The 56969-nt window shown below is 67.8% G+C and carries 50 protein-coding genes (2 of these 50 cut by a window edge); 26 read left to right on the top strand and 24 right to left on the bottom strand.

What is annotated here, in order from left to right; genetic code table 11:
* A protein-coding gene (locus AC0QSG_RS14295; protein ID WP_475375898.1) for a carboxylesterase/lipase family protein crosses the window boundary here: on the bottom strand, positions 1-1167 show its 5' portion. Its footprint begins 390 nt before the window's first position; the window shows 1167 of its 1557 coding nt (coding positions 1-1167); the start codon lies at positions 1165-1167; its stop codon lies off the left edge, out of view.
* A 230-nt stretch (positions 1168-1397) separates the two neighbouring features.
* Here AC0QSG_RS14295 and AC0QSG_RS14290 point away from each other — a divergent pair, with 230 nt between their 5' ends.
* Both AC0QSG_RS14290 and AC0QSG_RS14285 read left to right on the top strand, forming a co-directional pair.
* Positions 1398-1535, top strand: coding sequence for a hypothetical protein (locus AC0QSG_RS14290; protein ID WP_435728641.1), 138 nt, complete (start codon positions 1398-1400; stop codon positions 1533-1535).
* Positions 1536-1541: 6 nt separating this feature from the next.
* The gene (locus tag AC0QSG_RS14285) at positions 1542-2690 is read left to right on the top strand and encodes a N(5)-(carboxyethyl)ornithine synthase (RefSeq protein WP_475375897.1); all 1149 of its coding nucleotides are present in this window, start codon (positions 1542-1544) and stop codon (positions 2688-2690) included.
* Here the strand turns inward: AC0QSG_RS14285 and AC0QSG_RS14280 are convergent.
* The gene (locus tag AC0QSG_RS14280; protein ID WP_475375896.1) at positions 2687-3598 is read right to left on the bottom strand and encodes a LysR family transcriptional regulator ArgP; all 912 of its coding nucleotides are present in this window, start codon (positions 3596-3598) and stop codon (positions 2687-2689) included. The two genes, AC0QSG_RS14285 and AC0QSG_RS14280, sit on opposite strands and share 4 nt — an antisense overlap.
* A 69-nt stretch (positions 3599-3667) precedes the next feature.
* On the opposite strand from AC0QSG_RS14280, the gene AC0QSG_RS14275 reads away from it, so the two are divergent.
* Together AC0QSG_RS14275 and AC0QSG_RS14270 are read left to right on the top strand one after the other, a co-directional pair.
* The gene (locus AC0QSG_RS14275) at positions 3668-4318 is read left to right on the top strand and encodes a LysE/ArgO family amino acid transporter (protein ID WP_475375895.1); all 651 of its coding nucleotides are present in this window, start codon (positions 3668-3670) and stop codon (positions 4316-4318) included.
* A gap of 19 nt (positions 4319-4337) precedes the next feature.
* Positions 4338-5021 carry an alpha/beta hydrolase family protein gene (locus tag AC0QSG_RS14270; RefSeq protein ID WP_475375894.1) on the top strand — a complete coding sequence of 228 codons (684 nt, stop codon included), beginning with the start codon at positions 4338-4340 and terminating at the stop codon, positions 5019-5021.
* A 9-nt stretch (positions 5022-5030) separates the two neighbouring features.
* Here AC0QSG_RS14270 and AC0QSG_RS14265 read toward each other — a convergent pair whose 3' ends face one another.
* From AC0QSG_RS14265 to AC0QSG_RS14255, 3 genes are all read right to left on the bottom strand, one after another.
* Positions 5031-5237: a hypothetical protein gene (locus AC0QSG_RS14265; RefSeq protein ID WP_475375893.1), complete on the bottom strand. Its 207-nt coding sequence runs from the start codon at positions 5235-5237 to the stop codon at positions 5031-5033.
* A 554-nt stretch (positions 5238-5791) separates the two neighbouring features.
* Complete coding sequence (locus AC0QSG_RS14260) at positions 5792-7069, bottom strand: MFS transporter (RefSeq protein WP_475375892.1); 1278 nt, start codon at positions 7067-7069, stop codon at positions 5792-5794.
* A 30-nt stretch (positions 7070-7099) separates the two neighbouring features.
* A complete protein-coding gene (locus tag AC0QSG_RS14255; protein WP_475375891.1) occupies positions 7100-7858 on the bottom strand; it encodes an SDR family oxidoreductase in 759 nt (252 codons plus the stop codon).
* Between the two features lie 261 nt (positions 7859-8119).
* Between AC0QSG_RS14255 and AC0QSG_RS14250 the strand changes: the two genes are divergently transcribed.
* The 3 genes from AC0QSG_RS14250 to AC0QSG_RS14240 are packed head-to-tail and all read left to right on the top strand — an operon-like array spanning position 8120 to position 12444.
* On the top strand, positions 8120-9463 hold the full coding sequence (locus tag AC0QSG_RS14250) for an aromatic acid/H+ symport family MFS transporter (protein ID WP_475375890.1): 1344 nt from the start codon (positions 8120-8122) through the stop codon (positions 9461-9463).
* Between the two features lie 41 nt (positions 9464-9504).
* The gene (locus AC0QSG_RS14245) at positions 9505-10440 is read left to right on the top strand and encodes an amidohydrolase family protein (protein WP_475375889.1); all 936 of its coding nucleotides are present in this window, start codon (positions 9505-9507) and stop codon (positions 10438-10440) included.
* Between the two features lie 9 nt (positions 10441-10449).
* Entirely contained in the window at positions 10450-12444 is a 1995-nt protein-coding gene (locus tag AC0QSG_RS14240) for an acetoacetate--CoA ligase (protein ID WP_475375888.1), read from the top strand.
* A gap of 425 nt (positions 12445-12869) precedes the next feature.
* Here AC0QSG_RS14240 and AC0QSG_RS14235 read toward each other — a convergent pair whose 3' ends face one another.
* Complete coding sequence (locus tag AC0QSG_RS14235; protein WP_475375887.1) at positions 12870-13634, bottom strand: IclR family transcriptional regulator; 765 nt, start codon at positions 13632-13634, stop codon at positions 12870-12872.
* A 64-nt stretch (positions 13635-13698) separates the two neighbouring features.
* Here AC0QSG_RS14235 and AC0QSG_RS14230 point away from each other — a divergent pair, with 64 nt between their 5' ends.
* Together AC0QSG_RS14230 and AC0QSG_RS14225 are read left to right on the top strand one after the other, a co-directional pair.
* Positions 13699-14484 carry an IclR family transcriptional regulator gene (locus AC0QSG_RS14230; protein ID WP_475375886.1) on the top strand — a complete coding sequence of 262 codons (786 nt, stop codon included), beginning with the start codon at positions 13699-13701 and terminating at the stop codon, positions 14482-14484.
* Positions 14485-14590: 106 nt separating this feature from the next.
* On the top strand, positions 14591-16501 hold the full coding sequence (locus AC0QSG_RS14225) for an FAD-binding monooxygenase (RefSeq protein ID WP_475375885.1): 1911 nt from the start codon (positions 14591-14593) through the stop codon (positions 16499-16501).
* On the opposite strand, the gene AC0QSG_RS14220 is transcribed toward AC0QSG_RS14225, so the two are convergent.
* The 3 genes from AC0QSG_RS14220 to AC0QSG_RS14210 form a co-directional block, all read right to left on the bottom strand.
* Entirely contained in the window at positions 16498-18225 is a 1728-nt protein-coding gene (locus AC0QSG_RS14220) for an ABC transporter permease (RefSeq protein WP_475377321.1), read from the bottom strand. The genes AC0QSG_RS14225 and AC0QSG_RS14220 overlap by 4 nt on opposite strands.
* Before the next feature lie 44 nt (positions 18226-18269).
* The gene (locus AC0QSG_RS14215) at positions 18270-19307 is read right to left on the bottom strand and encodes an ABC transporter ATP-binding protein (RefSeq protein ID WP_435728633.1); all 1038 of its coding nucleotides are present in this window, start codon (positions 19305-19307) and stop codon (positions 18270-18272) included.
* Positions 19308-19401: 94 nt separating this feature from the next.
* Positions 19402-20448, bottom strand: a complete 1047-nt coding sequence (locus AC0QSG_RS14210) for an extracellular solute-binding protein (RefSeq protein ID WP_475375884.1) — start codon at positions 20446-20448, stop codon at positions 19402-19404.
* A 326-nt stretch (positions 20449-20774) separates the two neighbouring features.
* Between AC0QSG_RS14210 and AC0QSG_RS14205 the strand changes: the two genes are divergently transcribed.
* From AC0QSG_RS14205 to fdhA, 4 genes are all read left to right on the top strand, one after another.
* Positions 20775-22529 (top strand): glycerol-3-phosphate dehydrogenase/oxidase, encoded by a 1755-nt coding sequence (locus tag AC0QSG_RS14205; RefSeq protein ID WP_475375883.1) that lies wholly within the window; start codon positions 20775-20777, stop codon positions 22527-22529.
* A gap of 69 nt (positions 22530-22598) precedes the next feature.
* Positions 22599-23333: an MIP/aquaporin family protein gene (locus tag AC0QSG_RS14200; RefSeq protein ID WP_435728630.1), complete on the top strand. Its 735-nt coding sequence runs from the start codon at positions 22599-22601 to the stop codon at positions 23331-23333.
* Positions 23334-23379: 46 nt separating this feature from the next.
* Positions 23380-24897, top strand: coding sequence for a glycerol kinase GlpK (glpK, locus tag AC0QSG_RS14195; protein ID WP_435728629.1), 1518 nt, complete (start codon positions 23380-23382; stop codon positions 24895-24897).
* Between the two features lie 69 nt (positions 24898-24966).
* Complete coding sequence (gene fdhA, locus AC0QSG_RS14190; RefSeq protein WP_435728628.1) at positions 24967-26187, top strand: formaldehyde dehydrogenase, glutathione-independent; 1221 nt, start codon at positions 24967-24969, stop codon at positions 26185-26187.
* 289 nt (positions 26188-26476) lie between these two features.
* On the opposite strand, the gene AC0QSG_RS14185 is transcribed toward fdhA, so the two are convergent.
* Positions 26477-28999, bottom strand: coding sequence for a S8 family serine peptidase (locus tag AC0QSG_RS14185; protein WP_475375882.1), 2523 nt, complete (start codon positions 28997-28999; stop codon positions 26477-26479).
* Positions 29000-29124: 125 nt separating this feature from the next.
* Here AC0QSG_RS14185 and AC0QSG_RS14180 point away from each other — a divergent pair, with 125 nt between their 5' ends.
* Both AC0QSG_RS14180 and AC0QSG_RS14175 read left to right on the top strand, forming a co-directional pair.
* Positions 29125-30114 carry a 2-hydroxyacid dehydrogenase gene (locus tag AC0QSG_RS14180; protein ID WP_435728619.1) on the top strand — a complete coding sequence of 330 codons (990 nt, stop codon included), beginning with the start codon at positions 29125-29127 and terminating at the stop codon, positions 30112-30114.
* Between the two features lie 105 nt (positions 30115-30219).
* A complete protein-coding gene (locus tag AC0QSG_RS14175) occupies positions 30220-31422 on the top strand; it encodes an MFS transporter (protein ID WP_475375881.1) in 1203 nt (400 codons plus the stop codon).
* 201 nt (positions 31423-31623) lie between these two features.
* Here AC0QSG_RS14175 and AC0QSG_RS14170 read toward each other — a convergent pair whose 3' ends face one another.
* The gene (locus AC0QSG_RS14170) at positions 31624-31806 is read right to left on the bottom strand and encodes a tautomerase family protein (protein ID WP_475375880.1); all 183 of its coding nucleotides are present in this window, start codon (positions 31804-31806) and stop codon (positions 31624-31626) included.
* 104 nt (positions 31807-31910) lie between these two features.
* Between AC0QSG_RS14170 and AC0QSG_RS14165 the strand changes: the two genes are divergently transcribed.
* Entirely contained in the window at positions 31911-32693 is a 783-nt protein-coding gene (locus AC0QSG_RS14165; protein WP_475375879.1) for a 2-keto-4-pentenoate hydratase, read from the top strand.
* On the opposite strand, the gene AC0QSG_RS14160 is transcribed toward AC0QSG_RS14165, so the two are convergent.
* The 3 genes from AC0QSG_RS14160 to AC0QSG_RS14150 form a co-directional block, all read right to left on the bottom strand.
* Positions 32690-33358: a FadR/GntR family transcriptional regulator gene (locus AC0QSG_RS14160; RefSeq protein ID WP_475375878.1), complete on the bottom strand. Its 669-nt coding sequence runs from the start codon at positions 33356-33358 to the stop codon at positions 32690-32692. The two genes, AC0QSG_RS14165 and AC0QSG_RS14160, sit on opposite strands and share 4 nt — an antisense overlap.
* A complete protein-coding gene (locus AC0QSG_RS14155; protein WP_475375877.1) occupies positions 33355-34542 on the bottom strand; it encodes an MFS transporter in 1188 nt (395 codons plus the stop codon). Before AC0QSG_RS14155 ends, AC0QSG_RS14160 begins: the two co-directional genes overlap by 4 nt.
* A gap of 155 nt (positions 34543-34697) precedes the next feature.
* Positions 34698-35579, bottom strand: coding sequence for a DNA-formamidopyrimidine glycosylase family protein (locus tag AC0QSG_RS14150; protein WP_475375876.1), 882 nt, complete (start codon positions 35577-35579; stop codon positions 34698-34700).
* 172 nt (positions 35580-35751) lie between these two features.
* Between AC0QSG_RS14150 and AC0QSG_RS14145 the strand changes: the two genes are divergently transcribed.
* Positions 35752-37602 (top strand): calcineurin-like phosphoesterase C-terminal domain-containing protein, encoded by a 1851-nt coding sequence (locus AC0QSG_RS14145; protein WP_475377320.1) that lies wholly within the window; start codon positions 35752-35754, stop codon positions 37600-37602.
* A gap of 132 nt (positions 37603-37734) precedes the next feature.
* Here the strand turns inward: AC0QSG_RS14145 and AC0QSG_RS14140 are convergent, their stop codons facing one another.
* The 5 genes from AC0QSG_RS14140 to AC0QSG_RS14120 all read right to left on the bottom strand — a co-directional run bounded on the left by AC0QSG_RS14140 (position 37735) and on the right by AC0QSG_RS14120 (position 42498).
* The gene (locus tag AC0QSG_RS14140; RefSeq protein WP_475375875.1) at positions 37735-38178 is read right to left on the bottom strand and encodes a PIN domain-containing protein; all 444 of its coding nucleotides are present in this window, start codon (positions 38176-38178) and stop codon (positions 37735-37737) included.
* Positions 38179-38258: 80 nt separating this feature from the next.
* Positions 38259-39466, bottom strand: a protein-coding gene (locus AC0QSG_RS14135) for an IS3 family transposase (protein WP_475375874.1) whose coding sequence is annotated in 2 segments (ribosomal slippage) — positions 38259-39211 and positions 39211-39466 — 1209 coding nt in all. Because the reading frame shifts where the segments join, the coding sequence is not laid out codon by codon here.
* Between the two features lie 187 nt (positions 39467-39653).
* Entirely contained in the window at positions 39654-40403 is a 750-nt protein-coding gene (locus AC0QSG_RS14130; RefSeq protein WP_475377319.1) for an ImmA/IrrE family metallo-endopeptidase, read from the bottom strand.
* A gap of 116 nt (positions 40404-40519) precedes the next feature.
* The gene (locus AC0QSG_RS14125; RefSeq protein WP_475375873.1) at positions 40520-40858 is read right to left on the bottom strand and encodes a helix-turn-helix domain-containing protein; all 339 of its coding nucleotides are present in this window, start codon (positions 40856-40858) and stop codon (positions 40520-40522) included.
* 173 nt (positions 40859-41031) lie between these two features.
* The gene (locus tag AC0QSG_RS14120) at positions 41032-42498 is read right to left on the bottom strand and encodes a zinc-ribbon domain-containing protein (RefSeq protein WP_475375872.1); all 1467 of its coding nucleotides are present in this window, start codon (positions 42496-42498) and stop codon (positions 41032-41034) included.
* A gap of 224 nt (positions 42499-42722) precedes the next feature.
* On the opposite strand from AC0QSG_RS14120, the gene AC0QSG_RS14115 reads away from it, so the two are divergent.
* Positions 42723-43943, top strand: coding sequence for a DEAD/DEAH box helicase (locus AC0QSG_RS14115; protein ID WP_475375871.1), 1221 nt, complete (start codon positions 42723-42725; stop codon positions 43941-43943).
* A gap of 99 nt (positions 43944-44042) precedes the next feature.
* Here AC0QSG_RS14115 and AC0QSG_RS14110 read toward each other — a convergent pair whose 3' ends face one another.
* Positions 44043-45146 carry a ScoMcrA-related endonuclease gene (locus tag AC0QSG_RS14110; protein WP_475375870.1) on the bottom strand — a complete coding sequence of 368 codons (1104 nt, stop codon included), beginning with the start codon at positions 45144-45146 and terminating at the stop codon, positions 44043-44045.
* A gap of 794 nt (positions 45147-45940) precedes the next feature.
* Here AC0QSG_RS14110 and AC0QSG_RS14105 point away from each other — a divergent pair.
* The 5 genes from AC0QSG_RS14105 to AC0QSG_RS14085 all read left to right on the top strand — a co-directional run bounded on the left by AC0QSG_RS14105 (position 45941) and on the right by AC0QSG_RS14085 (position 51025).
* Complete coding sequence (locus AC0QSG_RS14105; RefSeq protein WP_475375869.1) at positions 45941-47563, top strand: DUF726 domain-containing protein; 1623 nt, start codon at positions 45941-45943, stop codon at positions 47561-47563.
* A 37-nt stretch (positions 47564-47600) separates the two neighbouring features.
* Entirely contained in the window at positions 47601-48110 is a 510-nt protein-coding gene (locus tag AC0QSG_RS14100) for a hypothetical protein (RefSeq protein ID WP_475375868.1), read from the top strand.
* 100 nt (positions 48111-48210) lie between these two features.
* The gene (gene istA, locus AC0QSG_RS14095; RefSeq protein ID WP_475375123.1) at positions 48211-49800 is read left to right on the top strand and encodes an IS21 family transposase; all 1590 of its coding nucleotides are present in this window, start codon (positions 48211-48213) and stop codon (positions 49798-49800) included.
* Positions 49800-50567 (top strand): ATP-binding protein, encoded by a 768-nt coding sequence (locus tag AC0QSG_RS14090; protein ID WP_475375122.1) that lies wholly within the window; start codon positions 49800-49802, stop codon positions 50565-50567. The genes istA and AC0QSG_RS14090 overlap by 1 nt, the downstream gene beginning before the upstream one ends.
* A gap of 68 nt (positions 50568-50635) precedes the next feature.
* Positions 50636-51025 (top strand): hypothetical protein, encoded by a 390-nt coding sequence (locus AC0QSG_RS14085; protein ID WP_475375867.1) that lies wholly within the window; start codon positions 50636-50638, stop codon positions 51023-51025.
* A gap of 54 nt (positions 51026-51079) precedes the next feature.
* Here AC0QSG_RS14085 and AC0QSG_RS14080 read toward each other — a convergent pair whose 3' ends face one another.
* Positions 51080-51442 carry a hypothetical protein gene (locus tag AC0QSG_RS14080; RefSeq protein WP_475375866.1) on the bottom strand — a complete coding sequence of 121 codons (363 nt, stop codon included), beginning with the start codon at positions 51440-51442 and terminating at the stop codon, positions 51080-51082.
* A 380-nt stretch (positions 51443-51822) separates the two neighbouring features.
* Between AC0QSG_RS14080 and AC0QSG_RS14075 the strand changes: the two genes are divergently transcribed.
* A complete protein-coding gene (locus AC0QSG_RS14075; protein WP_475375865.1) occupies positions 51823-53037 on the top strand; it encodes a Fic family protein in 1215 nt (404 codons plus the stop codon).
* A 193-nt stretch (positions 53038-53230) separates the two neighbouring features.
* Complete coding sequence (locus AC0QSG_RS14070) at positions 53231-53620, top strand: VOC family protein (protein WP_475375864.1); 390 nt, start codon at positions 53231-53233, stop codon at positions 53618-53620.
* 163 nt (positions 53621-53783) lie between these two features.
* On the opposite strand, the gene AC0QSG_RS14065 is transcribed toward AC0QSG_RS14070, so the two are convergent.
* From AC0QSG_RS14065 to AC0QSG_RS14055, 3 genes are read right to left on the bottom strand one after another with little or no spacing between them, the layout of a single operon-like run.
* Positions 53784-54251 (bottom strand): DUF3237 domain-containing protein, encoded by a 468-nt coding sequence (locus tag AC0QSG_RS14065; RefSeq protein WP_475375863.1) that lies wholly within the window; start codon positions 54249-54251, stop codon positions 53784-53786.
* A gap of 31 nt (positions 54252-54282) precedes the next feature.
* Positions 54283-55203 carry a LysR substrate-binding domain-containing protein gene (locus tag AC0QSG_RS14060; RefSeq protein WP_475375862.1) on the bottom strand — a complete coding sequence of 307 codons (921 nt, stop codon included), beginning with the start codon at positions 55201-55203 and terminating at the stop codon, positions 54283-54285.
* Between the two features lie 39 nt (positions 55204-55242).
* The gene (locus AC0QSG_RS14055; protein WP_475375861.1) at positions 55243-56547 is read right to left on the bottom strand and encodes an MFS transporter; all 1305 of its coding nucleotides are present in this window, start codon (positions 56545-56547) and stop codon (positions 55243-55245) included.
* A 203-nt stretch (positions 56548-56750) separates the two neighbouring features.
* Between AC0QSG_RS14055 and AC0QSG_RS14050 the strand changes: the two genes are divergently transcribed.
* A protein-coding gene (locus tag AC0QSG_RS14050) for a class I adenylate-forming enzyme family protein (RefSeq protein ID WP_475375860.1) crosses the window boundary here: on the top strand, positions 56751-56969 show its 5' end (the start). 1287 nt of this gene lie beyond the right edge of the window; the window shows 219 of its 1506 coding nt (coding positions 1-219); its start codon is at positions 56751-56753; the stop codon falls past the right edge of the window.

Genomic DNA, 56969 nt, shown 5'->3' with positions numbered 1-56969 from the left:
GATGCCGTCGCCGACCATGTCGATCACCGCGTCCCGCCGCGGGAACCGCGGGTAGCCGGCGCGGATCCGGTCCCACGCGTCGGGTTCGGACTGCAGGATCGATTGCTCGATCCGCTGCGGCGACGTAGGAAGCGCGTTGAGGTAGCGGAAGAGCGCGCCCTCGCGGGCGGTGCTGCCCACGATCAGCGGCACGCGGTGCGCGGCGCCGGTTTGGAAGGCGTCGATGACGCGCCGGGGCAGGAAGTCCCCGTCCACCACGGGCGACGCCGGCATCGGGTCGCGGTTCACCGCCCTCCCGAGCCACGGCGAGAGCTTGTCCAGCGCGCCCACGAGCTCTCGCCACGGCAGGTGGATCAGCGCGCGGGCCGCGTCCTCGTCGTCGATCCCCAGCGTCCGCACGAATGTCCGGGCCCAGGCCGCGTGGCGTTCGGAACCATAGACCGACGCCGGTGCCGGGCTGAGCGCGACGGCGCGGTGGAACAGCCCGGCCGCCGGGGGCACCGCCATCAGGGTCAACACGGACGTGCCTCCGGCCGACTGCCCCACAAGCGTCACGTTCTCCGGGTCGCCGCCGAAGGCCGCGATGTTGTCCCGGACCCACCGCAGTCCGGCGAGCTGGTCGCGCAGGCCCGCGTTGGACTCGAAGGGGTGCGATTCGTCCGCGTAGCTCGTGAGGTCCAGGAAGCCCAGGGCGCCCACGCGGTAGTTCAGCGACACGTAGACGACGCCGCCGGCGGCGACGAGCCGCCCGCCTCCGTACACCGGCGCCGCCGAGGAGCCGATCAGGAACCCGCCCCCGTAGAGGCACACGATCACCGGCAGCGGTTCGGGCCCGGGTTTGGCCGGCGCGGTCACGTTGATGGTGAGGCAGTCTTCGCTGACGGGATGCCGGCCGGCGCCCACGTTGCGCGACCGGACGAGCTGCGGCGGCGCGTCGCCGAAACGGGTGGCGGCGCGCACCGAGGACCACGGGGCCACCGGTTGCGGTCCGCGGAAGCGCAGGGGTCCGACCGGGGGCGCGGCGTAGGGAATGCCGCGCCACGTCCGCACGCCGCCGTCGGCGCCGGCACGGTCGCCACCACCGGCGCCGGCGCCGATCTCCGTCCCGCGCACCGCGCCGGCCGCCGTGGATACCGTCAGGTCCGTGTCCGGGAGACTGTGTTTCACAGAATGCGTCCGGGATGCAGCGCGACGAACGCCGCGACGACGAAGGGCTTGAGGACCTCGGTCAGCGCCCGGGGTGCGCGCGTCGGCTTGGGGGTCAGCGTTGGGTTTTCCATCGCCGTCCATCCTAGCCACGGCACGTTGTCCGGGTGCGGTGCCGTAGTCTCAACGATAGGGAGCAACTTTTGCTCCTGTAAGGAAGCAGTAGCACTTGCTTCCGCGAGGAGCTCACCATGGCCAACAAATCCCCCAACAAGTCGTCCGCCAAAAAGGTCGCCGCCAAGTCCATCAAGGAAAAGCGCAACGACAAGAAGGCCAAGGCGGCCGGGGCCGCGGCCTCGGAGATCGTCACCGTCACCAAGAAGCGCTGAGCACCCGTGTCGCTCCTGAGCATCGGCGTCCTGGCCACCACGCGCAAGGCGGATGAACGCCGGTTGCCCATCCACCCGCTCCATTTGGAGCGCATCGACGCGGACCTGCGCGGGCGCATGATCCTGGAACACGGGTACGGGGAGCGCTTCGGCATCTCCGATGCGCAGCTCGCGCCCCTGGTGTGGCGGCTCGCCTCCCGCGCGGAGCTGATCGCCGAGGCCGACGTCGTGGTGCTTCCGAAGCCGCAGCCGGAGGACCTGGCCGAGCTGCGCGACGGGCAGATCCTCTGGGGTTGGCCGCACTGTGTCCAGGACCGCGCCGTCACGCAGCTGGCCATCGACAAGCGGCTGACGCTGATCGCGTTCGAGGCCATGAACCACTGGGCGTCCGACGGCGGGTTCGGCCTGCACGTGTTCCACAAGAACAACGAGATGGCCGGCTACTGCTCGGTCCTCCACGCTCTCGAGCTGATCGGCACCACCGGCGTCTACGGTCGCCGGCTCACCGCCGTCGTCATCGGCTTCGGCGCCACCGCGCGCGGCGCCGTGACCGCGCTGAGCGCGCATGGCGTGCACGACGTCGAGGTCCTCACCAGCCGCGGCGTGGCCGCCGTCGGCTCCCCCATCCATTCGGTGCGAATCACGCAGTTCGACCACGCCGACGAGGCCCCGTACCTCAGCCAGGTCATCACGGACCGCGGTCGCCTGCCGTTGGCCCCGTACCTCGCGGAGCACGACATCATCGTGAACTGCACCCTGCAGGACCCGAACGCGCCGCTGACCTACCTCAACGAGGAGGACCTGGCGGAGTTCCGGCCGGGCAGCCTGATCGTGGACGTGTCCTGCGACGAGGGCATGGGGTTCAGTTGGGCCCGGCCCACCAGCTTCCAGGATCCGATGTTCGACGTCGGCGACCACATCCACTACTACGGGGTGGACCACACGCCGTCGTACCTGTGGAACTCCGCGACGTGGGAGGTCAGCGAGGCGTTGATGCCGTTCCTGCGCCCCGTGCTCGAGGGTCCCGCGGGATGGGACGCGAGCGAGACCATCCGGCGCGCGATCGAGATCCGCGACGGCGAAATCGCCAATCAGGCCATCCTCGAGTTCCAGGACCGTTCCGCGGAATATCCGCACCTCGTCGCTGCGGTCTAACCGAGGCCCAGCCACTGGGACGCGGCGCGGGACACCACGGCCGAGACGCGCGACAACGCGGGAGTCTCGATCTTCCAGCGCTGCCAGTAGAGGCGCACGGGGCTCGACCACGCGTCGTCGAGCATGACCAGCGAGCCGTCGTCCGGGGCCTGCCCGGCGGGCACCATCCCCCATCCCAGCCCGGCGGCCACGGCGCGGACGAACAGGGCCGAATCGGGGACGTAGTGCGACGGCGGGGAGGCTTCCGCGCCGGCGACGCCACGGACGACGCCCCACTGCAGTCCGTCGCTGCGGTCGTAGTGGACCACCGGGGCCCGCCCGAGCGGATGGCCGCCGCCGGCCCGCGCCGTCCGCGCGGGCCCGAACCACCGGGCGGCGAACTCCGGGGTCGACATGGCGCGGTAGGTCAGGGTCCCGAGCAGGACCGAGGTGCACCCCTGGATGGGCCGGTCGCTGGTGGTCACCGCCGCCATGACCCGGCCGGTCCGCAGGTGCTCCGCGGAGAGGCCCTCGTCCTCGCGCATGACCTCCAGCTCGAGGGCGGGATCGGCGGCCAGTTCGCCCAGCGCGCCGCCGAACCACGTGGCCAGCGAATCCGCGTTCACCGCGACGGCGATGCGTGCCCGGTCGGCTCCGGGGCCGCCTCCCGGACCCCGCAACTCCAGCGCCGCGTCAGCGGACAGCGCCTCCAGCTGCCGGGCCAGACGCAGCAGCACGTCGCCGGCCGCCGTCGTGCCGGCCGGTTTGGTCCGGCGCAACAGCACCGTTCCCGCACAGCGTTCCAACTGTCGGATGCGCTGGCTGACCGCCGACGGCGTTACGTTCAGGACGGCGGCCGCGGCATCGAAGGTGCCGGTGTCCACGACCGCGGCCAGGGTGCGCAACTGCTCGGAGGAGACATCCATCATTAAAGATTCTCATGGATACAGAAAATAATGATCTGGACTTCATAGGAACCGCGACCGTACGGTCGATCCATGCCTTTCCTCTCCTCAGCGTTGCCCGGGTTCGGAACCGGGATCTCCCTGATCGCCGCCATCGGCGCCCAAAACGCCTTCGTCCTGCGTCAGGGAATCCTGCGCCGCCATGTGGGGACCGTCGTCGCGGTCTGCATCCTGTCCGACGCCGCCCTCATCCTGGCGGGGACCGCGGGCATGGGCGCGCTCGTGGAGGCCGCCCCGTGGGCGATGACCGCGGCGCGCATCTGCGGGGCCGTGTTCCTGCTCGGCTACGCCGCGCTGGCGCTGGTCCGGGCGTTCCGTCCGGCCGCGCTCACGGTGGAGGGCGATGCGGCGGGCGCGGACGGCACCGTCGGGCGCGCCTCGTGGATGACGGCCCTGCTGACCTGTCTGGCGCTGACGTGGCTCAATCCGCACGTCTATCTGGACACGGTGGTGCTGCTCGGTTCGGTGGCGTCGACGCACGGTGCGGCCCGGTGGGTGTTCGCGGCCGGGGCGGTCGTCGCGAGCGTGGTCTGGTTCGTCGTCGTCGGCTACGGGGCGCGCGCGCTCCGGGGCCTGTTCGCCCGGCCCGTCGCCTGGCGCGTCCTGGACGCCGTCGTCGCGGCCGTGATGATCGCGATCGCCTGGAGTCTCGTCGCCGGGATCCCCGTCTTGTCCCCCGGCTGAACCGCCGTAGATTGGACGCATGCGACCGCACCGCGAAGAGTTTGCCCTGGATATCGACGGAACCCCGGTCTCGGCCGCCTATGCGCGTCCCCGGAACCCGTCCGCGGCCGTGGTGGTGGCGCACGGCGCCGGCGCCGGGATGGAACACCCGTTCCTGACGGGTTTCACCGAGGCGCTGAACGACGGCGGCGTCGCCACCCTGCGCTTCAACTTCCCGTACCGCGAGGCGGGCCGGAGCTTCCCGGACCGGCCGCCGCTGGCCATCGCCGCGTGGCGGGAGGCCATGGACGCGGCGGTGTCCCGCGCGGAGAACGAGCCCGTGTGGGCCGCCGGGAAATCGTTCGGCGGACGCATGGCGTCGATGGCCGTCGCCGAGGGCATGCCGGCCGCCGGACTGGTCTTCCTCGGGTACCCGCTCCACGCGCCGGGCAAGCCGGAGAAGCCCCGCGACGCCCACCTCTACGGGCTGGCCCTTCCGATGCTCTTCCTGCAGGGCACCCGCGACACCTTCGCCCAACCGGAGGAACTGGACCCGGTCGCCGAGCGCATCGGAGCGAACGCGATGGTCGAATGGACCGAGGGCGGCGACCACTCCTTCGTCGTCCGGGGCAACAAGCTGACCCCCGACGTCGTCGGAGCCTCCCTCGCCGTACCTGCCCTGCGGTTCATTGCGGCGTCCGCCGAGCGCACCGCGCCGAACTAGACGGTCGCGCTAGACGGTCGCGCCGGAGCGCTCGATGCGCTGCGCCACGAGTTCCGGGCGCTCGACGGCGTTCGTCGCTTGGGAGACGATGCCGGGGACCAGGATCTTGCCGGCGGGCAGTGCCGTGTCCGGCCAGATGTTCCACTCGTGCTCGTGGCGGACGTTCCCTGCCTCGAACGAATAGGAGCCCGCGTTGATGCCGAGCACCAGGCCCACGATGTCGCGGAACTCGATGTCCGTGGTGTGCGGGCCGTGCCACGATCCCCAGCAGACGTGGAGATCGGTCCGGTCGCGGACTGGAAGGCGGTGCCGTTCCTGCCGATCTGGATTCCGCTTTCGGCATCCCGGTAGGCCTCGGCGAACCGGACGCAGTCGCGCCGGTCGGCGGAGGACGTCAGCCGGATGTAACCCGGCTCGCTGCGCACCGCCTCGGACAGGATCGGGTTGAACTCGTTCAGTTCCAGCCCGGCGGTGCGGTGGAAGCTGCACGTCCACCGCGCCCCGTAGTCCACCGCGTTGGACATGGCCTTGCCGTACTCGCCGTCCCCGGGAATGGTGATCCCGAGGCCCTTCTGGCATTGGACGAGGTCCACCACGGCGCCGGTGAGCAGCCCCTCGAACTCGGGGGTCCGTTCCAGCGTGAACACGTCCTCCGCAATGGTGCGCGCGGCGTTGGCCGCGATGAGTTCCGGCGTCCGCGGCAGCGACCCCGCGTGGCTTGACAGGCGGGCGGCACCGGCGGACGGCTCGCGTGACGCCGCGCGTCGGACCTATGCGCCGGACGCGTCCTCGACGTAGCGGTCCGGACGGCTCATCATCACGCCGCCCGCGGCCATGGGCAGGAACGTCGCCACGTAGACCCACAGCGGCACCGTCCAACCGCCGGTGGTGGAGAACAGCCAGCCGCCCAACAGCGGCCCCAGCGTTCCGAACAGGTAGCCGACGCCCATGGCAAACCCCGCGACCGCGGCGGAGCCGGCCGGCGTGCGGCTGCGCAGGTTGAACATGGCGATCGCCAAGGGGAACGCGCCGCCCGCGAGGCCCGCCACCAGGGCTGCGAGCCACAGCGGCCCGATGCCGGAAATCATGCCGAGGTAGCCCACCGGTCCGGCTGCCGCCAGCGCGATAGCCAGCGGGGCCGGGTTGCGCATGCGGTTGGCCAGCAGCGGCGTGAGCACGGCCATGGGCAGCGTCATGAAGGTGTATACGGAGAAGGCCGTGGCGGCCCCCGCCTTGTCCAGGCCGAGACCCTGCTGCATGATCGTCGGCATCCAGGCCAGCATGGCGTAGATGTTCAGCGACGCCATGGCGTAGAACAACGCCGTTCCCAGTGCGACGGGGCTCGTGACCAGCACGCCCAGCCCCAGGTTCGCGCCGGACGACGGCGATGCCGCCGCCTCGCCCGCGGTGCCGGCGCGGCGGCGTCGTTCCTTGAGGAGCGCCAGCGTCCACGGCATGATCGCCACCAGGGACAGGGCGCCCCAGGAGGCCAACGACACCTGCCAGCCGGCGCCGTCGGCCACCGGGACCGCTGTCATGGCGGGCAGGGTCGCGCCGGCCTGCATCAGGAGGGTGAACACCGTGACCATCGAAGCCTGCCGGTCCGGGAAGTGCTTCTTGACCAGTGGCGCGCCGACCACGTTCCCGAACCCCATGCCCAGGAGTGCGACGAACGTCAATGCCATGAACGCCGCCGGGTCCGCGGCGAACGGGCGCAGGAGGGAGCCCGTGGCGGCCAGCGCCACGGCCGCCAGGGCGGTTCCCTCGGGGCCAATCCTGCGGACCACCAGCGGAGCCGCGAAACCGCCGATTCCGAAGCTCAGGGTCGGCAGCATGCCGATGAAGGTGGCTCCCGCCGTCCCGATGCCGAGGTCGGCGGTGACGCTGGTGAGGAGCGGCGAAAGTCCGGTGACGGCGTAGCGCAGGCCGATCCCGAGGAACAGCAGGCCCAGGATGATCGCCACCCGGCCCCGCCAGAGGCCGGGACGGGCCATGCCGTCGGTTTCGGCGCGCGGCTCGTGGGTGCGTGCGGAGGGTGTGGTGTCCATGGTGTGTGGCGGTCGCTTCCGGAAGTCCTGTTACGCGTGCTTCGAGTCGCCATCGATCGGGAACATCTGCCCCGAGATGGTGCGCGCGTGCGGGCCGGCGAGGAAGAGCGCCAACTGGGCGATGTCGTTCGGGTCGATGAACTGGCGCACCGACTGGTTGTCCAGGGCCTTCGCCGCCTCCTCCTCCACCGTGGTTCCGTTGGCCTCGGCGCGGCCCGCGAACACGGATCCCAACCGCGGTCCGTCGACCGCACCCGGGTGGATGGTGTTGACTGTGATCCCGAACTCCCCCAGCTCCAGGGCCAGGGTCTTCGCGAAGCCCACCAGCCCCCACTTGGTGGTGGAGTAGGCCGAGCGGTTCGGGTAGCCGAACCGGCCGGCGAGGGAGGACATCACCAGGATGGAACCGGCGGCGGAGGCCTTGAGCAGCGCAATGGCGCGCTGCGTGACCAGGAACGTGCCGGTGAGGTTCAGTCCGACGACGGCGTTCCATGCCTCCAGGGGGTAGGCGGCCACGGGGGCGGTCGCCCCGGCGATGCCCGCGTTGTTGACCAGCACGTCCAGCCCGCCGAGTAGCTCCTCCACGTCCCGGAACAGGACATCGAGGTCGGCGGCATCGGCGATGTCGCCGACGGATCCGGTGATGCCCGGGTTTTCCGCGGTGATCGCGGCGACGGCCTCCGCGTTGACGTCCGCGATGTGGACGCGGGCACCACCGGCCACAAAGGCCTTGGCGATGGCCAGGCCGATTCCGCCGGCTCCTGCGGTGACGAGTACACGCTGTGTCATGGTCCGATTCCTCCAGGCGGTGCCGCGGGTCCGCGGCACGGGTTTTTAGAATTCCTTATGGCGGAATCAGGGACTCAACGGTACGATAGCGTACGGTTTTCACTGACTCGCCAACCTATCATCCCACCGGATTTGACGGGACTCAAGGCGGATCCATGATTCCCTCCTGCGGAATTTGCTGCCGGAATGTGGTCGCTCGGCAAATCAGTGACTAGGGTCACTCTTGAGGCGTAACCCTCACCACTCTTAGAGGAAGCACCGATGGACATTCTCACGCAGATCCGCAGTTCGGCCATGAGCCGATTCCAGGTGATGGCCGTCGCCATCGCCCTGACCCTGATCATGATTGACGGCTTCGACGTGGCTGTCATGGCCTACGCGGCTCCGGCCCTCTCGCGGGAATGGTCCATCGACCCCGTCACGCTGGGCTTCCTTCTCAGCGCCAGCCTGTTCGGGATGGCCGCGGGCTCCATCTTCCTGACGCCGCTGGCGGACAAGATCGGCCGCCGCCGGCTGACCCTGATCGCCCTGGTCGTCATCAGCATCGGAATGGTCCTGTCCGTGTTCAGCACGGGCACCTACCAGCTGCTGGCCTTCCGCGTGCTGACCGGCCTCGGCGTCGGCGGCATGATGGCCAACCTCAACGTCCTCGTCTCCGAATACTCCTCCAACAAGCGGCGCGGATCGATCATGGGCATCTACACGGCCGGCTACCCGATCGGCGCCACCATCGGCGGCCTCGTGGCCGCGCCGATGATCCCGCAATACGGCTGGCAGGCGATCTTCGCCGTCGGCGCCGCGCTGACCGTCATCATGCTGGCCGTCTCCTGGTTCCTGCTGCCGGAGTCCCTGGACTTCCTGGTCACGCGCCGCCCCGAGGGCGCCCTGGCCAAGGTCAACCGAATCCTGGGCAAGATCGGCCACGCGCCCCTGGACGCCCTGCCCGCCGCCGAGGCGGCCGGCCACCAGCAGTCCGCGATCCGCGAGGTGCTGACGAACCCCGTGCGCTTCCGCACCCTGATGCTGTGGACCGGCTACGCGTGCCTCGTCGCCGCCTACTACTTCGCCAACACCTGGACGCCGAAGATCATGGCGACCGCTTCGGGCGACGACTCCATCGGAGTCACCGTCGGTCTGGTCGCCAACGCCGGCGGCATCCTGGGCTGCTTCGTCTTCAGCGGGCTGGCGATCCGATTCCGCAGCCGCCCGCTACTGGTGGCCGCGCTGGTCGGCTCGGCCGCCGCGTACATCGTCTTCTCGCTCGTCTTCTCGCAGATCGGCCTGGCGCTCGTGCTGGCCCTGATGCTCGGCATGCTCACAACGGCGGGGATCGCCGGCTTCTACGCCACGTCGCCGGACGTCTACACCGCCCGGGCGCGCGCCACCGGCGTCGGCTGGATGATCGGCCTGGGCCGCTTGGTGTCGATCGTCGCCCCGATCATGGTCGGCTATATGCTCTCAGGCGGCTGGGCGCCGCAGAACATCTTCGCGCTCTTCGCCGCACCGCTGGCCGCGGCGGCCCTGTGCATCGTGGCCCTCGGGTACTCGATCAGGCGCGGGGAACGCACGACGCCGTCGCCGTCCTCCGCGGCCGCCCTCGCCTGACGTCCTCCCGCACCGTCCCGTCCCGACCACGAAGGACCACGATGAGCCCCATCAACCTCGACACCCTGACCGCCATCGACGTGCACGTGCACATCGAATCGGACGACCACGGCCACACGGACATGCCGGACGAGTTCCGCGAGGCCGCCCAGAAGCACTTCGGCGCCTCACACGATCCGCTGGGCATCGACGCCGTCGCCGCGCACTACCGCGAACGCAACATGGCCGCCGTCGTGTTCTCCGTGGACCACGAGGCCACCACGGGACACCCGCCGATAGACAACCGGTACATCGCCGAACGGGCCGCGCGCCACCCCGACGTGCTGATCCCGTTCGCCAGCATCGATCCCGCCCGCGGCAAGGCGGCGCTTGAGGAGGCACGGATCCTCGTCGAGGACCACGGGGTCAGGGGCTTCAAGTTCCATCCGAACCTGCAGTCCTTCTTCCCCCACGACGCCGCCGCGTACCCGCTATACGAGCGGATCCAGGAACTCGGCGTCCCGGCCCTGTTCCACACCGGCCAGAGCGGCATCGGCGCCGGCATGCCCGGCTCCGGGGGCATCCGCCTGAAGTACTCGAACCCGCTTGCCCTGGACGACGTCGCCGTCGACTTCCCGGAGCTGCGCATCATCATGGCGCACCCCTCCTTCCCCTGGCAGGACGAGGCGCTGGCCGTCGCGGCCCGGCACAACCACGTGTATATCGACCTCTCCGGCTGGTCCCCCAAGTACTTCCCGGCCAACCTGGTCCAGTACGCCAACACGCTGCTGCAGGACAAGGTCCTCTTCGGATCCGACTTCCCGCTGCTCCCGCCGGACCGCTGGATCGCCGACTTCGCGAAGCTCGAGATCAAGGACGCTGTCCGCGCCAAGATCATGAAGGGCAACGCGGCCCGGCTCCTCGGCCTCCATATTCCGGCCGCCGCCGCGTCTCCCGCGTCCCCCGCCGCAGACCAGCGTCCCACCGCCAAGAACTAAGGAACCGAGATGATCAACATCAAACCGGGTTCGCTGTTGCGGCCCGCCCCCGCGCCGCAGCACTGGTCGGACTCCTCCATGGGGCGCTTCCTCCAGGGGATCGAACGCAAGACCGGCCGTACTTTCGGGGACTACGAGGCCGCGTGGGAGTGGTCGGTCGAAAACCTCGAGGACTTTTGGGCCGAGGTCTGGGACCACTTCGGGATCATCACGCACGCGCCGTACACCTCCGTCCTGGAGGAGCGCACGATGCCCGGCGCGAAGTGGTTCCCCGGCGCGCGGATCAACTTCACCGAGCACGTCCTGCGCAGCCTGCGCGCCCGCCCCGACGCCGTCATGGTCAAGTCCCGCAGCCAGACCAACGGCAGCGAGGACTGGACCGGGGCCCGCCTGACCGAGGAGATCGAACGCATCCAGCAGGGACTGATCCGGCACGGCATCAAGCCGGGCGACCGGGTGGCCGGCTACCTGCCCAACATCCCGCAGACCGTGGCTGCCTACTTCGCCACCGTCGGCCTCGGCGCCATCTGGTGTTGCGTCCCGCCGGAGATGGGAGCCAAGGCGGCCGTGGACCGGATCGGCCAACTCGAGCCCAGCCTGATCATCGCGATCGACGGCTACCGCTGGGGCAAGCGCGACATCCACAAACTGGACGACGTCGCGAAGATCCGCGCCGAGCTTCCGGGGATGGCCGCCGTCGTGCTGCCGTATCTGGACGCCGACGTCGACGTCGAGGCCGCGGCCCCCGGCGCCGAGGCGTACGCCGCGTTCACCGCCGACTGCGCCGACGCCGTGATCGAGCCGGTGCCGTTCGACCACCCGCTGACGGTCCTGTTCTCCTCCGGCACCACCGGCCGGCCGAAGGCGATCGTCCACGGACACGGCGGCCTGCTGCTGGAGCACTACAAGGCCATGGGCCTGCACTTCGACATGGACGAGGCGGACACCGCGTTCTGGTTCTCCACCACCGGTTGGATGGTGTGGACGCTCGGGATGTCCTCGTTGTTGGTGGGGGCCGCCGTCGTGCTGGAGGACGGGGACCCGAACTGGCCGACGCTCGACGGCGCATGGTCCCAGTGGGCCGTCCTCGCCGAGACCGAGTCCACCTACCTGGGCACCGGCTCCGCCTACCTCGCCGCGTGCGCGCACGCCGGGCTGACGCCGGGCGAGACGTGGGACCTGAGCCGGCTGCGCGAGATCCAGTGCTCGGGCTCCCCGCTCGCCGCGGACGTGTCCGGGTGGGTCTACAACGCTGTCGGCGACGTGATGCTGGCGCCGACTTCCGGCGGAACGGACATCTGCGCGGCCTTCCTGGGCGGTAGCCCGCTAAGCGCCGTATACGCCGGGGAGATGTCCTGCCGCCCGCTCGGCGTCGCCGTCGAGTCCTGGGACCAGGACGGCCAGCCCGTCATCGGTGAGCCCGGCGAGTTGGTGGCCACACTGCCGATGCCGTCCATGCCGGTGTTCTTTTGGGGCGACCCCGACGGCGAGCGCTACCGCTCCAGCTACTTCGACGTGTTCGACGGCGTCTGGCGCCACGGCGACTGGCTGGTCCGCACCGAGCGCGACAGCTGGGTCATCACGGGGCGTTCGGACGCGACGCTCAACCGCGGCGGCGTGCGCCTGGGCACGTCCGAGTTCTACGCGCTGTTGGAGGGGCACCCCGGCGTGGCCGACTGCATCGTGCTGCACTTCGAGCAGGGCGGGGCAATGGGCCGGCTGATCCTGCTCGTGGAGGCGGCGCCCGGGACGGACACGGTGGAGCTCGAGCGCTCCATCCGCGCCTCCCTACGCACGGAACTGTCCCCGCGGCACGTACCGGACCACGTGTTGTTCGTGCGCAGCATCCCGCGCACGCGCACCGGAAAGCGATTGGAGATCCCGCTCAAGCGGCTGGTCCAGGGCGGCACGTCCGGCGGCGCGCTGGACACCGGCGTGCTGGTCAAGCCGGAGGACCTCGACGACACCGTCCGCAGCGTCAGCGAGATCCTCTCCCGGGACTGACGGGCGCAGTCCCGGGGCGACCCGATCCTCCCGCGACTAGCCCGCGGGTTCGTGGAACCGTGCCGGAGTCCGCCGGGAGCCTGGAGCGGCTCGTCGCGTTCGCCGGGCGTGTCCCCGCCGAAAAAACACCACACCAGAGAGGAACCGCCATGGTCGAAGTCACCACCAGCACCGTGATTAACCGCCCCGTCGGCGAGATGGCGGCGTTCGCCGTCGTACGAGGTCACGGAGTACGTGCCGGGGAACTGTCGGGCATGGCGACCGCGGAGGGGCCATTCCCGATGCGGACCACCTACCGGTTCTCCGCGGAGGCGGATGATCCACGCGCATGGAACTGCTGGAGCGGCCGGCGGCGGCACCCGCGTAGGGCCAGCGAACACCGAGCCCGCGTAGGGCGGCGCGTGCCGTAGCCCGCCTTCGTCCGGTCACCGGGCGGCGGCGAGGAGTTCGCTGGAGATCGCCGTGGCGGCCCGGCGGAGCGCCTCGACGTGTTCGGGCATCGCCGAGCGGTCGAACCGGACGCTGGGCGTCGCGGTGGTCAACGCCGCGATGGGCCGTCCGTCGCGGTCGTTGACGCTGACGCCCAAGCCCACCACCCCCTGTTCGGTTTCCTCGAAGTTGGTGCCGAACTCGGCGCGGCGCACCTTGGTCATGCTGCGTTTCAGGGACGCGATGTTGGCGATCCGGCCGGTCGGCCACGACGGCATGCCGGACCGGTAGAGGTCCTCCAGCTCGGTGTTGGTCAGGCGCGCCAGCATGGCCTTGCCGCCGGCCGAGACGAAGGCCGGCATCGTGTCCCCGACGCGCATCCCCACGCGCAGCGTCCGCCCGGATTCGATCCCGTCCACGAACTGGATGTTCCCGCCGCGCAGGACCATCAACTGGACGGTCTCGCCCACCTTGCCCTGCAGCTCCTGCAGCGCCGCGTGCGCGTGCTGGCGGATGAGCTGGGTGGAAAAAGTCTCCGCGGTCCGCTCTGATAGCGCGGGCCCCAACCGGTACTGGCGGTCGTGGTCCTGGGCCGCGAAACCGCGGAACGCCAGGGCGGTCAGCAGCCGGTGTGCGGTCGAGGGCGCCACCCCGAGCAGTTCGGCCGCCGCCTTCACCGACAACGGCCCCGCGTCGCGCATCCGAAGGATCAGTGTCAGGGCGCGGTCCACCGATTCGACGGGCGACGACTTATTCTCCATGGTGGAATCCTGCCACACGCCCATTCCGCGGGTTTTCGTCGCGTCTCCCCCGTATGATTCTGGTGTGCAGAAGACCGCCATCGTCAAACGCCCCCAGTACGCCGTCGAGTCAGTAGACAGCGCGCTGCGGCTGGTCGTCTTGCTGCAAGAGCGGGACTGGGTGCGGATCGGCGAGGCCGCGCGCGAACTCGGCGTCGCGCCCTCCACGGCGCACCGCCTCATGGCCACCCTCGTCTACCGCGGCTTCGCGCTCCAGGACGAGCAGCGCCGCTACTGCGCCGGCCCACGCCTGCGCCCCGACGCGGCTCAGGCCGCGACGCACGGGATCGTCGCGTTGGCCCGCCCCCATCTGGAGGCGCTGGCGCGGTCCGTGCGCGAGACCGTCAACCTGGTCGAGCGCGTCGGCGTCACCGCGCGTTTCCTCTCCAGCGCCGAGGGTCCGCAACTGCTCCGCATCGGCGACCGGACCGGCACCGTCCTTCCCGCGCACACGTCCTCCGGCGGCAAGGCGGCCCTCGCGTCGCTCCCCGAGGCCGCCGTCGTCCACCTCTACACCGGCCGCGCCGCCCGGCGCTCCGGCAACCGCCTCGCGCCCGCGGAACTCGAAGCGCTCCAGCGCGAGCTCGCCACCATCCGCGCGCGCGGCTACGCCGTCAACCTCGGACGGACGGAGGCCGACATCGCGGCCGTGGGCGCCGTCGTCGGCCGAACGCCGCGCGGCTCCACGTTGGCGCTGTCCGTCGGCGCGCCGCTCTCCCGCGCCGCGGACATCCAAGCGGACGACGCCGTCGCGCACCTCCTTGCCACCTGCGCGGCCGTTCTCGCGGACCTCCAGCCCGAAACACCCTGACCGCGCGCCCGTCAAGAATTCTGTGGTGCAGAATCTATTGGCATGCGCGTGATCCGCCTCACTAGGGTTTCCTTCAGCGATCACCCCCAAACCACCGAGGAGAACCATGCAGTTCTACCTAGACGGCTACCGTCCCGGCGACCCCGAAGATGCCCCGGCGGAGCCCGGACGGCGTGACCGCTCCGGCGGCGCGCTTCCCCGGGAGGTCGACGTCCTCGTCGTCGGCACCGGGCCGGCCGGCGTCGTCCTCGCGGGCCAGCTGGCGGCGTTCCCGGGGATCTCCACGATGGTGATCGAGCGCCGCGAGGGACCGCTCGCGAAGGGCCAGGCCGACGGCGTCGCCTGCCGCACCGTCGAGATGTTCAACACGTTCGGCCTCGCCGAGAAGCTCGTCCGCGAGGCCTACTGGGTCAACGAGACGGCGTTCTGGGGCCCGGAGGGCGACGGGATCGTGCGCACCGGACGGATCCAGGACGTCGCCGACGGCCTCTCCGAATACCCGCACGTGATCGTGAACCAGGCGCGGATGCAGGACTACCTCCTGGAGCACATGCGCCGCTCCCCCAGCCGGCTGGAACCGGACTACGGACTGCAGCTCGAGCGCCTCGAGGTCGCGGACTCCGGCGACCACCCGGTCACGGCAACGCTGCGCCGGGTCGCGGACGACACCGAGGTCACCGTCCGCGCGAAGTACGCCGTGGGGTGCGACGGCGCCCGCAGCGCCGTGCGCACCTCGCTCGGCATCGAGCTGCGCGGGGACGCGCGCAACCACGCGTGGGGCGTGATGGACGTCCTCGCCGTCACGGACTTCCCGGACATCCGGCTGAAATCCGCCATCCAGTCGGCCTCCGGCGGTTCCATCCTGATCATCCCGCGGGAGGGCGGCTACCTGGTCCGGCTGTACGTGGACCTCGGAGACCTCGACCCGGGCGACCGCGAGGCGCGGAACCGCTTCACGCAGGACTCGATCATCGAGGCCGCCCAGCGGATCCTCCACCCGTACACGCTGGAGGTCAAGGACACCGCGTGGTGGTCCGTCTACGAGGTCGGCCAGCGCGTCGCGGACCGGTTCGACGACGTCCTGCCCGCCGAGCGTGGCACGCGGTCCCCGCGGGTGTTCATCGCCGGCGACGCCTGCCACACGCACTCCGCGAAGGCCGGCCAGGGCATGAACGTGTCCATGCAGGACGGGTTCAACCTCGGTTGGAAACTTGCGGCCGTGTTGGAGGGCCGCAGCCCGGCGACCCTGCTGGACACCTACTCCGAGGAGAGGCAGGTCATTGCCCAGGAGCTCATCGATTTCGACACCCGCTGGTCTTCCGCGATGGCCGCGAAGCCGAAGGACCCGGGGAACCCTGACGCCGGCGGAATGGACGCCGCCGAACGCCAGCGGATCTTCACCGAGGGCGGCCGGTTCACCGCGGGCTTCGGCACCGACTACGCCCCGTCCATGATCACCGGACGGGGCACCCACGAGCACCTGGCGTCCGGCTTCCCGGTCGGCGAGCGCTTCCACTCCGCCCCGGTAATCCGGCTGGCCGACGCCAAGCCGCTGGGCCTGGGACACGTCGCCCAGGCGGACGGCCGCTGGCGCATCTACGTGTTCGGGGACGCGGCGGCCCCCTCCGAGAATTCCGGCTTCGCCGGCCTCGTCCGCTTCCTGTCCGACGGCGTTGCCTCGCCGGTGCGGCGCCACACGCCCGCCGGGGCCGATCCGGATGCGGTTTTCGACGTGCGCGCGGTGCTGCAGCAGGGTCACCGCGAGCTCTCGGTCGCGGACGTGCCGGAGTTCCTGCTGCCGCGCAAGGGCCCGTTCGGCCTGGTCGACTACGAGAAGGTGTTCACCCCGGACCCGACGTCCGAGGACATCTTCGACGCCCGCGGGATCGACCGCGCGCGGGGCGCCGTCGTCGTCGTCCGCCCGGACCAGTACGTGGCGAACGTGCTGCCGCTGGACGCGCACGGGGAGCTGGCGGAGTTCTTCGCCGGCATCCTGCTGGACGCGCCACGGGCCTAATCGCCAGCGGGTGGCTCCCCCGCGGGGGCTAACGCCGGACCGACGTCAGCGCGTGCGGCCATCCGGCGCCGACGCGGTCCCCGGCCCGCGCGGCCGTAGACGAGGTACATGGTCAATCCCATGACGATCATGAGCAGCACCGTGTACACAAACGTGTTGGCGATGGCGTCGACGCCGGAGCCGCCATCGGTGTTCGCCTTGATCTGCAGTCCCAGCGGCTGATACAGCGGGTGGGCCAGGAAGACGGCGGTGTCGTAGTCATCGAGCAGGCTGTTGAAGTTCAGGGCGGCGATGGCCGCTGCGGCGGGCAGCACCGCGGGCAGCAGGATGCGCCGGAAGGTGTAGAGGCTGCCCGCCCCCATGATGGCGGCCGCGTCCTCCATGGATTCGTTGACGGAAGCGAACGCGGCCTTGAGCATCCGCAGCGTGAACGGGATCTTCACGATGACGAAGGCCACCAGGAGGATCAACACGGTCCCGCTGAGGACGGCGCCCCCGAGCAGCGGGTTCGGCCTGTCGTAGGTGATGAGCAGCCCCAGCGCGATCATGGCCGCCGGAAGGATCCACGGAATGTGCAGCAGGTATTCGAAGGTCCCCGTCACCCACCCCCGGTACTTCTGCAGGATGCGCGTGACGAACAGCAGGCTGCCCACGGCGATCAGTGCCGCCATCGCGCTGTAGACAATGCTGACGATGAACGGCCGCAGCGCCTCGTCCTGCGTCAGGACACGCGCGTAGTTCTCCAGGGTGAACCGCTCCGCCGAGAGCACGCCCGTGCTGATGGCCGCGCTGTCCATGAACGAATACAGCACCACCAACAGCAGCGGCAGGAGATAGACGGCGAAGAGCAGGTAGGCCGCCGCGTGGACCGCGATGTTCGCGCCCCGGTGTTCGATCCGTTGTTTCTGCAGGGGGGCCGCGACCTTGGCCACCGAGTAGTAGGTCCCGCCCCGTTCCAGCCGCGTCATGACGGCCAGCATGGCGATGGTGGCCACGCCGAGGATGAGGGCGAGCAGTGCCGCGATGTCCCGGGACGTGGACGAGTTGGCGAAGGTCAGGATCATCGGCGTGATGGTCTCGAAGTCCCGTCCGCCCAGGACCTGGGGTGCGCTGAGCGCGCCCAGCCCGGTCAGGAAGGAGAGGATGGTGACGGCGAAGAGCGTCGGCTTCAACGTCGGAAGCACCACGCGGCGCAGGATGGTCCACGGAGTCGCACCCATGTTCCGGGCCGCCTCCACGGTCTGGAAATCCACGTTCTTGATGGCTGCGCCCAGGAACAGCATGTGGTTGGTGGTGGTCGCGAAGGTCATCACGACCAGGACGGCGAAGAACCCCTCGAACCAATTCCGGTCCATGCCCGGGAACGATGCGGCCAGGAGTTTGGTGACGATCCCGTCCGCACCGTAGATGAACTTGTACCCCGCCGCGAGGACGATGCCGCCGTAGATGAACGTGGTGGCATAGCCGAGCCACAGAACCCTCGAACCGGCGATCCGGAAGTACTGCGTCACCAAGACCACGAAGATGCCGACGGCGTTGACGCTCACGGACAGGACGACGGCCAACAGGAAGCTGTTGCCCAGGGAAGTCATGGCGCGCTCCGAGGACAGGAGCTTTTCGACGGCGCGTCCGGAGAACCTGCCGTCCGGGAAGAACGTCTCGGTCAGCAGGCTGATGTTTGGCCAGACCAGGAACGCCGCCGTGAACCACAGCAGGATCCCCATGGTCACCAGGACCGACGGCGAGCGCAGCAGCTTTCCTCCGCCACTCACGCAGCGTGTCCAAACTGCAGGACGTGCGCCGGATTGATCCTCACCCGGACGGATTCGCCCACTTGCGGACTCGCATGCCCGCTTTCCCTGAAGATGACCTTGATGTCCGCGTCGTGGCTGCGCACCGTGTAGCGGCTGTGGAGGCCGTGGTAGTTCCGCGCGGTGATGCGGCCGTCGACGGCGACGCTCCCGTCGTCGTGCGCCGCCCCGCCTGCCGGCGATTCGAATGCCGCCTTCTCCACGCGCAGGTACGACAGCCGCCGGGGGTTCAGTGCCGTCCCGGACGATCCGTTCAGTTGGTGGATCAGTTGCGGGGTGAGCGTTGAGCTGTCGCCGATGAAGTTGCAGACGAACTCGGTCGAGGACGCATCGTAGATTTCCTGGGGCGTACCGATCTGTTCCACACGGCCCTTGTTGAACACGGCGATGCGGTCGCTCATGGTCAGCGCTTCGTCCTGGTCGTGGGTGACGTAGACGGTGGTGATGCCGAATTCCGACTGCAACGCCTTGAGCTCACCGCGCAATTGGTGCCGCAGCTGGGCATCGAGGTTGGACAGCGGCTCGTCGAGCAGCAGAATCTTGGGCTTGAGCACCAGGGCGCGGGCGATGGCGACGCGCTGTTGCTGGCCCCCGGAGAGGTCGGAAACCTTCTTGCCGAGCTGCTCCTCGGAGAGGTCCACGCGCCGGGCCATGTCCGCCACCAGCTCGTTCCGCTCGTCGGCCGCGGTTCGGCGGACCTTGAGGCCGAAGGCGATGTTCTCCCAGACCGACATGGAGGGGAACAGCGCGTAGTTCTGGAAGACCATGCCCACCTGCCGCTTGTCGCTGGGCAGGCGGGTGACCTTCCGGCCGTCCACGTAGACGTCGCCGCGCGCTGGATCGACGAAGCCCGCCAGTGTCCTGAGCGCGGTCGTCTTGCCGCAGCCGGAGGGGCCGAGGAGGGTGAAGAACTCGCCAGGGTCGACCTGGAGGTTGAGGTCCTCGACGGCCGTGAAGGAGTCGAAGGTGACCTGGATGTTCTCGAATCGAATCATGGGGTGTCTCCGGGCGGTGTTGGAAGAGGCGGATTGCGGTGCGGCGGACGGGGGCGGACGGCGCGATGCCGTTCACCCCCGCGCCGGGTCGGTCCTACTGCATGTATTCGAGTTCGATCTTCTCGATCCAGGACCCCAGGTTCTCCTGGACGAACGTCCAGTCGATGTCCTGGCGCTCGAACTGGGCGTTGAACTCCACGATCTCCGGCTTCGCTTCCTCGAGCGCCGCCTCGTTCACCGGCAGCGAGTCGAATTCCTGGGCCCATTGGCCCTGCACCTCTGCGCTCCCGAACCAGTCCACGAACTTCTTGGCCTGCTCCTGCTTGTCGGAACCCGCGATGATGCCGACCTGTTCGATCGCATACGGAACCCCGATCTCCGGGGCCACCGAGCCCGATTCCACCTCGTACGCCTCCTCGCGCCCGGGGATGGACGACGACGGCATCTGTCCCAGGTCGACCTCGCCGTCCGCGAAGCGGGCAAACAGGTCCAGGTCCTTGACCTGCGGAACGCCGTTCTGGAAATACTGCTCGATCTGCAGCCATCCCTCGTCGCTGACGCCGAGATCGCCGTTCGGGTCCTGGTATCGGGACAGGATGCCGGCCATGACGAGTTGCGTGGTCGCTCCCCCCATGCCGGTGACCCGCTCGTAGCGGGTCTTGAACTCGTCCTTCGTCCAGAGGTCCGGCCAGTCCGTCGGGGCCTCCTCCGGGGAGATGGCCGCGGTGTTGTAGGACAGGACGATCGCCTGCTCCACGAGCGGCCAGTACGCCTTCTCGTCTCCCGGGTCGCCGAGGCTTTCGTCGACGTCCCCGGACCATGCGGGCGTGTAGGGCTCCAGCACCTCCTCCGTCTTGAGTTGCTCGAAGTACACGTTGTTGAGTCCGTAGACGACGTCGGCAACCGGGTTGTTCTTCTCGGCGATGAGCTTGTTCGTGGCGTCCGCGCCCCCCGCGCCGACAATCTGGATGTCGAAGCCGGCCTCCTCGGCGGCCTTCTCCAACCACTCCCCGCGGCCCTCGGAATTGGAGTTCGTGGAGACGACCAGCGTGCCGCCGGCCTCCTCCCCGGCCGCCGCGCCGGCCCCGTCGCCGCCGGACTGGCCGCAGCCGGCCAAGAGCAGGGCGGCCGAAACCGCCATCGTCAGAAAGCCTGTTTTTTTCAGCAAGGCACAACTCCCTCTCGTGGTCTTTCCCGACGGCTCGCGCCATTGTGGCGAGGCGAACAGCCGCATGCGCCGGATGGATGAGCAGCGCACCGGTCAACGATGCCGCCGCGACACCAACGCGATGCGTCTTGGGCATTAACTGCGGACAGACGCCGGTCCACGCTTGGACGCGACACCTGCGCACGCCCTCGGCAAGCATGCATTCCTCCCCCCTTACGCCCGGGAAGACTTTGTGCAAGGGTGGAGTCCAATGTGACGTTGAGCACAGTGTTTCTGCGTAAACCGGAAGGACGCCATCGATGCCCGCCCCCTCCTCACGACTGACGCCCGAGGCCCGCGGCGAAGCGCTGGAGGCGATGCGGGCCTCGTCCCCGGCCAACCCGCTCGACATCCTCGTCGTAGGCGGCGGGGTGACCGGCGCGGGGACCGCGCTCGACGCCGTCACCCGCGGCCTGAGCACTGGCGTTGTCGAGGCCCAGGACTGGGCCGCCGGCACCTCCAGCCGCTCCAGCAAACTGGTCCATGGCGGCCTGCGCTACCTGCAGATGCTGGACTTCCATCTGGTCCACGAGGCGCTCACCGAACGCGACCAGCTCATCAACCGTCTGGCGCCGCACCTGGTCCGCCCCGTCTCCTTCCTCTATCCCCTGGAGCACCGCGTCTGGGAGCGCGCGTACGTCGGCGCCGGCGTCGCCCTCTACGACACCCTCGCGACCCTCGCCCCGGGCAAGCGCGCACTCCCCTTCCACCGCCACCTCACGCGCGGCGGCATGGAACGGCTGTTCCCCGACCTCAGGCACGACGCCGCCGTCGGCGCCATCCGCTACTGGGACGCATCGGTCGACGACGCCCGGCTGGTCTCCACGCTCATCCGCACCGCGGCCTCGCACGGCGCCCACGCCGCCAGCCGCACGCAGGTCGTCGAAATGACAAGGAACGACGCCGGCAGGATCGACGGCGCTGTGTTGCAGGACCTCGAACGGGGAGACTCGTTCCACGTCCACGCGCGCAACACCATCAACGCCACCGGCGTCTGGACGGAGGAGACGGAGGCACTCGCGGGCGGCACCGGCGGGCTGCGGGTGCTTGCGTCCAAGGGCATCCACATCGTGGTCCCGCGCGGGCGCATCCGCGGCGAGGCCGGACTGATCCTGCAGACGGAGAAGAGCGTCTTGTTCGTCATCCCATGGTCGCGGTACTGGCTGATCGGCACCACGGACACCCCCTGGGAGCAGGAGCTCCAGCACCCGGTCGCGACGTCCGCGGACATCGACTACGTCCTGGAGCACGCCAACGCCGTGTTGGCCAAGCCGCTCACCCGGGAGGACATCATCGGCACGTGGGCGGGCCTGCGACCGCTCCTGCAACCGGGCACCAAGGAGGGGACGTCCTCCGCGAAGGTCTCCCGCGAGCACACCACGGCCTCGCCGGTCCCCGGATTGACGGTCACGGCGGGCGGGAAGCTGACCACCTACCGCGTAATGGCCCAGGACGCCGTGGACTTCGCCCTGGGCGAGGAGGCCGCGGCCAACCCCTCCGTCACCAGCAACGTTCCGCTGGTCGGCGCCGTGAACCTGGACGTTCAACGCAACTTCAGTCGCCGGTACGCGAAGGAGCACGGCTGGTCCGCGCCGATGGTCGACCACCTCCTGCACCGCTACGGCTCGCTCATCACGGACATCGTGGGGCTCTGCGAACAGGACGCCTCGCTTGCCAGGCCGTTGGAGCACGCGCCGGCCTACTTGCGCGCCGAAATCCACTACGCGGCCAGCCACGAGGGCGCGCTCCACCTCGAGGACACGATGCTCCACCGCACGCGCCTGAACTACGAGGTCGCGGACCGCGGGTTGGCCGCCCTGGAGGAGATCGCCGGCATCCTGGCCGGCGTGCTGGGCTGGGACGAGGCGACTCGTCTCGGCGAGGTCGCGTCCTACACCGCGCGCGCCGAGGCAGAGGCCGCGGCCGAACGGGAGCCCGACGACGCCGCGGCCGAGTCCGTGCGCCTCGACGCCACCGACGTCGCGCCGCTCGCGTCACTGGGCAAGGACACCTAATACGCAGGATCCCGCGGCAACCGCGCCACGGGCTGGGACGGACAACGAAGTCCGCGAGAGAGGGAGACAATGGAAGTCACCTTATGGCAAATCTTTCTATCCGAGGTGATGGGGACGGGACTCCTGATCCTGCTCGGCGCGGGCGTCGTCGCCAACGTCGTCCTACCCCTGAACAAGGGATTCAACGGGGGCTGGATCGTCATAGCGTTCGGCTGGGGACTCGGCGTCTTCGCCGGCGTCTTCGGCGCCTGGAGGTCTGGGGCGCACCTGAATCCGGCCGTCACGGTCGGGATCATCGCCAACGGCCAGGAGAACTTCGCCGAGGGCGTCCCGGTGAACCTCGTGAACACCCTGGTGTACTTCAGCGGTGAGCTGGTCGGGGCCATGGTCGGCGCCGCGCTGGCCTACCTCGCCTATAAGAAGCACTTCGACGAGGACGCCGATCCGGCCACGAAGCTCGCGGTCTTCTCCACCGGCCCCGCCATCCGCTCCTACGGCTGGAACCTCGTCACCGAGATCCTGGGGACGTTTGTGCTGGTGTTCGTCATCCTCCAGTTCGCCAACTCGCCGCACGAGCTCGGCCCCCTGGCCGTGGCGATGCTCGTCGTCGGCATCGGCCTGAGCCTGGGCGGCCCCACCGGCTACGCCATCAACCCCGCCCGCGACCTCGGCCCGCGCATCGTCCACGCACTCCTGCCCATCAAGGGCAAGGGCACCAGCGACTGGGGCTATTCGTGGGTCCCCGTCGTCGGGCCGCTGATCGGCGGCGTCCTCGGTGGCCTGCTGGCCGCCGGCGTCGCCTGATGCCCGCCCCCACCCGCACCCGCACAGCAAGCGAAAAGGAAGCGCCATGAGCACCAAGTACGTCCTCGCGATCGATCAGGGCACCACCAGCTCCCGGGCCATCGTCTTCACGCACGAGGGAACCATCCACTCGGTCGGACAGCTGGAGCACGACCAGATCTTCCCGCGCGCCGGGTGGGTGGAGCACAACCCGGAGCAGATCTGGAACAACGTCCGCGAGGCGGTGGGCCTCGCCCTGACCCGCGGCAACATCCCGCACACCGACCTCGCGGCGGTCGGCATCACCAACCAACGCGAGACCACCGTGGTGTGGGACAAGACCACGGGCAAGCCGGTCTACAACGCGATCGTCTGGCAGGACACGCGCACCCAGAAGATCGTCGAGGAGCTCGGCGGGGACGAGGGGCCGGAGAAGTACAAGTCCCGGGTCGGCCTGCCGCTGGCCACCTACTTCTCGGGGCCGAAGATCACGTGGATCCTGGACAACGTGGAGGGCGCCCGCGAGGCGGCCGAGCGCGGGGACCTGCTCTTCGGCAACACGGACACGTGGGTCCTCTGGAACATGACCGGCGGCACCGACGGCGGCGTGCACGTCACCGACGTCACCAACGCGTCCCGCACCATGTTGATGAACATCGACTCCCTGACGTGGAATGAGGACATCGCCGCGGACATGCGCATCCCCCTCTCGATGCTCCCGGAGATCAAATCGTCCTCGGAGGTGTACGGCCACGGCCGCAAGCGCGGCATGGTCCCGGACGTGCCGATCGCCGGCATCCTCGGCGACCAGCAGGCGGCCACGTTCGGCCAGGCGTGCTTCGAGAAGGGCACGGCGAAGAACACCTACGGGACGGGCAACTTCATGCTGCTCAACACCGGCACCGAGCCGGTGGCCAGCAAGAACGGCCTGCTCACCACGGTCTGCTACAAGATCGGGGACGCCCCGCAGGTGTACGCGTTGGAGGGGGCGATCGCCGTCACCGGCTCCCTGGTGCAGTGGCTGCGGGACAACCTGGGATTGTTCGAGGAGTCCCAGGACATCGAGTACTACGCCAACAAGGTGGAGGACAACGGCGGCGCGTACTTCGTGCCGGCGTTCTCCGGTCTTTTCGCGCCGCACTGGCGCGCCGACGCGCGCGGCGCGCTGGTCGGGCTGACGCGCTTCGTCAACAAGAACCACATCGCCCGCGCCGCGCTGGAGGCCACCGCGTTCCAGACCAAGGAGGTGCTCGACGCCATGAACGCCGACTCCGGCGTCGACCTCACCGAACTGCGGGTCGACGGCGGAATGGTCGCCAACGAGCTGCTCATGCAGTTCCAGGCGGACCTGCTCGACGTCGATGTCGTGCGGCCGGAGGTCGCGGAGACGACGGCGCTCGGCGCCGCCTACGCGGCGGGCATCGCCGTCGGCTTCTGGGACGGCGAGGCGGACGTCGTGGCGAACTGGCGCGAAGGCAACCGCTGGAGCCCCGTGATGGAATCCAACGAGCGGGAGCGGCAGTACCGCCTGTGGAAGAAGGCCGTCACCAAGACCCTGGACTGGGTCGACGACGACGTCAAATAGCCGCGGTACGCACTGCGGACCGGGAAACACACCAATACACAACCCACAACAAGAGAAGGATGAAATCCCATGGCAGGAAACAGAGCAGTTGCCTACAAGGGGCCGGGCAAGGTCGAGGTCATCGACACCCCCTACCCGACCTTCGAACTGCAGGACGGGCCGGGGGTGAATCCGGCGAACATCGGGCGCAAGGTTTCCCACGGGGTCATCCTGAAGACCGTCACCACCAACATCTGCGGGTCCGACCAGCACATGGTGCGCGGACGCACCACGGCCCCGGTGGACCTGGTCCTGGGCCATGAGATCACCGGCGAGGTGATCGAGGTGGGGCCCGACGTCGAATTCATCAAGGTCGGCGACATCTGCTCCGTCCCCTTCAACATCTCCTGCGGACGGTGCCGGAACTGCAAGGAGCGCAAGACCGGGATCTGCCTGAACGTGAACCCGGACCGCCCGGGCAGCGCGTACGGCTACGTGGACATGGGCGGCTGGGTCGGCGGCCAGTCGGAGTACGTGCTGGTTCCCTATGCGGACTGGAACCTGCTGAAGTTCCCGGACCGGGACCAGGCGCTGGAGAAGATCATGGACCTGACCATGCTCTCCGACATCCTTCCCACCGGGTTCCACGGGGCCACCACCGCCGGCGTGACCGTGGGATCCACCGTCTACGTCGCAGGCGCGGGGCCCGTGGGCCTCGCCGCCGCGGCCAGCGCGCAACTGCTGGGCGCCGCCGTCGTCATCGTCGGCGACATGAACGACGAGCGGCTGGCGCAGGCGCGGTCGTTCGGCTGCGAGACCATCAACGTCGGCGCCGGCGATCCCGCGGACCAGATCGAACAGCTCCTGGGCGTGCCGGAGGTCGACTGCGGCGTCGACGCGGTGGGCTTCGAGGCCCGCGGCCACGGGCACGGCAAGGAGGCGGAGGAGGCGCCCGCGACCGTGTTGAACTCCCTGATGTCCATCACGGCGGCCGGCGGCGCGCTCGGTATCCCGGGGCTCTATGTCACCGGGGACCCGGGAGCGGCCACGGAGGAGGCCAAGGTCGGCTCGCTGTCCATCTCGCTGGGCACGGGCTGGGCGAAGTCGCTGTCCTTCACCACCGGGCAATGCCCGGTCATGAAGTACAACCGCCAGCTGATGATGGCGATCCTGCACGACCGGATCCAGATCGCCAAGGCGGTCAACGCGAAGGCGATCGGCCTGGACGACGCCCCGCGGGGCTACGCCGAGTTCGACGCCGGGGCCGCCACCAAGTACGTGCTCAACCCGAACGGTTACGTGAAGAACTAGGGGAAGGCAGCACGCGGGCCCCTGCCCGCGGATCCGTCCGGAGAACGACCTCGTTGTCGGTACCGGCGGTCCGCGGGTGGGGGCCCTGCGGTGGGTGGAAGGGTAGCTTGGTCCCGATCCAGGCTGGTGAACCAGCGCTAGCTGTGGTCAGGACGGCGACCCTTGGCGAGGTGGCGCAATCGCTCCCCCTCGGGTTCTTCCATCGAAAGGATACTGGAGTTTGTGACTGCGGTCACGTTGTGTGTCCGAATCGTGACGGCGGCAGTGGCACGGGTCTGCGCCGGGGCGGCTAGCGGACCGTGGCGGTCGCCGCCGACGTCCTGTAGGTGGACACGTAGCCCAACTTGTGGCCGGTCACCCGGACCTTGAGCGTGCGCCACCGGTCCGCCGAGACCAACCGGTAGGACTGCCCGGTCGCGCCCCGGATCGCGTAGCCGGAACGGTACCACTGGTAGCGCAGGGTGGTGTTGGGCGTCCACGTTCCGGGCACCGCCTTCAGCGTGTACCCGACGCGGGCGGTCCCGGAGACGGTGGGGGTGGCGCCCACCAGTGTCCCCTTGGCCACCGTCGCGGTCGCCGCCGACAACCGGGACAGCGTGTTGTAGCCGGTCTTGGTCCCGGTCACCCGCACGCCCATCCGCTTGCCCGCGTCGGCCCCGGCCAGGCGGTAGGACTGGGACGTCGCGCCGGTGATCGCCACGCCCGAGCGGTACCACTGGTAGCGCAGCGCCGTCCGGTAGGTCCACGTTCCGGGGACGGCCTTGAGCGCGTAGCCCACCTTGCGCGTCCCGGAGATGGTCGGCACGGCCCCCGCCAGCGTCCCCTTGGCCACCGCGGTGGTGGCGGCGGACAGGCGCGACGCCGTGGTGTGATCCGTCTTCCTTCCGGTGACGCGCACCGAAAGCCGCTTGCCGGCGTCGGACGCGGTGAGGCGGTGGGTGGCGTATTTCGCTCCGGAAACCGCCACGCCGGACCGGTACCACTGGTACGTGAGGGAGGTGCCCGTGGTCCACGTGCCCGGCACGGCCCGCAGCGTGTGGCCGACCGTGCGTGTCCCCGATACGGTGGGCGTCGAGGTGGCCAGCGGGTACAGGATCGGCCCGAAGTCGGCGGACCGCTGCGTGAGCGTCCGGTAGCCGGTCTTGGTGGCCCGGACCCGCACGGTGATGTCGGTGCCGAAGTCGTCCTCGGTCGCCACGTACTGACGTCCCGTGGCTCCGGAAACCAGGAATCCGTCGGAGTACCACTGGTAAGTAAACGCGGCGTCGGCCGGCTCCCACGTCCCCGGCCGCGCGGTCAGCGTGCGGCCGACGCTCGGGATGCCGAACACCGTCGTCGTGCCGCGCCGCATCGCCGTTCCGAGCGTCGCTTCGATGCCCAGGGCCCTCGGCGCGTCGAGCCGCCCGGCGCCGCACCCGCTGGCGCAGGAAACCGCCCGCGCGGCCGATTTGATGCGGCTTTCGACCTGGGCGGGGGTGAGCGACGGCGCCGCCGCCAGCATCAGGGCCGCCGTGCCCGCGACGTGCGGCGCGGCCATGGACGTGCCCGCGGAGAAGTAGTGGGCCGGCGCGCCCGGAACGGTGTCGCCGTCGTTCAGCGTGGACAGCACACCGCCGAAGTCGGACCGGGCCATGTCCCCGCCGGGTGCCATGACGTCCACCAGCGCGCCGAAGTTGGAGTACGGGGCCAGCGCCCCGCGGGATCCGCTGGCGGCGACGGCGATGACGTTGCCGCAGTTGGCCGGACTGCTGGTCGACGCGTCGGCGGTCTCGTTGCCGGCCGCGACGACCACCACGGCGCCGGCCGCCGTGGCGCCGTCGATCGCCGTCTGGAACGTGGCGGAGCACGTCGCGGTGCCGCCGAGGGACAGGTTCACGACGCGCGCCGGCGTGCCGTTGGCCGGGACGCCGGGCACGTCGCCGCCGGCGGCCCAAGTGATCCCGTCGGCGATGTCCGAGGTGTAGCCACCGCAGGCGCCGAGCGCGCGGACGGGCAGGATGCTGGCCCCGGGGGCGACGCCGGCGACGCCGAGGCCGTCGCCCGCGCGGGCCGCGACGATCCCCGCGACGTGCGTGCCGTGCCACGAGGAGATGGAGGCGGCGTCGTAGGACCCGCAGTCGAGGGGCTCGTACCAGTCGCCCTCGTCCCGCGGGTCGGCGTCGCGGCCGTCCCCGTCGCGTGAGCTCGCGGCGTCGGAGATCATGTCATACCCCGGAAGCACGTTGGCGTCCAGGTCCGGGTGGGGGGTGATGCCCGTGTCGACGACGGCCACCACCACGCCCTCGCCGCGCGTCGCGGTCCAGGCGTCGGCGGCGCGGATGCCGGCGTCGTGGTCCCAGAGGTTCCATTGGTAGCCGTAATACTCGTCGTTGGGTTGGGCGGCCGCGGGGTACATGATGGTGTCCGGTTCCGCGTAGGCGACCGCCGGGTCCGCCTCCAGTTCGGCCACAAGCTTGGCGATGTTCCGACCCGCGGCCGCCATCGGCACCCTTACCACCCGCGCGCCGTTGCCGGTGCCACGCAGTTCTCGCGGCGACTGCGCGCGCTGCAGGCCCACGGCCTTGGCCGCGCGCCCGTACGCCTGCGTGCGGGCCTCGGCGCTGCGGCCGGGCTCGGCGTGGAACTTCACGATGATCCGGTCGGTGACCGCGGCGCGATCCGGCATCCAGGGGGCGGCTTCGGTGGCTTTCGGCGGTTCGGCGGCGCGGGTTTCCGCGTGCGCGGGCAGGGCCGGCAGGAGCACGGCGACTAGAGATGCGAGGGTCAGGGATGCGACGGCGGTCATGCGGCGCCGTTGTGGCGTGCGGTTCATGCACTGTCTCCAGGAAGCAGGGCACCATCGGAGACAGAGCCCCCCGGCACAGCCAATGGGTGGCATCCGCGTGCTTCCCCACGCACATTATAGGCCCCACGTGGCCAATGTTGCAGGATGGATTCATGAGCCCACGTTTCCTGGTCACCACTCCCGTTCCCGAACCGGCGCAATCGTTGCTGGCGGCCGCCGGCGACGTCACCGTCCTTCCCGCGTCGCCGGGCTACGACGAACTCGCGGCGCTGTGCGCGGGCGGGGAGTACGACGTCGTCGTGACGCAACTGGGCGACCGGATCGACGCACCGCTGCTCGCCTCCGCGAAGATCAGGGGCGTCGCCAACTTCGCGGTCGGGTACAACAACATCGACGTCGCCGCGGCCAGCGCGCGCGGCATCTTGGTGGGCAACACCCCGGGCGTGCTGACGGACGCGACGGCGGACATCGCGCTGCTGCTGATCCTCGGCACGGCGCGGCGCGTGGTGGAGGCGGACGCGTTCGTGCGTGCGGGGCGCTTCCACGGGTGGGAGCCCGAGTTGATGCTCGGCTCCGACGTCTCCGGCCGGACCCTGGGACTGGCCGGTTTCGGGCGCATCGCCCGGGCTACCGCGCGGCGGGCGCTGGGCTTCGGCATGGAGGTTCTGTTCGCGCCGCGTCCCCCGGGGCACCGGGTGGTGGGCGACGACGAGCTCGGCGAGTTCGCCGGGAGGGTGCGGCAGGTCTCTTGGGAGGAACTGGTTCCCGCCAGCGACTTCCTGTCCCTGCACGTGCCGCTGAACGCGGATACCCGGCACCTGGTGGACGCATCCGTGCTGGCGCGGATGAAGGACTCGGCGATCCTGATCAACACGGCCCGCGGGCCGGTCGTCGACGAGGCCGCGCTGGTGGAGGCGCTGAGGTCCGGGACCATCGCGGGCGCCGGGTTGGACGTGTTCGAGGACGAGCCGCGGCTCGCGCCGGGCCTGGCGGAGCTGCCCAACACGGTGCTGCTCCCCCACGTCGGCAGCGCGACCGTCTCCGTCCGCGCCGAGATGTCCCGGCTGAGCGCGCTCAACGCGATCGCGATGGCGGCCGGCGGCGTTCCCCCGCACGCCGTGAATCCCGAGGCGCTCGGGTAGGACGGCGACACGGACCGCTACCCCGGGCGGGCCGTGGCATAGGGTTTTTACAGACCACCGAAAAAGGAGCCCGCCACGGACCGCCCATCCAGCCTGCGCCCGGCGTTGCCGTGGGTGATCGTCGGAATCGTGGTGCTGGCCCTGAGCCTGCGCGCCCCGATCATCGCGCCCACCGCGGTGATCGGCGACATCCGGGTGGACACCGGCCTGAGCGCGATCGGCGCCGGTCTGCTCACCGGCTTGCCCGTGTTCCTGTTTGCCGTCGCCACCCCGCTGGCCACGCGCACCATCGGCCGCTTCGGGCCGGAGGCCACGGTGCTCCTGTGCCTGGCGGGCGTGCTGGCCGGAACCGTGATCCGCTCGACCGGACCCTCCGCCGTCGTCCTGGCCGGCACGGTGCTGATCGGCGCGGCCATGACGCTGGGCAACATCGTGGTGCCGGTGCTGATCCGGCGCGACGTGCCCTGGAATCGGGTCTCCGCGGCGACCGGCGTGTACTCCGCGACGATGAACGTCGGCTCGATGGCCGTGCTGCTCGGCACCGCGCCGTTGGCGGAGATCGTCGGCTGGCGCGTGGCGATCGCCGCGTGGGGCGTGGTGGCGGCCGCCGGACTGGCGTACTGGCTGGTCTGGGGACGGAAGCTGACCCGCGCCGGACTCGCACGTCCGCGGGACACCGCGGGCCGGCCCGCGGCCGACCCCGCCGACGGGCCGGGGGCCGCCGCCCGGGTGGCGCGCGAGGCGGCCCGGAACCGGCGGATCGTGGCCCTGTTGATCCTCGCGTTCTGCGGCCAGTCGTCGTCCTACTACGCCACCACCACGTGGTTGCCGCTCCTGCTGTCCGAGACGCGCGGGTTGGGCCTGGCCGCGTCGGGGGCGGCGGCGTCGCTCTTCCAGGTCGCCGCGATCGTCGGCGCGCTCGGGGTGCCCCTGCTGGCCGCGCGGTCCCGGGCGTGGGTGCCGATGGCCGCCGTCGCGGCCTGTTGGATTACCCTGCCGATCGGGCTGCTCGTCGCGCCGGAGGCATACGTGTTCTGGTCCATCATCGGTGGAGTGGCACAGGGCGGCGGCTTCACGGCGATCTTCTCCATCATCCCCCGCATCGCGGGCTCGGATGCCGAGGCCGCCGGCTTCTCGGCCCGCATCCAGGGCACCGGGTATCTGGCCGCCACGGTGGCGCCGCCGCTGGCCGGTTGGCTCAACACGGTCTCCGGCGGCTGGACCGCTCCCCTGCTCCTGGTGTTGGCCGCCACCCTGACGTTCACCGTCGGCGGGCTGCTGGCCGCGCGGTTGGCCGAGAAAAGGTAGGCGGCCGGCCGGTCACCCCGGACAGCCGGCGCCACATTGGTCCAGACTCGCGGCACGGCCTGGGCGGCCGCTGTGCATAGTGGCTCCACATTGCGGGGTTTCCCGGCAATCCGCGCAGTCAGCCGGCTAGTGGCTTGCCATCCAGCCGGAGTGCGGGTCCAATGTGGCGCCGGCTCCCGCAAGCGGTAGTCAGGGGTGTGGTCACTCCGACTTCAGCCGGTCCCCCACGGCCCACAGATCCGGAGCCACCTCGACGACGTGGACCCGGACGGTGTCCAAGGGAGCGTCGAGCGCCTGGGCGGCGGCCTTCGCGATTTCCTTCGCCGCGGCACCGAGCACGGCGCGGTCGCGGCCCTGAATGACCTTGACTTCGATGATCGGCATGTACGTCTCCTCGGGGGTTCACACTCGCCGGGTTCGGCTGATCCGGAGCCTATCCTGATTTCAGACGCCCACACCGAACCCACCGAACCACGGGAGAACCCACCATGGCCTGGACCATCGACACCGCCGCCGAATACCTGCTGGGCGCCGAACGCTCGCGCACCGACGTCGAGCCGCTGACCGACGAGTGGCCGGAGCTCGACGCCGAGACCGGGTACGCGATCCAGGACCGGCTGATCGCGCTGCGGCTGTCCGGCGGGGAGCGCGTGGTGGGCGTCAAGCTCGGGCTGACCTCGCGGGCGAAGCAGGAGCGCATGGGGATCGAGAGCCCGCTGACCGCCGTCGTCACGGACGCGATGCGGATCCCGGCGGGCGCCCCGGCGCCGTACGGCCGCCTGATCCACCCGCGGGTGGAGCCGGAGATCGTGTTCCGGCTCGGCAAGGACCTCGGGGGCTCGGACGTGGACATCGAGACCGCGCTCGCGGCGGTCGCGACCGTCCACGCGGGGTTCGAGATCATCGACAGCCGCTTCCGCGACTTCCGTTTCCGCCTGCCGGACGTGATCGCGGACAACGCGTCGTCGTCGTGCTTCGTGGTCTCGGAGCAGGCGTTCGGTGTCGGGGACCTGGATCTGGTGGCCGAGGAGGTCGTGGTGAAGGTCGACGGCCGCGAGGTGGACCGCGCGACCGGCGCCGCCGTGCAGGGGCACCCGGCCGCCGCGCTGGCGCTGGCCGCCAATTCGCTGTCCCGCCGCGGCATCACCATTCCGGCCGGCTCGCTGGTGCTGACCGGCGGGCTGACGGACGCCGTCGCCCTGAGCCCGGAGTCCGAGTTCGCCGCGGAGTTCGCGACGCTCGGCTCCGTGGTGATTCCGGCCGGCCGCTAGGGCGTCTGGGGCATCCAGCCCATGCAGTAGTCCAGGTTGGCGATGACGGTGCGCACCGCCGCGTCGCCGTCGCCGGCCGCGATGGCCTCCAGAAGGTCCTCATGGCCGGCCCGCTGGCGGCCGTCGAACCCCGCGCTCAGCCGTTGCGCCATCTTGGTCCCGTGGAACACGTCGCCGAAGCTGGCGTAGAGCTCGTGCAGCAGCGGGTTGCCGGAGGCCTCGGCGACGGCGAGGTGGAATTCCCAGTCCGCGCCGGACCACGCCGCGTAGTCCCGGGCCTCCCACGCCGCACGACGCCGTTCCAGCAGCCCGCGCAGGCGGACGACGGCGGCGCCATCGGACAGCCCGGCGGCGAGCCGCGCGGACTGGGTGTCGAGGGCGAAGCGCACCTGCAGGACGTGTTCGTCCGCGTGGCGGCCGTAGGCCTTCCGGGCGGTCCCGCAGAACTCGCTCACGGCGCGCACGTAGGTTCCGTCGCCGCGGCGGACCTCTAGCATGCCCGCGTGGGCCAGCGCCCGGACGGCCTCGCGCAGCGTCCCGCGGGAGACCCCGAACTCGGCGGTGAGCTCCGGCTCCGGCGGGATCCGTTCCCCCACGGGCCACCGGCCGGAGGCCACGGCCTCGCGCAGCAGCGCGGTCACCCCGTCCCCCAGCGGCGCGCTCACTTGCCCGCCCCGCTCAGCCGGTAACCGAGCACCAGTTGCACGGCGGACAACGCCACCAGGATGGCCAGCGGCGCCGTCCACGTTCCCAGGCCGGCGTGCAGCAGCCCCAGCCCGAACGGCCCGGCCGCGGCGATCAGGTAGCCGACGGACTGCGCCACGGTGGACAGGGCGGTGGTCTCCTCCGCGCTCTCGCCGCTGCGGCTGATCAGCAGCATGATCAGCGGAAAGATCCCGAATCCGAAGCCCATCAGGACGACGGGCACGGCGGTGAAAGCGGCCGGGAGGAGCAGCAGGGTGGTGAACCCGGCCAGCGAGGAGAGGCAGACCAGCATGAACGCCGGGCGCAGCAACCGCGTCCGCGCCGCCATCCACAGCAGCAGCACCACGCCGGGGATTCCGACGAACTGCAGCAGCCCCAGCATGAAGCCCGCCTCCGCCGGCTCCAGCCCGCGCTCGATGAGGATGTTCGGCAGCCAGTTGATCACGGTGTAGACCAGCAGGGCCTGCACGCCGAAGGCGGAGGTGAACAGCAGGCCTTTGCGGGTGGCGAGCATCGCCCACGGTGAAACGTGCCCGGTGGCGGGGCGGGGCACGCGGGTGCGGCGGACGGTCAGCGGCAGGAACAGCAACAGGGCCGCGGCCGCGGGCAGCGCCCAGGCGGCCAGGCCGAGGGTCGGCGAGCCGAGCCCAGCGGCCACGGGGACGCTGACGGCCGCGGCGGTGGTCGCCCCGACGGACATGGTGACGGTGTAGGTGGCGGTCATGGCCGCCGTGCGGTGGGCGTGGTGCACGCGGATGAAGGACGGCATCGCGACGTTGCAGATCGCCAGTCCGCACATGCCGATCACCGTTCCGGCGAGCAGGACGCCGGTGGATTCGTACGCGCGGACCGCCAGCCCGGCGACGAGCAGGAGCAGCGCGAGGCCGATGGCGCGCTCGAGCCCCGCGCGCTGGACCAGCCGGGCGGTGGCCGCGCCGGCGAACGCGAAGCACAGCACCGGGATGGTGGGCAGCAGCGACGCGACGAACGGGCCGTAGCCGAGCCGTTCCTGCAGGTCCAGGAACAGCGGGGCGGCGGACGCGATGCCCCCGCGCAGGTTCAGCCCCACCAGCACGACGGCGGCGACCGCCAGGAATCCCGCGGCCCACCTTTTGCGCGGCTGTTCGCCGATCCCGGTACCCATGCGCCAAACATTAGACGTTTGATGTTTGCGGGGACAATTCGGAGGAGCGCTCCCTCTGGCCCGGGGCATCCGATCAGCGGGCCTTCCGGCGCACGGTGCAGCCCGGGTACCCGGGCTGAGGATCGCCCTGCGCGCCGATTGGGCGCTTGCCCGGCTCACTTGAGGAACTTCGACGTCCTCCGGTCCGCCAGCGGCTTTCCGCCGGTCTGGCAGGTCGGGCAATACTGCAGCGAGGAGTCCGCGAAGGACACCTCCCTCACCGTGTCCCCGCACACCGGGCAGGCCTCCCCCGTGCGGCCGTGCACGCGCATCGCCCGGCGTTTGGAGTCCTTGAGTTCGGCCGCCGGGCGGCCGGATGCGCCGGCGACCGCGGACTCCAGGACCGCGCGCATGGCCTCGAACTGCCGCGCCACCTCGTCGGGGCCGAGCTTCGACGCGATGGCGAAGGGCGAAATCCGGGCCGCGTGCAGGATCTCGTCGCTGTACGCGTTGCCGATCCCGGCGATCGCCGACTGGTCCCGCAGCAGGCGCTTGAGCTGGCCGTTGTGCGCCGCCAGCATGCGTGCGAAGGCCTCGTGGCCGACGTCGAGCGCCTCCGGGCCCAGCCGCGCGATGCCCGGCACGTCGTGCGGATCCTCGACGACGTACACCGCCAGCGACTTCGTGGTGCCTGCCTCCGTCAGGTCGAACCCCGGCTGCTCCGGGCCGTCGGCCGCGAAGCGCACGCGCAGCGCGATGGGCCCCTTGCCGGGCCGCAGCGGGCCGGGCCTCAGCGCGTCGGACCACCGGAGCCAGCCGGCCTTGGCCAGGTGCACGACCAGGTGCGCGCCGCCGGCGGTCAGGACGATGAACTTTCCCCGCCGTTCGACGCCGGTCACCGGCCCGTCGCCCAGCGCCTCCAGCGGCACGCCCGCGGTCTTCAGCACGGAAAAGGAAAGCACCTCCACCTGCGCGATCACGGCCGGCGCGGCGCCGGGCGGAACGAGTTTCAGCCGCAGGAAGTCGACGAGTCCCTGCACCTCGGGCATCTCGGGCATGGCCCCACGATAGGGGACGGCGGCTTGAAGCAATAGGTAGCGTGTCTTCACGCCCGGTCCAAGCCACGATGACCTTCTCGTGGCACCCAGTTCACCTGCGGTTGGAACGGTGGGACCGGCCGGCGACCCGTCCGGCTGGTAGTCACCACACCGGAGGTACGTCTTGCACCCGCTGACCCAACCGCCCAGGAAATGCTCCAACCGTCCCCTCGGCCTGACCGCCGGGGCCCTCGCCGTCGTCTTCGCCGGCGCGCTCGCCCTCCCGGCCGCCGGCGCCGCCCCCGCTGCACCCGCCGCACCCGCCGCACCCGCACCAGCCGCCGCCGAGTCCGACTGGGACTCCACGGCCTACCGCGGCTCCGTCGACGTCGTCGAAGGCACGGACGAAAACAACGAGACGATCGACGGCGTCGTCTTTGACGACAGGAACAAGAACTCGGTGCAGGACCCCCGGGAGAAGGGCCTGAACGGCGTCACCGTGTCCAACGGGCGCGACGTCGCCACCACGGACGGTCAGGGCCGCTACGAGCTCCCGGTGTTCGAGAACATGACCGTCTTCGTCACCCAGCCGCGCGGCTACCAGGTGCCGGTCGACGAGAACAACGTGGCCCAGTTCTCCTACCACCACCTGCCGGAGGGCTCCCCGGAGCTGAAGTTCGGCGGCATCGAGCCGACCGGCGCGCTCCCGGAGGCGCTGAACTTCCCGGTGGCCAAGAGCAAGGCCACCCAGTCCCCGGAGCAGCACTGCGCGATCGGCGGGGACATCCAGACCTACAACCAGGACGAGGTCGAGTACGCCCGCGCCGGCGCCTTCGCGGACCTGGCCGCCCGCACCGACTACGAGGGCTGCGGCGCGCTGTTCATCGGCGACGTCGCCGGAGACGACCTCGCCCTCTACCCGCAGACCCGGGAACTCACCACCATGCTCAACGGCCCCGCGCGCTTCCTGCCGGGCAACCACGACCTGGACTTCGACGCCACGGACAGCGAGCACACCTTCGACACGTTCCGCGCCCAGCTCGGCCCGGAGTACTACTCGTACGACGCCGGCAAGGCCCACGTCGTCGCCCTGAACACGGTCGAGTTCCCGACCAAGCAGCCCGCCGCCAAGGGCGACTACACCGGTTCGTTGGACGCACGCCAGCTCGAGTGGCTGCGCAACGACATCGCCCAGGTGCCCATGAACAAGCCGATCGTGCTCGCCGCGCACATCCCCTTGCTGGACTACGCGGACCAGGGCAGCGCCAAGCACCAGGTGGCGCAGGTCGCCGAGGTCTACGAGATCCTCGAGGGCCGCGAGGTCGTCGCGCTCGGCGGCCACACGCACAGCATCGAGAACCTCCGCGAGGGCGACTCGCTGGCCGGCTGGAAGGACCTGTTCGACGTCGACGGCCTGCCGTTCACGCACATCACCGCCGGCGCGATCTCCGGCGACTGGTACTCCGGGCAGGACACCGGCAACGGCTTCCCCACCGCCGTGCAGCGCGACGGCGGCCGCCCCGGCGTGCTGACGCTGGACATCAAGAACGCCGAGATCACGGAGCGCTTCACCGTCCGCGGCGAGGACGACTCCGTGCAGATGTCGCTGGGCCTGAACACCCCCGCCTACCGCGATTGGTACGCCGCGAACCTCGGCAACAGGGGCAGCGCCCCCGAGTTCGAGAACCCGCTCTCCGTCTCCCGGTCCGATCTCGCCGACGGCACGTGGCTGACCACCAACTTCTGGATGGGCAGCACGGGCTCCACGGTCGAGGCCAGCATCGACGGCGCCGAGGCCACCGAGGCCGAGCGCACGCAGAAGATGCAGGGCGAGGGCCAGCTCATCGGCGCCGAATACTCCGACCCGGTCGCCGTCCAGGAGCAGCTGGTCCACGGCGGCAGCCTGGCCGACCGCTCCATGCACCTCTGGCGCCTGGATCTGCCGACGGACCTCGCCGTCGGCGAGCACACCGCCGAGGTCACCGCGACCGACGCCCACGGCCGCGAGTTCACCGAGACACTGACCTTCGAGGTCACCGAATAGCGCAACGCGCCTTCACACGGGGCGGGGTACGACGGCGGCACCACGCCGGCGCCGTGCCCCGCTTCTGTGGTTTCAGGTGAGCAGCCCGATCGCCTTGCGGCAGTCCTTCATGACCCGCTACTCAGGCCGGGCTCAGCGGATTTTGCGCTGCGACCACAACTCTTTGGAAAGCAGCCTCGTCTGTTCGACGGGAGGAAGTCCGTCGTCCAAGCCGCGAAACTGGGCGTAGATCATCCTCATCTCACCCTTATCCTCGACGTGCCCATCGCGTACAGAACGTTCGAGGACGGTAACAGTGCTGATGATGGACAGGGATCCCACCGGGGCGCCTTGTTCTCTCTTCCTGTCCAAACGTGCCTGCTCACCTCCGGCCAGCAGCGTGCCTGCTCCATCGTCGATCAGCACGGTGATATCGTCGCCGGCCTCCGCCAGCGTGACCGCGTGGGCAATCACCATCGTCTCGCCGAGGTCGCGCGGGAACCGCATCCGTTCGGCCATGGGTTTGCCAGCGAGACGCGTCACAACTTGGTCGAGTCCGCTGGTTTCGTCGTCCGGTAGCACAGCTAGTAGCGTCACCGGAATCCTCGCCAAGGCGCGGCCAGCCCTAACGAAGCGTGCGTACGTCAAGTTTTTGAGACAGTTCGGTTGTTTCTGGGTTACGCGGCGAGGAGTTCCTGGCCGGGGGCTTGATGGGCAGTTAGAGCTGCCGCTGGTGACCGGTGGCCGGCTCTTGCGTTAGGGCGTTTCCGGTTGTACCAGGACTCGATGTACTCCATGACGCCGGTCCTGGCGGCCAGCCTGCTGGCGAAGCTGTGGTGGTGGTAGTACTCGGTTTTCAAATGCGAGAAGAAGTTCTCCGCGACCGCATTGTCCCAACACATCCCGACCTTGCCCATCGACTGTGTGACACCGTTACCGGCGCACCAGGCTTGGAACTCGGAAGAGGTGTACTGCGTGCCTCGGTCGGAGTGGAAAATCGCTCCGTTCGGGTGCAGGTATCCGTGGTCGCGGGCCATCGCCAGCGCACTCGTGCACAGGCTGGTACGCATGTGCTGGTCCATGTTCCAGCCGATCACCATGCCGGTGCACAGATCAATCACGGTGGCCAGGTACAGCCACCCCTCACCGGTTTTCAGGTACGTGATATCCCCGCACAACCGGGTCCCGGGCACCTCGGAGGTGAAGTCCCGCTTCCCGTCCTCGTCGAGCATATGGTTCTCGATATGGGCGGTCTTTGCCTGCGGGTCCTGCTCCGTGGTCTTCTTCCACGCCCGCGTCCGTACCGCGCGCAGGCCGTGCTCGCGCATGATCGCCCCGACCGTGGCAGAAGAGACGCTGACGCCGTCCTCGTTGAGTAGACGGACCAGCTGGTCCCGGCCGGCCTTACCGCCGCAATCGGCGTACTTACCGGTCACCGCGGCCACGAGGACCTCGTGGCGGACGGACCGCGGTGACGGTCCTGCCGGGGTGCGCCACCGGTAGAACGAGGCACGGGAAATTTTCAGGATTCGGCACAACCAGGCAATCGGATGGTTGGCCTTCTCCGCTTCGATGAACCGGTAGTAATCCTCTACCGTTGCTTCGCTGCAAAGAAGGCGCTGACTTTTCCCAGGAACTCAATTTCCTGCTTCAGCTTCGCGTTCTCGGCCAGTGCTTTCTGATGTTCCTCCCACGGCACAGCTGCTTTCTCCTCCGCCGTGAAACGCTCCGGATGATCGGCACGGTATTTACGCACCCAGTTACCCAGCGTGCCTTCGTTAATGCCGATATCGACGCTGATCTGCGCGATCGGACGACCAGAGGAAATCACCAACTCCACGGCATCGTCCTTGAACTTCTGCTTGTACTTCTTACGCTCGGGCATCTAAGTGAGGGCTCCTAATAAGCTGTCTCACAAAACCATACGGCCGCAGCGCGGGTCGCGAGAGGACTTGGCTTGGATCTCGTTCCGGACTGTCTCTGGGATGCAGAGGGGCCCAACGGCGGAGAACAGGAGTCGTTCTTTCTTAGCCGCGAAGAAGTTCAATCCTGGGCCAGCATCCATTACCGGCCTACGAGGCACGGTTGGGTTCCTCGTCGTCCAGTCCATCGAGCAGGCTCAGGTCGACGTCGACCACCGGAAGCTCCTCGGCACTGGTAAGTCGAGGCCGGGGAGGCGATGGTGTGACTCCGGCATCGCGCAACTCTTCTTCCACCATGGCTGCGGACACGCCACGCAAGGTGGCAATTGTCTGGGCCCGAATGACACCCTCCGCATATCCGGAAACGGCTCTGGAAAGGAGTCGCTGTGGTGCGCGCCTCCGGTTCGCATCGTCCTGCAGTGTCCGGTAGTAGTCCATCCAGCCGTGGCGCGTGGCCAATTGAGGGGTAGATAGAGCCTTCCACTCGCGCTTTTGGGCCTCGTCGATGTATCCATACTGTTCGAGGGCAATCGCCGCCATGGCCGGAGAAGCCCCGAACAGCTGGACGATGCGTGAGAGATCCGCCTCCATCAGTCGAGCTACGTTTCCCAGCAGCTGACGCACGCCGTCGTGCGGCAGGAGCAGGTGTCGGGCGAAGGCATCGGCGCGGACTTCCCGGTCCGAGCGCTCGCTCAGGGAGCTCTCATCCATTGTCTGCCAGTCGTTGAAAACCACGTGACCGAGCTCGTGCGCCAAGGTGCTGCGCTGGCGCATCGGGTGATGAGTCCGGGCAACGACGATGAAAGTTCTCGCCCCGTCCTTGGTACGTGCTGTCAGCCCGTGCTCGTTCGAACCGGAATCAATCACAGCCACATCAATCCCGGTGGCCTGCTCGATCATCGCCACCAGATCTCCTAGCGGCTGGACCCCGAGGTGGTGCTCTGCCCGGAACTGCCCTGCAGCCGATGCAGCCGCCCCTCTGGCAGTGGAGTGCCCCGCATTAAAGGTGGACACGCTTATGATGCCGCCGGGATGGCCTGGTCGTCCAGGTAGGCGTCGAGCGCCATGAAGTGCAGGATGGCCGCCTTCATGGCCTCCATGTCAGCACCATGAGTGGATCGCGCGGCCCACTGAACCTTGTCCTCGGTAATGTCCGTTCCAGTCAGCTGCGCGTAGGTGTGCCCGGTGGCCTGAGCAAGCAGAAAGAGTTCAGGGATCTTGGGGGGACGCTGCCCACTAACGATCCGCGAAACGGTGGCCTGAGGAATGCCGGTCACCTCGGCAACGGCGCGCTGGCTGAGCTTGGCCGCCTCGAGAGCGGCGGCGACCCGCTGTCCAGTGGTGCATTCGGTCATGGTGAGTTCCTCGTGAATCGCTTTGAGTTTCGATGATTCAGTATACGGGACTGCGGCAGCCCTTGCCAGCCAAGACGGTCCAGTCACAGTGCCACCGCCCCAGCCTCACCCTGCGCGGCCAAAGACAACAAGCGACGGCGCCGCGAGAACGCTCAACTACGACGCTCCCGCGATTAGATGCCGTTGACGAGGAGGTCGTTGGCCTTTTCGGACAGGGCGTGCAGGTTGGCGTCGAGGGTATCGAGGCTGTCCGCGGCGCGCAGCACCATCCACGCGATCTCCCGGACCGTCCCGGGGCTGATGGCTTCAGCCTGGACGTCGAAGGGACCGAGCCTGGGCATGCCAGACGTGCGGACCCGCACCACCTCCCAGCCGACCTCGCGCATCAGCTCGTCCTTGAGGATGTCGACCGTTTTGCCGTCGTCGGTGTCGTGGCCGTCTTCGACGCCGGCGGCGCCCGTCCCGTCGAACTCCACGGCCACGCGAAGACCGGGGATGATTATGTCTGGCTTCCCCCACGGATAGGTCATGAAGGCCTGGGCGAACTTGATCGTGTTCATGGCCTCGTCGGCCAGCACAAACCATTCGGCGAGGTGTTTGGCCAGCCGCCGCTCGGTCCGCGAGGTGGGCGCTCCCCAGGACCGCATGATCTCCCCGGGACGCACGCCGTCGTGTTCGCGGGAGACACGGCAGGCCCAGCAGGTGTGCCCGTCCACGCCGAAGCCGGTTAGGAAGTCCTCAATGTGCAGCTGGCCGGGGTAGTGGCCAGGCTCGCTGCACTGGACAATGACCGATCGGCTGAGGTTGTAGTGGTGGATGTCCGCGGCGGGCGGGCTGGACGATTCGTCGGCGCGCAACGAATCCCAAATTGCGGCGATTTCGGGGTGCATTGCCTCTAGCGAATCCTCATATCGGGAGACGGGAACATCCTCGTTGGGACAACAAATCGGGCACGCGTAGGCTTCTGGGCGACGGAAGCGGTCGCCAATGTTCGAGGTCCAGCGGTGTCCCTTCTCGCATCTCCATGACAGCACTAGATCCGTGTCCACTAGGACATCGACGTCCGCGGCAGAGCGGTCGTTTCGATCCGGATCCCAGGTCCGCATCACCAGTTCCATCCCACTCAAGGGCGTATCCCTCGGCCGGTCGTCCACCTCTGGTTTATCGCCTGCCCTCGTGAGGATTTCCCGCACGGAAAGGGTCCATTCCCGCAGTGCGGCTGCTTCCGACGGCGGGCGGCCCAGGTCGGTCACCTCGAAGGAGCGGTACGTGCCGGCGTCATAGTGGATCCATTCCTCGGCGAACCCAGCAAGGCAGCTGAAGAGCGCCAGTCCGCTGTCTTCCAGATAGTCGTTGAGTGCGTCGTCGTCCATATCTTTAGGGACCAGCGAGAGCAGTAGCACTGCCCCTAGATCGCCGCTGTCCCATGCGAGGGCACGTTTCACGTCGGCCGTGCGGAGATCGGTGTCCGGGTTGAGGACCAGAAGCGTAAGGAGGTCAGACCGGTGGGCCCAGCAGGTGGCATCGAGGAAGTCGGTGGTCGTTGCTGTGGCGCCGAACCCGTTCTCGAACCATGAAGCGGAGTGCTCGACCTTTTCCTGAACGCCATACTGCACTGCTTGCGCGGGAACTTGTGACACGGCTTCTCCTTTGCCGGTAAGGCAATGGGCGCCCATTCTGACGCCCATTGTCTGCCTACTCTGGTCTCGACGGAGCGAGGAATTCGCTTGCTTCGTCCGACCAAACGGGTTCGTCATTGTGGTCCAGTTCGAACAGGCCAGCCAAGTACCGCGGTGCGCGCCGGGAGACGAGCGCCAGCGCCTCCCTCCTCGATGATCACGGGATGCTGCGGAAGGAGGGAATCGTGTTCTCGCTGGCCGTCGGCGACGAGGCCGGCGACGCTCGCCTGGACAAGCCCGGCCGGCTGGTCCTCACGACCTACGAGACGCTGGCATCGTTCCAGATCTCCCTCGGAAACGTCGAGTGGGGCGCCGTGGTCTTCGACGAAGCGCAGAAGACCAAGAACCCCGAGACGCTGGCGAGCCGTGCCGCCAAGGGATTGAAAGCCTGGTTCAAGCTCATCTGCACCGGCACGCCGGTCGAGAACAAACTCAAGGATCTCTGGTGCCTGATGGATACCGCACAGCCCGGTCTATTGGGCAAGTGGCCGGAATTCAACAAGGACTGGGTGCGGTCACTCGAAGGAGCCGAACCGGGCATCCGAGCGTCCAGAGGTAGCGCTTTGGCCGATCACATCCGGCCGTTCATGATGCGCCGCAACAAGCAAGACCACCTCACCGAACTGCCGACCAAGACCATCCATAGCGGCGTAGCCGGCCCGGGGGTCAACCACCTCCCCGCGCTCTACAGGACGATGCCGGAGCCACAGGCGCTGCGTTACAGCCAGGAGTTGAGTGCGCACAAGGTCCGCGCCGGGCAGAAAGGCGGCGCCCTCAAGACCTTGCAGGCCCTCAAAGCCGTCAGCCTGCATCCCGAGGCGACGCGTAAGGAGCCGGGCGGGCTAACGGCGGACCCCGGGATGGCAGCGCGCATCCAAGCAACATTTGAGATCCTCGACCGTGTGCGGGACGCAGACGAGAAGGCGATCATTTTCCTCATCAACAAGGCGGTTCAGCGGATGCTGGTGCGGTGGCTTCAGGAGAAATACCGGATACGGGTGCATGTGGTCAACGGCGACACGCAGGCTACGTCCGGAGGTCCGGCGCCGTCTCGGAAGCAGCTGATTTCCAACTTCCAGGCGCAGCCGGGATTCGGCGTCATCATCATGTCGCCAGTCGCCGCGGGCACGGGTCTGACCGTCACGGGAGCCAACCATGCGATTCATCTTGAGCGTCACTGGAACCCTGCCAAGGAAGCCCAGGCGACGGACCGGATCTACCGCATAGGCCAGAACAAACCCGTCAATGTCTACCTGCCGCTGGCCATCCATCCCGACGAATCGATCAGGTCATTCGATCTGAATCTCAACCAGCTCCTGCAGCAAAAATCTGACCTCAAGGACGCCGTCGTGGTCCCCGAGGTTGTCAGCGAAAAAGATATGATGATCAGCTTGGGTTTGCACTGAGCAGAATTGCTGATGTCCTCAGGACGCTCCTCGGTCGGCTCAATGTTTCAGCTCGTGACACATCATCGTCTCCTGCGGTAGTAGCCCTAGACGCGTGCCCTAAAGCTCACTATCTAACTGCTCCGGTCTGAACGGAGCGAGAAACTCGCTTGACGCGTCCGACCAAACGGGCCCGTCATTCTGGTCGAATTCAAACAGATGTGCGTCGAGCGCCCGATGGTGATTCGGGCACAACAACCTGCCATTTTCGAGTGTCGCGGCACCTCCGTCCGCATCGCGAATCAGGTGGGCAGCTTCGAGAATTTTAACCTGGCCGAACCCGCAAACCCGGCATTCAGGCTTGTAGTGGCGGAGGAGCAGGGCGCGAAAGCGTCGCTGGTGGTTTCTGCGCTTTGCCAAGCCATACGCGTAGCTGATCGGAATCCCTGGTGCGGGCGGCGGCCCGGCTTCGCCGAGAATGACGTCGTCCACATGCTTCTGCCACAAGAGCTCCAGAGCCGCAGTCCGTTGCCCGTCTATCCGCATTCCGCCCGCCATGAATTTGTCGGGAAATTCCGGATCGTTGGCTTGAATTTCGCCCCAGGGAAGCAGATCGTCCGGATCGACGAGCGCGTCCCAGTGGATCTGGACGTATGGGGCTTGATCAGTCCGCTGCTCATCCCAGTGCCAGTCAAGTTCGATCGCCGAAGTGGCATGGCCAGACGCTATGAGTCCGCGATTTTCGGAGCCAACGTGGAATAGGTAGATGCGGTCCCCGGGTTCGATTCCGGACCGGCGTGTCCCGGTGCTCCACTGGCCGTTGGCACCCCCTGTATCAGCGATTTCGTCCTTCACGGATTTGAAGTCGCCTTCGTCCCATAGCCAGTTCTCGGGATTCCAAATGATCTCGAAGGACGGCGGGAACACCGTCCCGGCTGGTTTTTCGTCCTCGGTTACGACGCCAAATCCAAGGGTTTCCAGGCTCCGCACGGCCCCGCTGACTCCGCCGGCGAATTCGGAGCTGCGTAGCAAGGTTCCCGTCTGCATTAAGTGGGCGACGCCAACAATAGCCTTGGAATCGTAGTAGCGTCCATCGTGGACCAGCCAGTACTTTTGCGCCGACCCGAATCCGTATTGTGCAAGGAACTGCTCGCGGCCCATCTCGTCGTATAACCTCAGTGCGCTGAGGACAGCTCCGGGATCCCTGAGGTCTTTCAAAGCCATGCGGAGTCTTTCGTCTCGAGCGTCCACCCACTACGTGGCGAACGCATGCGGAGAGTCCAACCGCTCGTCCATCTTGTGTCCCCCGCCACGTTTCTTCAATGACGTCAGCTTATCCGAAGCCACAGACGTGACCAGAGCTACCGTCCAAGTCTCTTCTGGCCCGGACACCACACTAGTCTCCCAGCCGTCGGCTCCCCAAGATGCAACCTTCGAGGATCGGCCGCGACTGGGCAGCACATCAATTAGGTTTTGCACGCTGGGGTGTCGCGACGGCAACACGGCGTCGAACCGCACGCTGTCATGCACCGTTTGACTGCGCTGCAGGCGGCGAGCGCGATGCCTACGAAACGTTCGAGCGACAGCCCGCAGAGAAGCCCAGCGCCGTCGTCGTGGTGGCGCTCCTTCACTACCACTCCCCCTAAGAGCCTGTTCCTCGCCGCGCCACCGACGCGTGGGGAAGTATCACTGGCAGCCGAACACGCAGCCGATATCGCCATAAGCATTCCATGTGCGGTGACACGGAGGTCACTCACCAAGGCTTCGTCTCCCCGTGCTCGTCACCGACGACTCCGGTGCCCCGAGGATCAGTTTAAGAGTCGCAGCGGTGGTCCTTGCGTCGCGAGCTAAGGAAAGGAAAGCAGCCTGTTTTTAGACTGGCGAACTTTTCGTTGGGGGCTCCTAGTCGGCAAAAGTCGCCGCAGATTGGCGAGTTGACGGCCAATTCGGGCTTGAGGAGTGCAACGATTGAGTTCTGTCGCACCGCTCGGGTGGGCCGCGTATCGGGGGATATTTTTATGCAGACTTCACTGGTCATGGCCCGCGTCCTTGACGGGGATCGGCTTGAATGTCAGATTGTCTCGCCTCAGGGAAAGAAACTCGTACTTTCTGGAAGCGTCAAAGACGCAGATCCAGGTTTCGAGAGCGATGGCCTAGGGACCAACCCTGCATTGGTCAGGAACGCCTGGGCGTTTGCCAAGGCCAAGTATGCGGCCGTTAACTTGCCAGATCTGGAGCAGCAAAAGAACGCTGAGAAGCGAGCGGAAGCCCACCAGAAAGTGGCCCAGTGGATCGCCGATGTGGCCGACGACCTCACGACCGAGAAGAAGCACGCTTGGTGCTCTTCCTGCTTCGGGAAACACGACCATTTCAAGGCAAACCGACCGATGGGCCAAATGCCCGCTTACGTGTGCGACGGTTGCGGATCACCTACCCTGCCCTGTGTAGGGATCGGCTGCGCAAACATGGCAGGTCGGGGACAGGGGGCCATCCGCGCACCGCGCTATTGCGCCGAGCACCGCCATGAAATCCCCGGGTTCGACAAAGCTGACCGCAAGATGGGCGCGCTCAATGCCTACGAGGAGTTCCTCAAGTACGACAAGGCGAACCTGAGCCGCACAGCCAAGCTCGCCGGTCTTGGACTGGCAGGACTTACGCTAGGCGCACCCGCGGCCCTTGTCGCGGCGCCCGCTATCGGAGGCGCTGTGGGCGTTCTAGTCGGTGGATACAGCGGCGCTGCCGCTACTAGCTTCGGCTTGGCGCTTCTCGGTGGAGGAGCAGTAGCGGCGGGGGGACTCGGCATGGCCGGCGGCACCCTAGTGATTACGGGCCTTGGTGCTGCACTGGGTGGCGCGCTGGGCGCTTCAGTGACGAACGCCTACCTCGACGAAGACAAGTCATTCCACATTGAGCTGCTGCAGGGCGGGCCCGGAACCCCCGTGATCGTTTGCAACGGCTTTCTTAGCGAGAGCGGGAAGGGCTGGGGAGAGTGGCGGAAGATCATAACTACGAGGTACCCAGACTCACCTGTTTATCGAATCCACTGGGGCGCCAAGGAACTCAAAGATCTGGCATTCCTCGTCGGATACGAAGGGGCAGGGGTCGTGGGCGTTGGTGGTCTCAGGGCGGTAGCTGCGAGAGCAGCGAAGAAGGCTGCAAACATGGTTGCCCCAATCTCGCCGTTATTTGTCGCCGCCGGTTTGGCCAAGAACCCCTGGCATGTCGCCAAAAACCGCGCCGACAAGACTGGGGTTATCGTGGCCGATCTCCTAGCGCGGACCAACACTCAAAGCTTTATTTTCGTGGGGCATAGCCTCGGCGTGCGGGCTATGGTGGTGGCAGCGCAGACGCTAGGAACTAAAGCCGATGGACCCCGGGTTGAATCGATGCACCTCCTCGGAGCCGCTATTGGCGCCAAGAGTGACTGGCATACGCTGACGGCCGCGGTCGATGAACCCGTTTATAACTACCATTCGACCGACGACGACGTCCTGAAATTCCTCTACCCCATCGCTAATGTGGGGCAGACTGCCGCTGGCCTTGCGGGCTTCAAGCCGAGCACAGACAAACTGACGAATATCGACGTTACGTCTCAGGTCAAGAACCATCACGCCTACCTCGAGAATGTCGAGCTCAAGTAGAACTTCATCGAAACCGTCATCTAGCGTTGGGAGAAACATGGCACATGATCTTGGAAAAGTTGGTAGTCACGAGCGGAACGTCGAGGTCATTGCCGAGTTCGTACGCACGGAGCTGAGCCCCTTCGACCGTTGGATTCGAACGACCGGATATCCCGACAGCCTCGCGCTGTGCGTCATTGACTCGATCTACTCGACCGGCCAGCACTACAACGCCGTCAAGAACGTCGTCGCAAACTATAAGGCTTACAGGAGCACTTCTGGCGCTGAGCCAGCAGCAGGCAGCTCGGACAATATCAAGGACCTTATTGCTACTTTCGAGGCCGTGGGTGGCGCAGAAGTCTGGGCAGACCAGGTGGCCAAAAACCGCAAGCCAGCGCACACCAAACCCGGCGCACGTCTGAAGGCAGAGGTCGTTCGAGAGGCCGCCGACCTGCTCTGCCGCGAGGACGTCTTCACTGTCGCTGACGTCCGCGCCCTAGGTACCGATGCAGTTGAAGACTTGTGGCACCTAGCGCTTGGTGGTAGCGGTAGTCCGTCGAGTTGGTAGCACGTTTCCGGGTACACGGTAGCGCTGGCGGTTGATGTACTGCTCTGCTGTGAAGGGACAACGCATTCGGCGTTGTCGTTTCATTGTTAAGGGCGGGTTCATGGTGGACTATCGGAAAATATTGGGGCTGTTGCTGGAGGGGCGGAGTTACCGCGAAGTCGTCGAGATCGCGGGGTGCTCGCATCGCGACGTGGCCCGGGTTCGGCAGGAGATCCAGGGCCGGGGTGTCACTTCGGTGGGTGCGATCACCGACACTGAGCTCGCGAAGTGGTTCCCCGACGGGCGCCGGAAGGTATCAGAGGAGTACGTCCAGCCCGACCTGTCGCAGGTGCTGGCGTCGATGAAACAGAACCGGCACTTCACTCTGCTGTTGGCTTGGCGCCGTTACGTCGATACCAAGGACGCGGGCAAGAAGTACGGGTATTCGCAGTTCTGCGCCCTGTTCACCGATTATCTCCGCACCCACGATTTGGTGGCGGTGCTCCGGCACGAGCCGGGCCGGGCGATGCTGGTGGACTGGGCCGGCGACACGATGGACGTCGTTGACACGATCACCGGCGAGGTGGTCAGGGCGGTGTTGTTCGTTGCTGTGCTGCCTTTCTCGGGCGTGATCTTCTGCCGCGCCTACGCGGATATGAAGTCCCCGGCCTGGCTCGACGCTCACGTTCAGGCGTTCACGTTCTTCGGCGGCGTTCCGCAGATCGTCGTTCCGGACAACCCGACGACCTCGACCCACCAAGTCCACAAGGGTGACGCGGAGCGGGTTGTGAATACTCGGTATCAGCAGCTCGCCGACCATTACCAGTGCGCGATCGTTCCGGCACGCGTTAAGCGCCCGCGTGACAAGGCCGCAGCCGAGAACGCGGTGAACGTCGTGAACAAGCGCGTCATCGGTTACCTCGACGACGATGTCTTCACGACCGTGGCCGAGTTGAATGCTGCGATCGAGGAGCGGGTGCGGGAGATCAACCACGACATCCGCCGCGCTGACGATACGACCAGGTGGGAGAGGTTCGACACCGAGGAACGGGAGTTCCTCGAGCCGTTGCCGGACGCTGCGTTCGAAGACGTCTCCTGGAAGGAACTGAAGGCCGGCCGTAATTACCACGTCACCGCCGAAACGCAGCGGTATTCGGTGCCGTTCGCTTTGGCGGGGAAGCTGTTGCGGGTGAGGCTGACCTCGTCCCGGGTGACGGTCTTCGATGGGCACGAGATGCTCTGCGAACACCCGCGGTTGACCGGCCGAAAGGGCCAGTACTCGACCCTGCCCGGCCATGTCCCGCCGCAGCACCGCAATATCGATGGGCTGTGGTCCAGGCGGTGGTTCACCGATCGGGCGCGCAGCGTCGGGCCGGCAACCGTCACGGTGATCGAGCAGATTCTCGACGGCCAGGTGATTGAGGCGCAGGGCTACCTGTCCTGCCAGAACGTCCTGGACGGGCTCGGCAAAAACAACCGGGAACGGCTGGAGGCGGCCTGCCAGGAACTCGTGAACCGCAGCGCCCATCCGACCTACTCGACACTGAAACGTCTGATGGCGGCGATCGACAGCGACGCGAAGAAGCCTCGGCCGCAGGTCCCGGCGGCCTCGACACGCAAACGCGTCAGCACCGTCGTTTTCCGCGACACCATGCCAGACGTCTATGTTCGCGATGCCTCCCACTATGCACGCGACGAGGAGGGGAAGTGATGTTCACCAGCATCGATTATGACAAGTTCCGGGCCCTGCGCGTGACCCACGTCGCGACCCGGCTGGAAGAGCTCATCCAAGACGAAGGCAACGACACCCTCACCCCCGAGCAGCTGTTCCTAACCGCCGTCGACGACGCCCTTGAGTCCCGGCGCATCAACAAGGTCGACAAACTCATCCGCCAGGCCGCCTTCCCGATCCCGGGCGCGACCGTCGCCGAGGTCGACTACCGCGACGGGCGCGGCATCACCCCCATTCGGATGCGACGCTATGCCGCCCACGACTGGCGCTCCGACGCGACGAACCTGCTCATCATCTCGCCCACCGGCGGCGGGAAAACCTACCTCGCCTGCGCGCTGGCCATCGGCGCCTGCCAGAGCGAACACTCGGTTCTCTACTTCCGGATGGACGACCTCGCCCGTCGGCTCGTCATCGCACGCGGCGACGGCATCGCCCACCAGAAACTGCTGAACGAGCTCTCCAACATCGACCTGCTGATCATCGACGACTTCCTCACCGTCGGCATCGACAGCGACGCCGCCAGCGACCTGTTCGCGATCCTCGCGAACCGCGAACACCGGCTGCCGACGATGATCGCCTCGCAGACCGGGCCGGCGCATTGGATCGCCGAACTGCCCGATCGGGTCGCGGCGGACTCGATCGTGAACCGCCTCGCCAACAACGCCCGGATCATCAACCTCGGCCAGATCGATATGCGAAGGCACCAAAACGACCAGGCCCGCGCCCACCAGGACTACTGGGAATAACACCGGAGCGGCCCGGGTACACAGCGCCCGGGCCGCTACCACCTCGCCAGAACCGCGCTACCGACTAAATGGACTACCGCTACCAGCAAGCGCTACTCGCCAACTTGCACCGCCAGTGGAAGCGTCTACCTAGCCAGAGCTCCGGCATCACGTTCAACTACGTACTGATCCTGACTGGCCGGCAGAGCATCAAGGTGGACCGAATGGTCCGCGCCTTCGCTACGAACGTCCCCGGCGCAACCCTGAGGGGAGCGACCGATAACGACATCCTCACCGCGCTCAAGCATGTTGCCGCCCTTCTAGGGGTGCAGGCCTCCGAACTCGATCACGTTGTGTGGCGTTACGCATCCAACCGCGAGTTCCTGTTGGCGGATCCGGAGGCCGCGCGTGACGAGTCGCTGGACCTAAGTTCGCCGCAGGAATCCGTTACCGGTCCCGTAATCCACAGATTGGCCTAGCGACCCACTCGGACTGAATCACTCGCTTTCTTGGCTGCGGCGTACCCGAAGATCTTAGGGCTCGGTCGGCCGTGCCACCACACCGGCGTCGTCAACGGAGTAGATATCGATGGCGAGCCGGTCCCTGACTGCCTTCGGCACGCGCAACGCGGCTTTGACGCCGGCGGCCGGCACGATGACCGCAAAGCGCGCTTCCCCGACGTGTTCAGCGGGCATCCGCCGGAGGAGCTGACCGTAGAGCGTGTCCACGTCCAGGCCAATGGCCGCGGTACGACCTTTGGCTTCGCCAAAGAGCAGTTCTCCCTGCGGGCCGTTGGCGCGAACGTCGCAATGCTCGACTTCGTATTCGACCGCCCAACCGCGTTCGGTGAGATACCTCCCGAAGGCCTCGACCACCCGTTTCTCGTCTCCTCGCATGCCAACTCCCCTTGTGCGTCGTCGGATTTATGCTCATACCGTGTCACGAATGCGACGTGCTGGCGCGGACCGTCGTGTTCTCCTGCGGACCGCGCCAGCACGCAAACGAGTGAGCGCATGAGGCAAGCTCGGATTTGAGCTAAAGCACGACGCCCGCATAGGCGACGCGCGGCGGTTTGTCGTGATCGACCCTGGTGACCCGAAGGGCACCGAACCGACTCTCGAACCCGACGGACCCGCCGCCGGCCCCTTAACAGCGGTGCGAGAAGCGTGAGGACCGCGCGGCGCGGAGCCATAAGCGTAAGCCTTCCCCATAGATTCTTACAGATAGTGTGATATCTGTAAGCACCCATTCCGACGGCGTACAGATAGCAGATCCCATGCCCTCGCAGCCAGCCCCACAGGCCGAACGATGGCCCGAAGCCACTACCGAGCATGTCGTATGGAACAGCAACACCTCCGACCTCGGGCTCAGCCGCTATATCTCGGGCATGCGCGGGCGGATCTACAAGGCCTTCGTCCCGTCGGGGATCGCGCAGGTCGAGTACACGCCATCGGCATCCGTCGTCTCACTGGCCGAAGAGGCCAGCCGGGAGATCAGCCGATTCGATGAGAGATTCGGCAACCGGATCAGGCCTTTTGCGACCATCATGCTGCGCACGGAGTCGATCGCTTCCTCACAGATCGAAAATGTCACCGCCAACGCCCGCAGTTTGGGCGAAGCCGAACTGAGCGTTGAGCAGAAGCTGAACGCCACGCTTGTGGTGCGCAACGTCAGGGCCATGGAGGCAGCGCTTGCCGCGGCCGAAGTCCTGGATACCAACAGCATCCTGGGGATGCACCGCGCGCTGATGGAAGGCACCCGGGACGCCGAAACCGCCGGCATCTGGCGGCAGGAACAGGTGTGGATCGGCACCAGTATGGCCAGTCCCCTCGGCGCCGACTTCATCCCACCCGTGCATGAGCGGGTACCAGGGCTGATGGAGGATCTGATGGCTTACGCCAGGCGCTCCGACATCCCTCCGATGGTCCAGGCGGCCATCGCCCACGCTCAGTTCGAAACCATCCATCCGTTCACAGAAGGCAATGGCCGTACCGGCCGGGCGCTAATCCACTCGATGCTCAAGGGCCACGGGGTTGCCCGCGCTGTCTCCACGCCGGTCTCCGCCGGCCTACTGTCCGACGTCGAGGCCTACCACCGCGCACTCGGGTCCTACCGAGAGGGGGATCCGGAACCGATCATCACCCTGTGTGCCGAGGCGTCGTTTCGAGCGATACGCAACGGCACCCAGTTGGCGGAGGATGTCACGGCCATCGCCGAATCCTGGCGAGGGAAGATCAAAGCTCGCGCCGACTCCGCCGTCTGGCCGGTTCTCGAGCTACTGGAGAGCCGGCCAGTGGTCAACGCCGCGGTGCTTGAAGCGGAACTGGGTCTGGAATACATGCGCATGAAGCGTGCCATGGACGGTCTCGCGGAAGCCGGCATCGTGGTGGGCGTCGACAAGTACAAGCAGGGCAGATTCTGGCGCGCACCCGAGATGCTGGCCGCCCTGGACGCCTTCGCCGCTCGTGCCGGCCGCAGGCAGATGAGCTGACGGCCAACGCCATGTAGTGGCGCAACCGTGCGATCCTTCGTCCGTGTTGTTTTATGCGCTGCGCGCGAGCGCCGTGTCGGGTTCGGTGGTCACCTCGCGTCCGGGCTCGTGCCGTGCCCCTCCACATGGCAACATGGGCAGTCCGCGCTGGGTGCCCCGCGCGGAACGTCCACAACGCAAACGAGGGATCGACATGAGGATTCAGTGGGCCAGCGTGCTCGTCGACGACCAGGAGAAAGCCCTCCAGTTCTATACGCGCAAGCTAGGGTTCGAGCTGAAGCATGACGTCCCGCTGGGCGGCCCGCGGTGGCTGACCGTGACCGCCCCTGGCAACCCGGACGGCACCGAACTGGTGCTCGAACCCGACGGCCACCCCGCCGTCGGCCCCTTCAAAGCCGCCCTCGTCGGTGACCGCATCCCCTTCACCCAGTTCGCCGTGGAGGACGTCCAGCAGGAGTACGAGCGCCTGCGCGGCCTCGGCGTCCACTTCATTCAGGAACCCTCCACCATGGGTCCGGTGACCACGGCCGTCCTCGACGACACCTGCGGCAACCTGATCCAAATCATCCACGTCGCCGGCTAAACCCGCTCGCCGCCAACCGCAGGCGCGTAGTTGCCGTCCGTTCAGTTGTTGTCGTCGACCTTTTCGTCGTTCCCTCGCAAGCGAAGCGCCTGCTCGGCAATGCCGCTGGAGCCAACACTGTGCGTACGGGAAAGCAACGACTGAAACACGTTGGTCCCGCGCGTTAGTCAACAACATAGAAATCCAGATGCACCGCGTCCGGATGGCGTACCCCGGTCCCCACGATGATCCGCGATCCGAGCCAGGCCCAGCGGCCTTCGGACACCATCCGCGGAACGCAGCGGAAGTAGATGCGCTCCGGGTCCACGGTTTCCCCGCGGACCAGCGCGGCGATGTCCTCCGCGGAGCCCGCGCGCAGTCCGAAGTTGGAGACGTAGATCTGCTCGCCGTCCTCCGTCTCGATGACGTACTTCGCCTCGAGCTCCGTAAGGGTGTCCGACTTCAGCAGCTGATAGTCGGCGCCGATCGGCAGGACCCGTCCCCGTAGTTCCGGTCCCGCCACCGTGCCTCCGGTGATCGGTATGACTCGCCGAAAACCATCCACCGTGTCCCCCACCTCGATCGGGTCACCGACTTCCACCTTGACGGTGGCCAAATAGGTGAGGGCCGGCGTCTTCGCCCGTTCGGTCATGCCACGTCCATCCAATCCTGCTCGGTCACAGTCAGTCTCCATAAAGTTCGGGGGTATGCGCCGGAATGGCCACCTCGCGCAGCCCCTCCAACGCGGCACGGGCATTTGCCGACGGTCGGCGGTTTGCCGACCAGGCGCAGGAGACCACCTGGTCGGGAGGACGCGGCGTGAGGGGCCGCGCCACGAGTTCAAGTCCCTCGTAGGACCGGTCCACTGCCGGCCGCTGCACCACCAGCGCGTAGCCTGCGCCGCGCGCCACGAGGGAGCGGATGACCTCGAAGTTGGTGAAGCGGTGCGCCAGGTTCGGGGTCAGCCCACAGGACCTGAAGTAGTTGCGGATGAAGTCCGGGCTCGGCGGCGTATCGAGGAGGATCAGCGGTTCGGACGCCAGGTCGGCCGCGGCGACCGTCGCCTCGGCGGCCAGCCGGTGATCGGCCGGCAGAATGGCATGCAAGCGGGCGGTATAAAGCGGTTCGCACTCCAGAGACGGATCGAAATCCAGGTTGTAGCTGACCGCGAGTTCGATCTCACCCGAGCGCAGGAGCTCAACGAGCCGGTCCAGCGGCTCGGTGTAGGCGCGCAGGGTCACCTTCGGGTGGTGTTTTCTGAAGTAGTCGAAGAGCCGGGGAATGAGCGTCGGACCCAACGAGGTGAAGCATCCTATGGCCAGGCTTCCGCTCAACTCGCCGCCCTTCACGGACGCCTCCATATCCTCCGCCCCGTGCAGAAGTTCGTGGGCCATGCCGAGCAGCCGCTCCCCCTCCGTCGTCAGCACAACTCCCTGCGACTTGTGCCGGACGAAAAGTTGGCAGTCGAGGGACCGCTCGAGCTCGTCGAGCGCCGCGGCCAGCGCGGACCGGGAAATTCTCTCTTGTTCGGAGGCGGCGCTGATGCTGCCGTTCATCGCGATCGCCCGAAAGTACTCGAGCTGCCTGAACGTGAACTTCGGCATCGGCTCCGCCTTCCGTGGATCCAAGTGGGTACTCCCCAACTACTCCATCTTGAGGCCTTTGGTCTCCGGCAGCCGCAGGCAGACGACGAAGGTCAGCAGGGACAACAGGATCAGGAACCCGACAAAGAGGTTATGCAGGCCGATGCTGCTCAGCCACGTGTTCAGATACGGCGCCGTGCCGCCGAAGACGGCGGAGAATCCGCCGTAGGTGATGCCGACGACCGTGGCGCGGACGCGGGTGGGCACGAGCTCGGTGAAGATAGCACCCAGCGGTGCACAGCAGACTGCCAGGATCAGGGACGCGATCGCCATCGAGATGAAGACCCGCAGTCCGGACGGACCCATGATCCACTCCAGCGGGAAGGCCAACACGGCGAAACCTATCGTGTACATGAAGACCATCCGGCGGCGGCCGATCCGGTCCGAGAGCGCGCCGGCGAAGGGAACCGCGAAGAGGAACACCGCCTGGCCCAGCAGGCCGGCGAGCAGGGCGTCGCTGGCCGGAACGCCGTGGACGCGCGTCGCGTAGGACGGCGCGAAGATGAACCACGTGTAGAAGATCACGACGCCGCTGACGGAGAGGATGGCGATGTTCAACACGGCCCTCCGGTTTTCGACGAGCACGCGCCACGTGTCGCGCAGGGACAGGCTGTGGGCCTCGTCCTTGTTGGCCTCGAACACCTCGGACTCGTTCATCTTGAACCGCAGGAACAACCCGTACAGCCCGAGGACCGCGCCGATCACGAACGGGATCCGCCAACCGTACGCCGCCATCTGCTCGTCGCTGAGGATGGTGGTGAACAGGACGCCGAGCCCTGTGGCGAGCATGGTGCCCAGCGCGACGCCGATCCACGGGGTGGAGGCCCACAGGCCGCGCTTGTCCGACGGGGCGATCTCCGCCAGGTACGTGAACGCGGATCCGGTCTCACCGCCGTGGGAGAGACCCTGGATCAGCCGCGCAAACAGGAGCACCGCGGAGGCCCAGACGCCGGCCTGGTCGAAGGTGGGAGCCACCGCGATGATCAGGCTACCGACGGCGGCCAAAAGGATCGCCAGCGTCAGGCTGAAGCGGCGCCCCTTCCTGTCGGCGATCAGGCCGAACACCCACCCGCCGACAGGGCGCATCAGGAAGCCGACGGCGAAGATCGCCAGCGTGGCGAGCAGAGCGGACACGGGGTCCTGGCTGCGGAAGATCTGGGCGGCAAAGAACGGGGCGAAGATCGCGTAGACGTTCCAGTCGAACCATTCGATCGCGTTGCCGATGTTGACCGCGACGAGGTCGCGGGTCCTTCTGGGACTTTTGTTCGTCGTCTCGACGACGGGCTGGCTGGAGGTGGTTGCCACCTTGGGTTCCTTCCGGATTGTGCGAGGGGACTAGACATGCGTGACAGGAGTCACAAGCGCTCCCTAGAGCCTGTGGCAGTCACAGCCGGGGGTCAAACCTCTTTTTCAGGCCTCGCATGACGCTTTTTTCGCCATTCCGCCCCGCCGTGACGACGGATACAGTCGGTCATCAATCACCCCACTTCCTCCCAAGGAGCATCCGCATGGAAAACCCCGTTCCGTGGCTCGACTACCAAGCCCAGCGCGTCCCGCACAAGATCGCCCTTCGGGACTTGGACAGCGGGCGGGCGACGACGTACGTGGAACTACTGGACCGCACCAATCGCCTCGCGGGCCACTTGGACGCGCTCGGCGTCGGCAAGGGAGATCGCGTCGCCGTGCTGGCCCAGAACAGCCCGCACGTCTTCGAGATGCTCTATGCC

This window comes from Arthrobacter sp. LT660 (assembly GCF_056172845.1).
The sequence above is the reverse complement of the archived record's forward strand: the minus strand, read 5'-3'. Positions and strand labels throughout refer to the sequence as shown.

Excerpts from the sequence above, each read along its gene's own strand:
- AC0QSG_RS14185 (WP_475375882.1), bottom strand. The coding sequence starts at position 28,999 with ATGAACCGCACGCCACAACGGCGCCGCATGACCGCCGTCGCATCCCTG.
- AC0QSG_RS14280 (WP_475375896.1), bottom strand. The coding sequence starts at position 3,598 with ATGATGGATGTCTCCTCCGAGCAGTTGCGCACCCTGGCCGCGGTCGTG.
- AC0QSG_RS14070 (WP_475375864.1), top strand. The coding sequence starts at position 53,231 with ATGAGGATTCAGTGGGCCAGCGTGCTCGTCGACGACCAGGAGAAAGCC.
- AC0QSG_RS14275 (WP_475375895.1), top strand. The coding sequence starts at position 3,668 with ATGCCTTTCCTCTCCTCAGCGTTGCCCGGGTTCGGAACCGGGATCTCC.
- AC0QSG_RS14130 (WP_475377319.1), bottom strand. The coding sequence starts at position 40,403 with ATGATCGAGCAGGCCACCGGGATTGATGTGGCTGTGATTGATTCCGGT.
- AC0QSG_RS14105 (WP_475375869.1), top strand. The coding sequence starts at position 45,941 with ATGCAGACTTCACTGGTCATGGCCCGCGTCCTTGACGGGGATCGGCTT.
- AC0QSG_RS14240 (WP_475375888.1), top strand. The coding sequence starts at position 10,450 with ATGATCAACATCAAACCGGGTTCGCTGTTGCGGCCCGCCCCCGCGCCG.
- AC0QSG_RS14090 (WP_475375122.1), top strand. The coding sequence starts at position 49,800 with ATGTTCACCAGCATCGATTATGACAAGTTCCGGGCCCTGCGCGTGACC.
- glpK (WP_435728629.1), top strand. The coding sequence starts at position 23,380 with ATGAGCACCAAGTACGTCCTCGCGATCGATCAGGGCACCACCAGCTCC.
- AC0QSG_RS14170 (WP_475375880.1), bottom strand. The coding sequence starts at position 31,806 with ATGCCGATCATCGAAGTCAAGGTCATTCAGGGCCGCGACCGCGCCGTG.
- AC0QSG_RS14215 (WP_435728633.1), bottom strand. The coding sequence starts at position 19,307 with ATGATTCGATTCGAGAACATCCAGGTCACCTTCGACTCCTTCACGGCC.
- AC0QSG_RS14255 (WP_475375891.1), bottom strand. The coding sequence starts at position 7,858 with ATGACACAGCGTGTACTCGTCACCGCAGGAGCCGGCGGAATCGGCCTG.
- AC0QSG_RS14125 (WP_475375873.1), bottom strand. The coding sequence starts at position 40,858 with ATGACCGAATGCACCACTGGACAGCGGGTCGCCGCCGCTCTCGAGGCG.
- fdhA (WP_435728628.1), top strand. The coding sequence starts at position 24,967 with ATGGCAGGAAACAGAGCAGTTGCCTACAAGGGGCCGGGCAAGGTCGAG.
- AC0QSG_RS14060 (WP_475375862.1), bottom strand. The coding sequence starts at position 55,203 with ATGCCGAAGTTCACGTTCAGGCAGCTCGAGTACTTTCGGGCGATCGCG.
- AC0QSG_RS14250 (WP_475375890.1), top strand. The coding sequence starts at position 8,120 with ATGGACATTCTCACGCAGATCCGCAGTTCGGCCATGAGCCGATTCCAG.
- AC0QSG_RS14155 (WP_475375877.1), bottom strand. The coding sequence starts at position 34,542 with ATGGGTACCGGGATCGGCGAACAGCCGCGCAAAAGGTGGGCCGCGGGA.
- AC0QSG_RS14100 (WP_475375868.1), top strand. The coding sequence starts at position 47,601 with ATGGCACATGATCTTGGAAAAGTTGGTAGTCACGAGCGGAACGTCGAG.
- AC0QSG_RS14165 (WP_475375879.1), top strand. The coding sequence starts at position 31,911 with ATGGCCTGGACCATCGACACCGCCGCCGAATACCTGCTGGGCGCCGAA.
- AC0QSG_RS14205 (WP_475375883.1), top strand. The coding sequence starts at position 20,775 with ATGCCCGCCCCCTCCTCACGACTGACGCCCGAGGCCCGCGGCGAAGCG.
- AC0QSG_RS14210 (WP_475375884.1), bottom strand. The coding sequence starts at position 20,448 with ATGGCGGTTTCGGCCGCCCTGCTCTTGGCCGGCTGCGGCCAGTCCGGC.
- AC0QSG_RS14065 (WP_475375863.1), bottom strand. The coding sequence starts at position 54,251 with ATGACCGAACGGGCGAAGACGCCGGCCCTCACCTATTTGGCCACCGTC.
- istA (WP_475375123.1), top strand. The coding sequence starts at position 48,211 with ATGGTGGACTATCGGAAAATATTGGGGCTGTTGCTGGAGGGGCGGAGT.
- AC0QSG_RS14260 (WP_475375892.1), bottom strand. The coding sequence starts at position 7,069 with ATGGACACCACACCCTCCGCACGCACCCACGAGCCGCGCGCCGAAACC.
- AC0QSG_RS14220 (WP_475377321.1), bottom strand. The coding sequence starts at position 18,225 with ATGGGGATCCTGCTGTGGTTCACGGCGGCGTTCCTGGTCTGGCCAAAC.
- AC0QSG_RS14150 (WP_475375876.1), bottom strand. The coding sequence starts at position 35,579 with ATGCCCGAGATGCCCGAGGTGCAGGGACTCGTCGACTTCCTGCGGCTG.
- AC0QSG_RS14235 (WP_475375887.1), bottom strand. The coding sequence starts at position 13,634 with ATGGAGAATAAGTCGTCGCCCGTCGAATCGGTGGACCGCGCCCTGACA.
- AC0QSG_RS14290 (WP_435728641.1), top strand. The coding sequence starts at position 1,398 with ATGGCCAACAAATCCCCCAACAAGTCGTCCGCCAAAAAGGTCGCCGCC.
- AC0QSG_RS14225 (WP_475375885.1), top strand. The coding sequence starts at position 14,591 with ATGCAGTTCTACCTAGACGGCTACCGTCCCGGCGACCCCGAAGATGCC.
- AC0QSG_RS14110 (WP_475375870.1), bottom strand. The coding sequence starts at position 45,146 with ATGGCTTTGAAAGACCTCAGGGATCCCGGAGCTGTCCTCAGCGCACTG.
- AC0QSG_RS14245 (WP_475375889.1), top strand. The coding sequence starts at position 9,505 with ATGAGCCCCATCAACCTCGACACCCTGACCGCCATCGACGTGCACGTG.
- AC0QSG_RS14080 (WP_475375866.1), bottom strand. The coding sequence starts at position 51,442 with ATGCGAGGAGACGAGAAACGGGTGGTCGAGGCCTTCGGGAGGTATCTC.
- AC0QSG_RS14075 (WP_475375865.1), top strand. The coding sequence starts at position 51,823 with ATGCCCTCGCAGCCAGCCCCACAGGCCGAACGATGGCCCGAAGCCACT.
- AC0QSG_RS14270 (WP_475375894.1), top strand. The coding sequence starts at position 4,338 with ATGCGACCGCACCGCGAAGAGTTTGCCCTGGATATCGACGGAACCCCG.
- AC0QSG_RS14180 (WP_435728619.1), top strand. The coding sequence starts at position 29,125 with ATGAGCCCACGTTTCCTGGTCACCACTCCCGTTCCCGAACCGGCGCAA.
- AC0QSG_RS14085 (WP_475375867.1), top strand. The coding sequence starts at position 50,636 with ATGGACTACCGCTACCAGCAAGCGCTACTCGCCAACTTGCACCGCCAG.
- AC0QSG_RS14200 (WP_435728630.1), top strand. The coding sequence starts at position 22,599 with ATGGAAGTCACCTTATGGCAAATCTTTCTATCCGAGGTGATGGGGACG.